The following is a 57,671-nucleotide window of genomic DNA, read 5'->3' on the forward strand; positions in this document are numbered from 1 at the left end:
TCGATCCGGCCGTCGAAGCGCAGCTCGCCGGACGGGGCGCGGTCGGTCAGCAGCACGCCGCACTGGCTGTCCTCGAGCAGGTACTGGATGCGCGCGCTGGGGTAGCCGGGGTCGATCGGCACGTACGCCGCGCCGGCCTTGAGGATGCCCAGCATCGCATACACCATGTCGGGCGTGCGGTCGGTCATCACGCCGACCAGCGCCTCCTTGCCGAGGCCGTGCGCGCGCAGCCGCCCGGCGACCCGCCCGGCGCGCCGGTCGAGCTCGCGGTAGCTGACCGTTTCGCCCTGGAAGAACAGCGCCGGATGATCGGGGTCGCGTTCCACGTGCAGGCCGAACAGCGCCTGGATGGTCAGCGGGGCGACCTCGGCCCCGGTGGCGTTCCACGCATTCACCTGCCGCAACAGGTCATCGGCCGGCGCGCTCATTGCGCGGGCTCCCCGGCCAGCATGGTGCGCAGCGGCGCGCCCGCGCGGGCGGCGGTGGCGACCAGGCGCGGCCAGGCGCGCATCAGGCTCGCGTGGTTGCGGTAATCCTGGCGGCAGCCGGCCAGCACCTCGTCGAGCCGGCTCGACAGGTCGGCGGCTTCGGCCGCATACAGCTGGCCGATGAAGCCGTCGACGAAGCGCGCCAGCGCCTGGCGCCGCCCAGGCAGATCGGCGTCCGCCAAGGTCGACAGCGCGGCCGCCGCCGCGTCCTGGAAGTTGCCCTCCAGATGCAGTTCGCCCTGGTCGGCGCGCGCCTTGAGCTGGCGCTGCAGCGCCATGTACACGGGGCGCAGGTCGCAATACTTCACCAGCGACATGATGTAGGGCATGGGATCGGCCTTGCGGCCGCTGTGGTATTCGTGCACCACGCGGCGCTGGTGGTAGGCCACCGGCAGGCCGAAGGCGCCGGCCAGCTTGAACACCGAATAGTCGGACGACATGGCGTTCGACGGCAGGCTGGGAAACAGCAGGTGCAGCTGGCGGATCGCCATGTTGCCGGCGTCGGGCATGTAGAAGCCTTGTTCGTTGCTGTAGTCGACCTGGTCGGCACGGTACAGCGCCCGGCTGTTGCCGTCGACCCAGTCGTAGATCGATTGATGCAGCGACGGGTCGACCCCCATGTTCGACCAGAAGCGCGAGAACAGCTCGGGCGACACCTGCAGGAAAGGCTTGAGGTCGAGGTTCCATTCGCCCACGTAGCCGCTGCCGGCGATGTAGGGCCGCCGGCCCTGGCCGCCCAGGCTCTGCATCTCGAACTCGAGCGGATAGGGGCAGTTCTCCTGCAGCCGGGTGTCGGAATCGCGCCGGTGGATCACGCCCGACCCCAGCGCGGCGGCGAACAGCGAAATCTTGTTCATGACGGCGCCGTAATTGCTGCCGCGCGGCGCGATCCAGTCGAGCAGGCTCGGCGGGTAATCGGCCAGGCGCAGCAATTCGCGCACCGCCGCCTGCTGGCGCTCCAGCGTGACGTGGTGGAGCGCCAGGTGCGGATAGGCCGCGCGCGCCTGCGCGATGTGGCCGGCGTTGTCGCGCTCGACGCCGGCGTCGCCCGAGTCGAGCAGGAACAGCGGAACCGACTCGCCGGTGAGCCGGAACCAGTAGTCGATCTCGTTCAGGTAGGAACGCACCGGCACGGCGGCGTCGCGGTTGGTCGGTATCCAGTAGGTGTGCGGCGCGCTGTTCAATTCGAACTCCTCTCAGGTCGGGGGGCGGTCACGATTCAGTCCCAGGCGTCGACGCCCAGCAGGCGCCGGCCCAGGCCGGTCAAGTGCGCGGGGGCTGCCTTGGCCTGCTCGATCCCGCGCGGATCGGCGGCAAAACCTTGTTCGTTGAACGGCGGCGCGTTGTGGCGCCAGTGTTCGATGCGCGCCCGCCGGTCCGCTTCCGGGACCGAGTCGGCCGGCATCATCGTGACGTACTGGGCCACGCGCGGGCGCTCGGTGCGGTTGCGCGAACTGCTGTGCAGCAGGCCGACGTTCCAGATGATCAGGTCGCCCGCGTTGCCGGGCACCTGGACGATTTCGCTGGCCGGCACGGCGGGCAGGCGGACCGGCCTGCCGGGCGGAATCTCGGCAACGATCTGCGCCACGCGCCGGTGGCTGCCGGGCACGCACTGGAAGCCGCCCTGGTCGGCGCTGGTGTCGGCCAGGCACAGCACGCCGCCGACGGCCAGCGGCAGCGGCCAGGCCAGCGGATCGATGTCCCAGTGGATATTGCCCTGGTAATCGTCGTGCGGCTGCGCCGGTGGATTCATGTTCAGGCGGTCGAGGCTGACCAGCAGCCGCTCGGTGCCGTACAGCTCGGCGAAGGCGGCGTGGAGGCGTGGGTGCTGGCGCACGTCCCACATGCTCTGGTGGTGGAACAGCTGCACCATGCCCGAGCGCGGCCGGTGCCAGGCCGGCCAGTCGTACCAGCCGGCCGGGTCGTGGCGGTCCATGGCGAGGAATTCCCACATGGCGTCGAGCACGGCGTCGGCCATCTCCTTGGGCACGGCCTGGCGCAGCACAATAAAGCCGTCGCGCTCCCAGGCCTCCCGTTCGGCTGCGGAAAATATCGACATGGTCACCCTTTCTGGACGGTCGGTTGGAGGAAGGCGGGCTTGCCGGCGGCGGCCGGCTCGGCATGGCCCGCGCGCCAGCGCCGGCCCCGCCAGCGCCGGTAGTGCAGCAGCGCGCGCACGGCCTCGTCGATGGCCAGCGCGGCCCAGACGCCGGTCAGGCCCCAGCCCAGCCGCACGCCCAGCAGGTAGGCCAGCGGGCAGGCCAGCAGCCACAGGCTGATGCCGGTGTAGCTGGAGAATTTGGCGTCGCCGGCGGCGCGCAGCGAAAAGCCGATCACCAGGTTGACCGCCTTGGCCGGCTCCCAGAACAGGCTGATGAGCAGCAGCGGCAGCGCCATGGCGACGATGCGCGGGTCGCGCGTGAACAGCGACAGCGCCTGCGCGGCGCCCAGGACCAGGCCCAGGTTGAGCAGCGCGCCCAGCGCCCAGGCTTGCGCGATGTTACGGTGCACCAGGCGGTTGGCCTGGTCGAATTGGCGCGCCCCGGCCATGTGCGCGATGAAGATCTGGGTGCCGATGGCGATCGCCAGTTCGACCACCACCACCACGGTCAGGCTGGCCTGCACGTAGCTGCGGGCCGACAGCGCCAGCGTGCCGAACGGGATGATCATCGTCATCACCGCGATCTGGCTCAGGTTGAAGTTGAGCGGTTCGAGCGCCGCCGGCGCGGCGATCCGCAGGATGGGCCGGGCCAGTTCGCGCGCGGCCGCCGGCGAGGCCGGCAAGCGCGGCCGCACCGGCAGCCGGGTGAACGCGCCGTACAGCATCCAGCACATGCCGGCGCAGCTGGCGCTGGTGGTGGCCAGCGCCACGCCCTGCACCCGGTTCAGGCCCAGCGCGTCGATGCCCAGGCCGCGCGCGAACAGCAGGTTCAGCGCCAGGTTGAGCAGCAGCACGCCCAGGGCGCCGGCCATGGCCCAGCGGGTATGGCCGTGGCAGCGCATCAGGCTGGCCATGACGCGGTACATGGTGAGGAACAGCAAGCCGGCCGCGCCCGCCAGCAGGTAGTCGGCGGCGTGCGCCCGCAGCGCCGGCGCGTAGCCCAGCCAGGCGCCGATGTGCGCGTGCACGGCGGCCACGGCCAGCGCCAGCAGCGCGCCCAGCGCGCCGGCCAGCAGCATGCACACGCCATAGGTGGGGCCCAGCGCGTCGCCGCGGCCGGCGCCGAGCTGGCGGCCGACCACGCCGGTGCAGCCCTGGCCGAGCGGAAAGTACAGCGCTTCGGCCAGCAGCAGGACCGGCAGGATGCCGCCGATCGCCGCCGCGGCGCCGTCCGAGATGCGTCCGAGAAACAGGAAGTCGGTGAAGGTGAGGATCATGCCCAGCGAGACGTCGAACAGGATCGGCCAGGTCACCGACCAAAAACCGCGCTCGAGCAGGGGCGTGTGCCGGGTCATCGCTGCGCGTGGCGGCTGCGCTGGGATGGGGCGGTCCGCGCGCCGCGCGGCCGCCACGGCGCGCGGGCGCCGTCGGCGTCGGGGCTGAGGGGGCGGTGTGTACGCGGTGCGAGCATAGGCCATGTCCCATGGTGCGGCGCTGCGGACCGCATCCACAGGGTTGGAAGCGTTTCCAGCACGTTAAATAAAAAATAACATGGTAGTTAAGTCAATGTCAACGAAATATCTGCGTGTTGCCATAAAAACCACGGCGCGCCCGTGGCGATTTTGAAAATGCCTGTCGCGTATTCGAAAGAGGCGGTTTGCCGTCCTGTCTATAATGGCGCAACGTCAGCAAACTTCTGCTGGCCGCCCCACTAACATTGGATGAGGAAATGCCATGAACGCCAAGCTAGATACGACCGTAACCACCCGTCCCGTGACTCGTCAGACCTTTGACGAAGTCCTGGTGCCGACCTATGCACCCGCGGCGATGGTTCCGGTCCGAGGAGCTGGCCTGGACCTGTGGGACCAGAATGGCAAGCACTATCTGGATTTCACGTCCGGCATCGCCGTGGCCGCGCTGGGCCACTGCAACCCGATCGTGGTCGAGGCGCTGACCCGCCAGGCCAACACCTTGTGGCACCTCGGTAACGGCTACACCAACGAGCCGGTGCTGCGTCTGGGCCTGGCGCTGACCGAGGCGACCTTCGCCGAGCGCGCGTTCTTCTGCAACTCCGGCGCCGAAGCCAACGAGGCGGCGCTGAAGCTGGCGCGCAAATACGCGCACGCCAAGTTCGGCCCGCACAAGTCGCGCATCATCTCGTGCTACCAGTCGTTCCACGGCCGCACCCTGTTCACCGTGTCGGTCGGCGGCCAGTCGAAGTACACCGAAGGCTTCGAGCCGCTGCCGCCGTCGATCGACCATATCGTCTATAACGATATCGAAGCGGCGCGCGCCGCCATCGGCGACGACGTCTGCGCCGTGATCGTCGAGCCGCTGCAAGGCGAGGGCGGCGTGGTCCCGGCCGACCAGGCCTACCTGCAGGAGCTGCGCGACCTGTGCACCAAGACCGGCGCGCTGCTGATCTTCGACGAAGTCCAATGCGGCATGGGCCGCACCGGCGACCTGTTCCACTACATGACCTACGGCATCACGCCCGACGTGCTGACGTCGGCCAAGGCGCTGGGCAACGGCTATCCGATCGGCGCCATGCTGACCACCCACGAACTGGCCAAGACGCTGGGCGTGGGCTCGCACGGCACCACCTACGGCGGCAACCCGCTGGCGGCGACGGTGGCGCTGACGGTGCTCGAGACGATCAACCAGCCGGCCTTCCTGGCGCGTGTCAAGGAAGCCGGCGCCAAGCTGCGCGGCACGATGGAAAAGCTGATCGCCGACTACCCGCAGGTGTTTACGCAGGTGCGCGGCGCCGGCCTGCTGCTTGGCCTGGTCGTCACCGACGCCTGGAAAGGCCGTTCGAAGGACATCCAGAAGGCCGCCGAAGCCAACGGCCTGATGGTGCTGATCGCGGGCATGGACGTGGTGCGCCTGGCGCCGGCGCTGATCGTCTCCGACGCCCAGATCGCCGAAGTCGACCGCATCCTGCGCCTGTCGCTGGACGGCATGATCGCCGCGGCCTAAGAGCAGCACCCGCGGCGGACCTGGTCCGCCGCTTTTCATTCGGGACCCGGCGCATTCCGATGCACCGGGTCCGTATGCGTTTGCGTTGATTCACCAAGGAGTTCCCATGTATGTAGTCCGTCCGGTCGAACTTGCGGATATCGCCGCCCTCGAGGCGCTGGCCGCGGTGCCCATGCCGGGAGTGCATACCCTACCGAAGACGCGCGAGAAAATCCTCGCCATGATCGAGCGCTCGATCGCGTCGTTCGCCGCGCACGTGGACATCCCGAGCGAGGAGGCGTACCTGCTGGTGCTTGAGTCGTTGGCCGATAAAACCATCGCCGGCACCGCCGCCATCTTCGCCGCCGCCGGCTCCAACGGCACCTATTTCTCGTTCCGCAACGACGTGATCCAGCAGGTGTCGCGCGACCTCAATATCAGCCACAGCGTGCACGCGCTGACGCTGTGCTCGGAGCTGACCGGCTACTCGCAGCTGTCCAGTTTTTACGTCGGCCAGCGCGAATACGGCACGCCGGAGGCGGCCCTGCTGTCGCGCGCGCGGCTGATGTTCGCCGTGCTGGCGCCGCACCGCTTCTCCGACCGCTTCTTCGTGCCGCTGGCCGGCGTGACCGACGGCGACGGCGGCTCGCCGTTCTGGGACGCGCTGGGCCGCAAGTTCTTCCAGATGGATTTCCTCGACGCCGAACGGGTGATCGGCGGCGCCCGCAACCGTACCCTGATCGTCGAGCTGATGCCGCACTATCCGGTCTACGTGCCGCTGCTGCCGGGCGACGCGCAGGCGGCCATGGGCCAGATCCATCCGTCGGGCGAGCTGGCGTTCAATCTGTTGACGGCCGAGGGCTTCGAGGCCGACGACTACATCGACATCTTCGACGGCGGCCCGATCCTGCAGGCGCACAAGAATTCGCTGCGCACCTTCAGCGGCGCGCTGCAGCGCCGCGTGAGCGTGGCGCCCGAAACGCCCGACCGTGGCCGCGAGCCGCGGGTGCGCTACGCCGTGTCGTCGGGCGCCGAGCATAACTTCCGCGCCGTGATCACGCATTGCGCGTCGCTGGAATCGCAAGTCACCGCAGCGCTGCCGGCCGATGTGCTGGAAGCGCTGCAAGTCGCCGATGGCGACACCGTCATCTGCGTCAGAATCTAAGAGTGGACAACCTATGCTAGTAGTACGCGCAATCAAAGCCGACGACCTCGACGCCCTGTACGTGATGGCCACGCAGGTCGGCAGCGGCATGACCACCCTCAAGCCGGACATGAAGATGATGGGCGACCGCGTGGCGATCGCCGTCGCCTCGTTCGCCGAAACCATCCCGCCCGAAAAGCGCGACTATATGTTCGTGATGGAGGATACCGACACCGGCCGCCTGGCCGGCGTGTGCGCGATCAAGGGCGCGGTCGGGCTCAACGAACCGTTTTATAACTATCGCATCGGCACCCTGGTGCACTCGAGCCGCGAGCTCGATGTGTTCACCCGCATGGAAACGCTGTACCTGTCGAACGACCTGACCGGCAGCACCGAACTGTGTTCGCTGTTCCTGCACCCGGACTACCGCACCGGCAACAACGGCAAGCTGCTGTCGAAGAGCCGCTTCCTGTTCATCGCGCAGTTCCCGCACCTGTTCACCGAAAAGCTGATCGCCGAAATGCGCGGCTACCAGGAGGAGAGCGGCCGCTCGCCGTTCTACGAGGGGCTGGGGCGGCATTTCTTCAAGATGGATTTCGACCATGTCGACGACCTGACCGCCGTCGGCAAGAAATCCTTCATCGCCGAGCTGATGCCGCGCCAGCCGCTGTACGTGGCCTACCTGCCGGAGGACGCGCGCCAGGTGATCGGCAAGGTCCACACCTCGACCGCGCCGGCGCGCCGCCTGCTGGAGCAGGAAGGCCTGTACTTCGAGGGCTACATCGACATCTTCGACGCCGGTCCGGTGCTGCAGGCGCGCGTGTCGGAACTGCGCGCCATGCGCGACAGCACACTGGCCGAAATCGGCCCGGTCGCCGAGCGTGACGCGGCCTGCGCGCCGGATTCGCCGGCGTCGGCGCCCGAGCCGATGCTGGTGTCGAACACCACGCTGCGCGATTTCCGCATGATCCTGTCGCAGTCGGCGCCCGTCAACGGCGCGCTGGAGCTGCCCGTCGCGGAGCAGGACGCCCTGTGCTGCAAGGCCGGCGACACCGTCCGCACCCTGACTCTCAATTTGAGGAAGAATCCCCATGTTTAACGCATTGCCCAACGCATCGAACACCGCACTGAGTAACTTCATCAACGGCGAATGGCTGCCGGGCAGCGGCGCCGAAATGTCGACCATCGATCCATCGAACGGCCAGCAGACCTGGGCCAGCAATGAATCGATGCCGCAAGACGTGGCGCAAGCCTGCGCCGCCGCGCGCGAGGCCTTCGAAACCTGGGCCCTGACGCCGCTCGACGAGCGCATCGCCGTCTGCACCCGCTTCCGCGATCTGCTCAAGCAGGACGCCGAGGCGCTGGCGCTGCTGATCTCCGAGGAAGTCGGCAAGCCGTTGTGGGAAGCGCGCACCGAAGTGGCGACGATGGCCAACAAGATCGATATCTCGGTGCAGTCGTACGGCGCGCGCACCGGCGAGTCGCACAACAAGGTCGCCGACGGCGAAGCGGTGCTGCGCCATCGTCCGCACGGGGTTTTCGGCGTGTTCGGTCCGTATAACTTCCCCGGCCACCTGCCGAACGGCCATATCGTGCCTGCGCTGATCGCCGGGAACACGGTGGTGTTCAAGCCGAGCGAATACGCGCCGCGCACCGCCATCAAGACCGTGCAGCTGTGGGAGCAAGCCGGCGTGCCGAAAGGCGTAATCAATCTGGTCAACGGCGGCCGCGATACCGGCGTCGCGCTGGGACAGAACCCGCTGCTCGACGGCGTGCTGTTCACCGGCAGCTGCCAGACCGGCTCCGCGCTGCACAAGCAGTTCGGCGGCCAGCCGGGCAAGATGCTGGCGCTGGAAATGGGCGGTAACAATCCGCTGATGATTTGGGACGTCAAGGACATCGACGCCGCCGTCTTCATGGCGATTTCGTCGGCCTTCATCTCGGCCGGCCAGCGTTGCACCTGCGCGCGCCGCCTGATCCTGCCGACCGGCACCACCGGCGATGCGATCGTCGCGCGCCTGGTCGATGTGGCCAGCCGCCTGACCATCGGCGCCTCGAATGCCGAACCGGCGCCGTTCATGGGGCCCGTGGTGTCGTCGGCGGTGGCCAAACGCCTGGTGCAGGCGCAGGAGGACATGGTCTCGAAGGGCGGCAAGCTGCTGCTGGAGATGCGCCATCTGGACGCTAACACCGGCTTCGTCTCGGCCGGCATCGTCGATGTCACCGACGCCCAGGGCATTCCCGACGAGGAGTGGTTTGGCCCGTTGCTGCAGGTGATCCGCGTGGCCGATTTCGACAGCGCGATCAAGGCCGCCAACGCCACCGAATTCGGGCTGGCGTCGGCGCTGATCTCCAACGACGAGAACCTGTGGAAGATCTTCCAGGTGCGCGCGCGCGCCGGCATCGTCAACTGGAACCGTCCGACCACGGGCGCGGCCAGCACCGCGCCGTTCGGCGGCGTGGGCAAATCGGGCAACCATCGTCCGAGCGCCTACTACGCGGCCGACTACTGCGCCTATCCGGTGGCGTCGATCGAAAACAATGTACTTGAAATGCCCGCGAAACTGTCGCCCGGCATGCACTTCTAAGGATACGAGATGCGCGCACGCGAATTCAACTTCGACGGCCTGGTAGGTCCATCGCATAACTACGCCGGTCTGTCGTTCGGCAACGTGGCGTCGTTCAGCAACGTCAAGAGCGCATCCAATCCCAAGCTAGCGGCGTTGCAGGGCCTGGCCAAGATGCGGGCCCTGGCCGCGCGCGGTTTCGGTCAGGCGCTGCTGCCGCCGCAGGACCGGCCCAACTTCCGCCTGTTGCGCAGCATTGGTTTTACGGGCAGCGACGCGGATGTTCTGGCCAAGGCGGCCAAGGAAGCGCCGGTGATCCTGGCTTGCGCGTATTCGGCCTCGCCGATGTGGACCGCCAACGCGGCGACGGTCAGCCCGTCGGCCGACAGCGCAGACGGCCGCACGCATTTCACCGCCGCCAATTTGAACAACAAGCTGCACCGGGCCTTCGAGCACGCGCAGTCGGCGCGCAGCCTGCGCGCCATCTTCCACGATATCGATCACTTCGCGGTGCATGATGCGCTGCCCGGCACGCCGGCTTTCGGCGACGAGGGCGCGGCCAACCACACGCGCCTGTGCAAGGACCATGGCAGCGCCGCCGTCGAGATGTTCGTCTACGGCCGCACCGAGTTCGATGCGTCGGCGTCGGCGCCGAAGAAGTATCCGGCGCGGCAGACGCTGGAGGCGTCGCAGGGCGTCGCGCGCCTGCATGGGCTGTCGGCGGAGCGCACGGTTTATATCCAGCAGAACCCGGACGTGATCGACCAGGGCGTGTTCCACAACGACGTGATCGCGGTCGGTAACGGCAATGTGCTGTTCTATCACGACCAGGCGTTCGCCGATGAAGCGGGCAGCCTCGATCAGCTGCGCCGCGCGATGGATGGCGTGGGGGCGGAGTTGAACGCGATCCGCGTCGATACCGGCGCGGTGTCGGTGGCGGACGCGGTGGCCAGCTATTTGTTCAACAGCCAGTTGCTGTCCAAGGATAACGGCAAGATGGCGCTGGTGATTCCGCAGGAGTGTGAGGAGAACGCCGCCGTGGCCGCGTATCTGCAAGGGCTGGTCGGCAGCGGCAACGCGGTCGATGAGCTGATTCATTTCGATCTGCGGCAGTCGATGCGCAACGGCGGCGGGCCGGCGTGTTTGCGTCTGCGCGTGGCGCTGACCGATGCCGAGGCGGCGGCCATGCACCAGGGCGTGGTGATGACCGAGGCGCTGTATCACACGCTGGTGGCGTGGGTGGAGAAGCATTACCGCGACCGGCTCGACCCGGCCGATTTGGCCGATCCGGCGCTGGCGATCGAGGTGCACACCGCGCTGGAGGATTTGAGCCGGATTCTTGGAATGCCCAACCTGTACGATTTTTAAAATTGAGACGCTCGAATAATCGTGCTCCACTCATTCGATTTGTAATGCACTATTTCGTCCCCATCTGGTCTAATAGCGCTCGTAGCGCCCGACCCTTCGCCGCGTAGCCATAAGCCGGCGCGGCGTCCTGCAACATAAAATACTCATAACGTATTGGAGAAGCAACGATGAAACAAATGCCACAAGACCTGCGCGCACAGACGCTGGATTTGATCAACGCCAGCAAGCCTTCCAGCGAAACCAGCCAGGTCGCGGCCCTGATCAACGCCTGGCTCGGCTCCCTGGATGACGAAGACCTGACCGGCACCGTGCCCGGTAGTCTGGCGCCGGTATTGTGGGACGGTTTCACGCAAGCCTCCAAGCGCTCCGGCGCCGGCGCGCAAATCGCCAAGCTGCGCTACGAGGATGGACGCGGCGGCATGGCCACCGCGCTGCTGATCCTCAACGACGACATGCCGTACCTGGTCGATTCCATCGTCATGGCCATGCGCAAATTGCGCATCGTCGCCAACGGCGTATTGAACTCGGTGCTGCCGGTCGCGCGCAACGCGGACGGCGTGGTCACCGCCGTCGGCCTTCAGCGCGACAAACTCGAATCGTATGTCCTGTGCCTGCTGGCCGACGACCTGTCGGAAGCGGAACTGGGCATGCTGGTCGACCGCATCGAGATGGTCTCGCGCGACGCCGCCGTGGTCCGCCGCGACAAGGCCGCGATGCTGGCGCACTTCAGCCGCATCGGCGCCGAAGCCGCCGCCAACGGCGAAGAAGGCCAGGAAGTCGCCGCCTTCCTCGAATGGGCGCGCACCGAGGGCTTCGAGCCGTTCGGCTACGCCTACTATCAAGTCAAACCGGGCGTGCGCGAGCTGGAACGCGACATCCCGAGCCGCATCGGCGTGCTGCAGGATACCTCGCACCCGGTCTACGGCACCTGCCTGGCCAACATCCCCGGCGACTTCGACACGCTGTCCAAGCGCGCGCACACGCTGTCGATCGTCAAGGCCGACGTCGAAGGCACGCTGCACCGCGACCAGGCGCTCGACTTCATCGGCATCCGCCACACCGATGCGCAGGGCGCGATCCTCGGCGAATACTGCTTCGTCGGCCTGTTCACCCGCGCCGCCACGGCCACGCCGCTGAACCGCCTGCCGTTTGCGCGCGGCCGCATCGCCAAGGTGCTCAGCATCGCTGGCGTGCGCCAGGAAGGCTTCCGCGCCGAGAAATTCATCGAGATCCTCGAATCGCTGCCGCGCACCGAGGCGCTGGAAGCGGAGCCGGAATGGCTGGCCGAAGTGTGCGGCGCCGTCGTCTCGCTGTACAAGCAGCCGCGCACCAAGGTGTTCGCCCGCCGCGACGTCTACGCCCGCCACCTGAACGTGCTGGTGTACCTGCCGCGCGAGCGTTACAGCGCGAGCGTCGCTTCCTCGCTGGCCAAGGCGCTGCAGGCCAGCTCCGGCGCCCATCACGTCAGCTCGCAAACCCTGGTGGCCGACGGCCCGCTGGCCCGCGTGTACCTGATCGCCCATGGCGCGCGCTATCCGCTGGATCTGGAGACCGACATCCAGCAGCCGCTGTTGGCGGTGCTGGACGGCTGGCATGACAGCTTCTCGAAGCTGGCCGACGCCGTGTCGAATGTTCCGATGCGCGCCCACCTGCGCAAGATGTGCGCGACCCTGCCGACCGATTACGTCGCCTCGACCCCGCCGGTCGCCGCCTTCTACGACCTGCAAACCATTTTGCAGAACACCGATCCGTCGCGCGTCGACGTGCGGGTGGACGCGGCGGACGACGCCACCACCATCCGCCTGTATTCCGTCGACCGCGTGCCGTCGCTGTCGACCATCCTGCCGGCGCTGCATAACGCCGGCGTCGCCATCGACCGTGAACAGGCGCACTCGATCCGCATGGACGGCAAGCGCCACTTCGTCACCAGCCTGTCGGTCGATGCCGCCAGCGCCGCCAGCCTGGCCAAGCCGGAAGTGATCCCGGTCGCGCAAGAGCTGTTTGCCTCGCTGTTCAACAACGAAGCCGAAGATGGCCGCCTGAATGGCCTGGTCATCGAAGGCGGCTTGAGCCTGCGCCAGGTGCAACTGGTGCGCGCCTACATGAGCTACTGGCGCCAGACCGGCTCCCAGTTCTCGGTGCGCTACATCGCCGAGACGCTGCGCAAGCAGCCGGCCATCGTCAAGCAGCTGGTGGACGCGTTCCTGCAGCGCTTCAATCCGGCGCTGGACGAAGCCACCCGCAACGCCGCGCTGGAGTCGCTGGCCGCGATCAAGGGCCGCCTGCCGTCGATCAACCACGCCGACAGCGAGGAAGTGCTGGGCGCCCTGACCGATCTGATGACCGCGACCTTGCGCACCAACTACTTCCAGAACAATCAAAAGGGCGACAAGATCATCTTCAAGTTCGACACCAGCAATCTGTCGCTGGTGCCGGAGCCGCGTCCGTTCCGCGAGATCTTCGTGTTCTCGCGCCGCTTCGAGGGCGTGCACCTGCGCGGCGGCCCGGTCGCGCGCGGCGGCCTGCGCTGGTCGGACCGCATGGAAGACTATCGCACCGAGGTCCTGGGCCTGGTGAAGGCGCAGATGGTGAAGAACGCCGTCATCGTGCCGGCCGGCGCCAAGGGCGGCTTCGTGTGCAAGCAGATGCCGAAGGACGCCGTGCGCGAAACCATCGCGGCCGAAGGCGAAGCGGTTTATCGCCTGTTCATCGCCAGCCTGCTGGAAATGACCGACAACCGTGTGCTGGGCAAAATCGTTCCGCCGGCGGACACCGTCTGCTACGACAGCGCCGATCCGTATTTGGTGGTGGCCGCCGACAAGGGCACCGCGACCTTCTCCGACATCGCCAACGGCATCGCCGTGCAGCGCGGCTTCTGGCTGGGCGACGCCTTCGCGTCGGGCGGCTCGAACGGCTACGACCACAAAAAGATGGGCATCACCGCCAAGGGCGCGTTTGAAGCCGTCAAGCGCCACTTCTACGAGATGGACCACGACATCCACGCCACTCCGGTGACGATGGTCGGCGTGGGCGACATGTCGGGCGACGTGTTCGGCAACGGCGCGCTGCTGTCGCGCAAACTGCAGATCATCGCCGCCTTTGACCACCGCCACATCTTCCTCGACCCGACGCCGGACATGGAAAAATCCTTCGTCGAGCGCGAGCGCATGTTCGCGCTGCCGCGCTCCTCGTGGGACGACTACAACAAGGAGCTGATCTCGGCCGGCGGTGGCGTCTATCCGCGCACCGCCCGCACGATCGAGCTGTCGCCGCAGATCCGCACCGCGCTGGACATCGAGGAAACCTCGCTGCCGCCGGAGGAACTGATGCACCGCATCCTGCTGGCGCCAGTAGACCTGTTCTACAACGGCGGTATCGGCACCTACATCAAGGCCTCGACCGAGACGCACGCGCAGGTCAAGGACCGCGCCAACGATAACATCCGCGTCGACGGCAACCAGCTGCGCTGCAAAGTGGTGGCCGAGGGCGGCAACCTGGGCGCCACGCAGGCGGGCCGCATCGAATTCGCGCTGGCCGGCGGCCGCATCTTCACCGATGCGATCGACAATTCGGCCGGTGTGGATTGCTCCGACCATGAAGTGAACGCCAAGATGTGGCTGGACGTGGAAATGAACGCCGGCCTGCTGACCGAAGCGGACCGCAACCGCACGCTGAACGACATGACCGCCGACATCGAGCGCCTGGTCCTGCGCGACAACACGCTGCAAACGCAGTTGCTGGTGCGCGAGGCGCAGGCGCAAACCGACGCCGCCGTGCAGGACGGCTACGCCTCGCTGATCGCCTTCCTGGAAGAAGAGGGCGCGCTGTCGCGCGATCTGGAGCAGCTGCCGTCGGTGGCCGAACTGGCGCGCCGCAAGGCCGACGGCCGTGGCCTGACCACGCCGGAACTGGCGGTCGTCATCGCCAACGTCAAGAACCGCTACAAGCGCGTCCTGTCGGCGCTGCCGCTGACGGAAAACAGCTGGGCCGAGTCGGTGCTCAAGCCGTACTTCCCGGATCTGCTGGTGGCCACGCGTCCGGCGCTGGCGCACCCGCTGGCCAACGCCATCCTGGCGACCGTGCTGGCCAACGAATCGGTCAACCGCTGCGGTCCGCTGATGCTGCGCCAACTGGCCGGCGAACATGGCGTCGACGAGTCGGACGTCATCCTGGCGTGGGGCCAGGCCTGGTCCGCGCTGAACCTGGCGCCGATCTTCGCCACCCTGGACTCCGACGCGCTGAAAGTGCCGCGCGCCGTGTCGATCAAGGTCGACGGCCGCACCCGCGTGCTGCAGAAGGCCGTCATCGAAGGCGCGCTGACCGTGCCGGCCGACCAGCTGAAGGACGGCGTGGCCGAGTTGACCCGCCTGTTCGCCAAGCCGGAGACGCTGGTCCAACTGAGCGCCGACGACGGCCAGTCCGACGCCGAGCTGACCGCCGGCCTGCGTCCGGAATTCGTCAACGCCTGGAAGGCCGTCGAAGCGATCGAATCGGTGGCGGCGTTCGTGTTCGCGGCGCTGTCGGTCACGCGCCCCGCCGGCATGGATTTGCCGGCCTTCCTGCAGGTCGGCCTGGCGCTGCGCGCGCAGGTCGGCATCGACACGCTGGAACGTGGCCTGAAGCTGCCCGCCACCAGCCGTTCGCAGGAGCAGCTGCGCAGCTACGCGCAAAACGCCCTGCGCCGCACGCAGCAACGCCTGTTGTCGCAGGTGCTGCAGCATGCCACCGGCGGCCATAGCGGTGTCGAGGCGGTGGAGGTGGTGGCCAACACGCTGGGCCTGTCCGGCTACGCGGCGGCGACCGACCTGGAACAGGCGATGCTGGACGTGTGGGCGCTGTCGGAGGCGACCAACTCCGGCAACACCATGCTGGTGGTGTAAGCGTATGAGCGAGCGCGCCAACACCTTGCCCGCGCCGGTGCGGGCGCTCGCCGAAGCCGATTTCAGCGTCGTCGCCGAGCGGTTCGCGGCGGCCGGTTTCGCGGTCACGCAGCCGGCCGACGGCATCCTCACCATCAAAGGGGCCGGTGATCGTCCGGCGATGCTGGTTTCGGTCGGCGTGCATGGCGACGAAACGGGGCCGATCGAAATGGTCGCCTACCTGCTCGACGCGCTGTCGCAACAGCCGGCGGCGCTGGCGGTCAACCTGATGCTTTGCGTCGGCAATATCGGCGCGATCCGGGACGGCAAGCGTTTCATCGACGCGGACTTGAACCGCATGTTCCGCGCCGAACGCGGCGCGCTGGCCGGCACCGCCGAAGCGGCGCGCGCCGACGTGATGATCGCCGCCACCACCGCCTTCTTCAGCGACGCCGGGCCGGTGCGCTGGCACCTGGATCTGCACACGGCCATCCGGCCGTCGGTGTATCCGACCTTCGCCATCGTCCCCGAGATCATCGCCGAGCATGCGCGGCGCGCGCTGATCGAGTGGCTGGGCCTTGCCGGCATCGGCGCGGTGATCATGAATCCGGCCTCGGTCGGCACTTACAGCTACTACTCGGCCGAGCACCACGGCGCCGCCGGCACCACGGTGGAGCTGGGGCGTATCGGCACGCTGGGCCGCAACGACCTGGCGCAATTCGCCGACGCCTCGCTGGCGCTGGACGATCTGCTGCGCGGCGCGCCCAAGCGCGAAGCGAAACAGGCGCCGCATATCTTCAACACGGCGCGCCAGATCATCAAGTTGAGCGAGAAGTTCCAGATGGCGTTCGGTAAGGATACGCATAACTTCACGGTCCTGAAGCAGGGCGAGGAGATCGCCCGCGATGGCGACACCGTCTACACCGTCCAGCATCCCGAGGAGCTGGTGGTGTTCCCCAATCCCGACGTCCGGGTCGGCCTGCGCGCCGGCTTGATGGTGGTGCGGGTCGGCTGACCCTTTACATCCCTTTACCTCGCTTTACACTCCGCGCACTCATAGTTGGACAATCTGGTTCGTTAACAGGTACAGCATTGTCCTTAACTATGGAGTAAGCACTATGACGACAGCAATCAGCGGTATCTCAAGCAGCGCCACCTCGTTCGACCCCGCCAAGGGCGCGGCCCGTTTCGCCGGCAAAGTCTTCGCCGACATGGACACCGACAAGGATGGCAAGGTGAAGAAGGAGGAATTCGTCTCCGGCCTGGAGTCGAAGGGCGTGTCGGCCGACGACGCGGCCAAGCAGTTCGACGCCATCGATAAGCAGAAAACCGGCTCGATCACGAAGGACGATCTGGAGACGGCGATGAAGAGCGGGACGTTCGCGCCGCCGCGTCCCCAGGAGGGCGCGGCCGGCGCGCAGGGTGGGGGCAGGCCGCAGGGGGCCGGCGGTGGCGGCGGCGCCAGCGCGGCGGGCGGCGCGACTAAAACCTATGAGGCGGCCGACACGAATCAGGATGGCACCGTGTCGCAGCAGGAGGAGCTGGTTTACAGTATCTCGCATCCGTGGTCGGAGAGCACCGGCGATGCCAGCAAAATCGGTACGAATATCAACGAGGTCGCCTGAACACATGCATGGCGGATTACGGCGTTCCGCCTAATCGCCCTACGTGTTTCCGTGGTTTTCGTTGTATCCGGCGTATTCGGCGACCGTCTTTAATTGCGGGCGATGAGCACCGCGACGATCGTGGCGGCCACGCCCAGCACGGCCACCGCGGCGCTCAGCGCAGGATGAAAACGGCGCGATACGGTGGGGATTTTTTGAACCGGCATAAACACTCCTTCTTGTCACACTGTAATGTTGACTCAAGATTAGCGTGCGTCTTGTTTCCAATCTATACATCGTGCTGTATCAAAAGTAAGCAACTGTAACCAGGACTTGCTGGCGAGTGCGAATAAAGTTGTATTTGTGGCACAAATTAACTTAGGGCGACGGGGCCGGAAAGCCCTATAATCGCTTAGTTTTTTTGCCCATGTTTTCGCCCACACATCTCCCACAAGGATAGCCTGTGAACCAATCGCTGGTCCAGAAACTGACCCGTACCAAGCCGGTCGAACATACAGTTGAACACGCAACAACTGAACACGCTCCAACCAGCAATGGCCTGCACCGCTCGATCGGCCTGTTCCCGCTGACGATGATCGGCGTCGGCGCCACCATCGGCACCGGCATCTTCTTTACGATGGTCGAAGCCGTGCCCAAGGCCGGCCCCTCCGTCATCCTGTCCTTCCTGATCGCCGCCATCACCGCCGGCCTGACGGCGCTGTGCTACGCCGAGCTGTCGTTCCGGATTCCGGCGTCGGGCTCGTCGTACTCGTTCGCCTACGCCACCGTCGGCGAATTCGCCGCCTTCATCATGGCCGCCTGCCTGCTGCTCGAGTACGGCCTGGCGGCGAGCGCCACCGCGATCGGCTGGTCCGATTATCTGAACAACTTCCTCAACAACGCGTTCGGCTGGCACATCCCCGAATTGCTGCGCTCGCCGATGATCGTCTCGACCGCGCACGGCGTGGAAATACGAGGCGGCCACGTCAACCTGCCGCCGATCCTGCTGGTGGTGTTGTGCGGCCTGCTGCTGATCCGCGGCACCAAGGAATCGGCCACGACCAACGCCATCATGGTGCTGATCAAGCTGGCGATCCTGATCTTCTTTGTCGTCATCGCGTTCTCCGGGTTCGACATCAACAACTTCCATCCGTTCTTCAGCCCCGACAACGGCGCCCATTACACCGGCATGGCCGGCGTGACGGCGGCGGCGGCGACGGTGTTCTTTTCGTTCATCGGCCTCGACACCGTCGCCACGGCCGGCGAGGAAGTGCGCAATCCCAAGCGCAACGTGCCGATCGGCATCCTGGCGGCGCTGGGGATCGTGACCTTGTTTTATATGTTGGTGGCGGTGGCGGCCATGGGCGCGCAGCCCGCCTACAAGTTCGCCGGGCAGGAAGCCGGGCTGGCGGTGATCCTGCAGAACGTCACCGGCAAGACGTGGCCGGCGCTGGTGCTGGCGGCCGGCGCGGTGATTTCCGTGTTCAGTGTGACCTTGGTGACGATTTACGGCCAGACGCGCATCCTGTACGCGATTTCCAAGGACGGGCTGATCTCGAAGTCGTTCCAGAAAGTGAACGCGAAGACGGCGTCGCCGGTGCAGAACACCTTGATCGTTTGTATCGTGGTCGGGCTGGTGGCCGGCTTCGTGGATGCGACCTTCCTGTGGGACATGGTCAGCATGGGCACGCTGACGGCCTTCATCGTGGTGTCGCTGGCGGTGCCGGTGATGCGCAAGAAGGAAAACGGCAAGGGCGTGAAGGGTTTCCGCGTGCCGTTCGGCCCGTACGTGGTGCCGGGCCTGAGTATCGGCGCCTGCCTGTATCTGATGTTCGGGCTGTCGCTGACGACTTACACGATCTTCGTCATCTGGATGTCGGCCGCGATCCTGACGTACTTCCTGTACGGGATGCGCAACTCGCGTTTGAATCTACTTAAATAAAACTCCCGCAAACTAAAAAGCCCCGGCACCGCGTTAGCGGCCGGGGCTTTTTGCTGTGGCGCGCACGGCTTATTCAGCGTCTTGGTTTGGCTTGGCGCCCAGGTAGAGGCGCAGTACGAGACCGGACAGGGCGATGGCGGCAGGCAGGTTTTCGATGATGGTCAGCATGTGATTCTCCAGTAAGTTAAATAAGTTTGAGTGAACCGCGATTAACCGAAGCGGGCTGCGATGTAGCGCAGTTCGGCTGCCAAGTTAGGCGAGTGGGCTTCCACGTCTTTGGCGGTGCTGCTCAGCCACCAGATGGTTTCATCGGCGCGCTCGGTGGTCGCTTCTGCAACATCGGCTGGCTTCCGTGCAAACAGCGCGGCGAACAGTTGACGTACAGCGTAGGCGACATTGGCTGCGTAGTTGGCGGTGGTGTGAGTGTGGAAAGTAGTCGAGTTCATGAGAAGCTCCTGTTAAATGTTCGTTTGATGCAGTGCAGTATGCGCCGTTTTCAGAAATAAAAAAAATTTTGATTTGTGATACGTGCCATTCGCAATACGTATAACTAGGTGTTTTCCCTATGAAACATCGGTTCTGGTTAGTAACTTTTTTGTCGTAAATTTTTTCTTTGAGGCACTGCCTTCAGCTATTATTACTGTCCTATTGGCAATAATTTGACGGAGTCCGGATGTCCCTGCGCACGAAATTCATGCTGGCCTTGCTGCTGACCGGATTGGCGGCGGTTGCCATGGTCGGCGGGCTGGCATACGTGGGGATGACCAAAAAGGTCGATCTCATCCGCCGCGAGCAGGCGGCGGAGCACTTCTACACCGCCGTGAGCGGCTATTTGCGGACCTATGGCAGCTGGCAGGCGGCGACGGCCGTCGAGCCTTTCGACAACTATATGCGGCGCTATCAGGACTTGCGCGGCGACCGGCGCCCGCCGCCGGGCGAGGCCGGCCCTGATACTGATAACGAGCGCGGTCCGGAACGGGGACCGAGGCCGGAGCCGGAAGCGGACGGCCCGCCGGACGCCAACGCACGCTTGCCGCAAGCGCCGCCGCCCGGACAGGCGCCGCCGCTCGGACGCCGGCCGCCGCCGCCGCGCGCCAACGGCGAGCCGCCGTTCCACTTCATCCTCGCCGACCAGGACTTCCGCGTTTTGCTCGGCGCCGGCGTGTACCGCCACGGCGAGGTGCTGCCGGAGGCCGCGCGCAAGGACGCGCGCCGGGTCGAGGTGAACGGGCGCGTCGTCGCCTACGTGTCGCCGGAAGGCGTGATCACCCCCAGCAAGCAGGAGCTCCAGTATCTGCAGGCAATGCGCGAGGCGCTGCTGGCCGGCGTGACCGGCGCGGCGGCGCTGGCGCTGGTGTTGGGCGTGCTGCTCAGCCGGGGCATGAGCCGTAAGTTAAGCCATCTGACGACGGCGGTGCGGGCCATGCACGGCGGCTCGCTGCTGCAGCGCGTGCCGGTGGAGGGGCGCGACGAGGTGGCGACCTTGGCCAGCGCCTTCAACGACATGAGCGAGAAGCTGGCCCGCACGCACGAGGAATTGCACGCTTCGCACCAGACCATCCTGGCGCAGGCCGAGCAGATGCGCGAACTGAGCGTGCGCGACGCGCTCACCAAGCTGCACAACCGCCGTCATTTCGACGAGCGGGCGACCACGCTGTTCAGCCACGCGGTGCGCCACCGGCAGCCATTCACAATGGTGATAGGGGATATCGATTTCTTTAAAAAGATCAATGACCAGTTTTCGCACGCCACCGGCGACGCGGTGCTGCGCCATGTCGGCGAGATCCTGCGCAGCCATATGCGCCTGAGCGATCTGGTGGCGCGCTACGGCGGCGAGGAATTCGTCATCGCCTTGCCGGAGACCGAACTGCCGCAGGCGGCGGCGCTGTGCGACAAGCTGCGCCACATGATCGAGAGCTTCCCGTGGCACGAGGTGCATCCGGAGTTGAAGGTCACCATGAGCATGGGCGTGTACGCCGATCTGGCGGCGGGGACGGCCGAGGCCATGCTGCAGAAGGCCGATGCGCTGCTGTACCGCGCCAAGCAGACGGGCCGCAACCGGGTCTGCTTCGGATAGCTCCGTTGCTCAGCCCCGGCGATCCAGCCAGCGGCCGCCGAACATGGTGCAGATCAGGGACAGCACGATCAGCGCGATGCCGGCCCATTGCCAGCCGGTGACGACGTCGCCCAGCAGGATCATGCCGGCGCTGATGCCGACCACCGGCACCCCGAGGCTGAACGGCGCCACGCGGTTGACCGGATGGCGCTTGAGTAGCCGGGTCCACATCGCGTAGCCGAGGATGGTGGCCATCCAGCCCAGATAGGCCACCGCGGCCCAGGTGGTCCACGGCGCGCCGGTCCAGTGCCAGCGGGTGGCCGGATCGTCGAACGCCAGCGACAGGCCGATGAACGGCAGGATGGGCACCAGGCTGCACCAGACCATGAAGCTGACGACATCGAATTCCGGCGTGGCCTGCTGCGCGCGGCGCACGACGATGTTGGAGGCGGCCCACATCGCCGCCGCCATCAACGTCAGCACGAAGCCGCCCGCCGTGGTGGCGCCGGCGTGGCCCGGCTCCACGTAGTTCATGCCGAAGCAGACCAGCCCCACCGCCGCCAGCAGCAGGCCGCCTTTGAGCGCGCGGCTGGCGCGTTCGCGCAGCAGCACGAAGCCGAACAGCGCGGTGAAGAAGACCTGGGTTTGCAGGATGACCGACGCCAGCGAGGCCGACATGCCGACCTTCAGCGACAGGAACAGCAGCCCGAATTGGCCGACGCCCTGGCACAGGCCATAGGCGACGATCCATTTGGCGGGCAGCTTGGGCGGGCGCACGACGAGGATCAGCGGCAGCACGGCGAAGACATAGCGGGCGGCGCCCATTTGGAACGGCGTCAGGTCCTTGAGGCCGATCTTCATCGCGACGAAGTTGGTACCCCAGATCAGGACCACGGCCAGGGCGGAAAACAGGTCGCGGGTACTGAAGGTGGTGGTGGAGGTCATCCAGCTATGTTAGCAGCCTTAGACCACGTTGCGCACGATCGCTTCGCTGTGGACGATGATTTTCGCGGCGTCGGCCTGCAGCAGGCGGATGCGGCGCTGTACCAGGGGCCAGCCGGACCACGGCACGGCGGCGGTATCGGCCAGGGTGGGCGGTGTCGGCGCCGCCGTCTTGCCCGCCTGTCGGTTGAGCGCCTGCGACAGGATGCCGACCACCTGGTCGTGGCTCTCGCCCAGCATGGCGTTGACCGGCTCCTTCGGCAGCTCGTTCACGTGGCGGCGCAGAATGGCGCGCAAGGCCGCCACGTGCGCCACCAGCAGGTAGTTCTGCACGATGAACAGATTGATGTCCTCCACCGCGCGCTGCTTGCTCGATGGTTCGTCGAGCATGCGCACCAGCGCGGAGCTGAGCGCGGCCAGGCTGTCCATCAGCCGCTTGCGCTCGATGCGGTAGGCGAAATCGTCCTTGCCTTTGCCCTGCAGCAGATCGAAGCTGGCCTGCATGTAGCGCAGGTTCACGTCCAGCACCTCGCGGATCAGGCGTGGCAGGGTTTGATATTCCCAGTTCGCCAGCACGAAGCTGAAGGCCGTCGCCACCGCCGCGCCGGTGAAGGTATCGACCAGCCGTTCCATGATCAGGTCATTGTTCCCGGGCGCGATCAGGTGCATCTGCAGCAGGATCATGACGCTGACCGCGATGGCGGCGTAGCGGTAGCGCAGGTAGATGAAGGTGGGCGTGGCTACCGTCGCCAGCACCAGGATGCCAAGGATGATCGCCGGGTGGTTCAGGAAGCGGATGATCAGCGCGGTGATCACGCAGCCGATGATGGTGCCGACGATGCGGTCGCCGCGCCGCTGCTTGGTCATGCTGAAGCTGGGCTTGAGGATGATCACGATGGTCAGCACGATCCAGTAGCTGTGCGCCGCGTACGGCAGCCACGCGGCCACCGCCAGCCCGACCGAGATCGCCATCGCCACCCGCAGCGAGAAGCGGAAGATCGGCGAATCCATGCGCAGGTGCGACAGGATCATGCGCAGCTCGTACTTTTGCTGGGACAGGAAGGGGCCCATGTCGGCGTCGACCCAGAACGGCGTGGTGTCGTAGACCTTCTGGCTGGCCTGGTGCAGCTCGCCGATCATCTTGATGATGGCGCGGATCTTGTTGCGCTGCGCGCGCAGCACCGCCAGCGCCTCCTGCTGCGGCTTGCCCTCGTCGATGCGGCGCTGGATCGCGGCCAGTTCCGCCTCGACCGCTTCCAGTTCCGGCGTGTAGCTGATCTCCGCGTACGAGGCCTTCTTGCGGGTGACGTCGTAGGCCACCGATTCGATATCGCGCGCGGCCTTGTAGGCCAGGTCGCGCAAGGTGGTGAGCACCGGCGAATCGGCCAGGTGCATGCGCAGCTGCGCGTAGTCGGTGTGGGTGGACAGGATCAGCTCATACAAATCGAGCATGCACACGTGGACCTGCACGACGATGGCGTCCTTGCTGTTCTGGTGCGCCCGCAGGATCAGGTCGCGCGAGGCCTGCTGGCGGTCGGCCAGCACGCTTTGGTGGCGTACCAGCTTGTTGAACTGTTCGTTCAGGTTGTAGCGGGTGTCGTAGAAGTCGGCCTTGATGTCGATGTAGGCGGCCAGCTCGAACAGCGCTTCGGCCAGCACCTGCTGCTTGATGCGGTGGCGCAGCATCCACGAGATGCCCATCGCGTAGGCCAGGTAGGCCACCGCGCCCAGGGTGAACAGGCCGGTGTGGATGAACGACTGCTTGACCGACATCGAGTGCTCCATCGACATGGTCATGATGAACAGCGTGGCCAGTTGCAGCGGCATCGATTTTTTGCCGTAGACGACCATCATGCAGGCGAGGAAGCTGATTAATACCAGCATCGTCATCAACAGCCAGTGCAGCGGCGCGCAAAGGCTGATCAACAGCGTGACGGCGCTGCACAGCAGCACCGAGGCGCTCATCTCGTTGAACTTGTGGCGCAGGGGACTGGGCATGTCCATCAGCGCGGTGCACAGGGCGCCGATGCAGACCGTCATGGCGGTGGCCATGTCGGCGAACTGTAAGGTGATCAAGGTGACGCCGACCAGGCCCGTGGCGAAGCGCAGCCCAAGATAAAAATAATGGCTGTAGAAGAAAGTGCGCAGATTGAGTGCGTAGTGCATGGCTGTGACCTTGTGGGCAGCGGGTGCTCAAATGCTCATGTGCGCGCGGCGGGATCGCCGCCGCGCGCACGGGGAACGCGAAGTTAAATTGTCAGGCTGTCTTCAGAAGACCGACAGCACCGGATAGCGGCGCCATTCCGGCTCGGCGTGGCGCTTGCCGTTTTCGAAGATGAAGCCCAATACCTTTTCCTGGTCGGACAGCAGCGCCGGATTGGCGGCCTTCCACGACTCGAACTTGGCTTTCAGTTCCGGCTCGGCTTCCAGCATCTCCAGCGCCAGGTCCTCGAACACGTAGTCGGAGAACGCCTCCTTCTTTTCCAGCACGCTGTTGAAGAAGCCCCAGCGGAAGAAGGAGTCGTGGCCTTGCGGTTCCAGCGTCTCGACGGCGTAGCGGGCGTTGGCCTGCTTGAGCGGAATGAACCAGTCGCCCGGCTGCACCGTGAAGCTGCCGGTGCGCGCTTCCAGTTCCACCTCGTCGTGGTACATATGGCCTTCGTAGGCGTGCGGGCGCGAGGTGACGGAGGCGATGTGGTAGTACTGCGCCTCGATGGTGGAGGCTTCGTCGAAGGCCGCCATCTCGACGCCGTTCCACTGCAGTCGCTCGATGGCTTCGCGCCAGGCCTGCGGCACGATGTAGCCTTTCGGCGCGCGCACCGTGGCCGCCGGCACGAAGCTGTTGTAGTAGGCGATGTCCTTTTCCCACGGCTGGCCGCGATCGTACGACAGGCGCTGGTAGTCGCCCAGCAGGCTGGCGCTGCGCTTGGCGGCGTAGCCCTTGAAGCGCAAGGTCGACGGATGGTCTTCGTCCAGGCGCCAGTTGACGGTCCACTCGCTGGCGCTGGCCGCCTGCGCCTTGGCGTCGGCGCGCAGCGCGCGGATTTGTTCGCCGTGGGCGACGGTGAAGGCCAGCGTCACGTCCAGCAGCGCGCGCATCGATTCGTAGCGGTCCTTGAAGGGCTTGAGCATGTGCGTCTCCGGCATGAAGCCGATCACGTGGTGCAGCGCCGCGAAGCCGGTCGAGAAGCGCGGCACTTCCAGGAACTCGGCGATGCCGTCGTCCGGGCTGTCCTTGACCGGATTGACGTAGGGGCAGGTGGGCCAGCCCTTCGCTTCCATCTCGCGGTAGATGTGCGGCAGCATGGTCTCGCGCAGGAAGGGGCCGAGGCCGTAGCCCAGCTTGTCCGCCTGCGTGTGGATCAAGGTCATCGTGTACGGGTAGTCGGCGCCGTTGGAGGTGTGGGTGTCGACCATGACGTCCGGGTCCCAGCTGGTCACCAGCTGGTTGAACAGGCGGGCGTTGAGCGTGTCGCACTTGATGAAGTCGCGGTTCAGGTCCAGGTGGCGGCTGTTGCCGCGGAAGCCGAACTGCTCGGGGCCGTCCTGGTTGACGCGCGACGTGTTGGCGCGGTTGAGCGCGCCGTCGACGTTGTAGAGCGGCACGAACAGCAGCACCGCGTCGCCCAGCGCCGCCAGCCGGGCCGGCTCGAAGCACAGGTCGCGCACGATGGCCATGCAGGCGTCCACGCCCTCGGGTTCGCCGGGGTGGATGCCGTTGTTGTTGAAGAAGACGGTGCGGCCCTCGGCCTTGATTTGCGAGCGGTCGAACACGCCGTCCGGGCTGACGATGCCCGCGTGCACGGGAATGCCGCCGTCGGACACGCCGATCTGTTCAAAACGCAGCACTTGCGGGAAGCGCCGCGCCAATTCCTCGTAGAACGCGATGCATTCGGTCCACAGGGTGGTTTGATTTTGATTGCCTTTTTCATAAGGCGTCGGCATATCTGGGTGCATGGCAGTCTGGATCTCAGAGAAACAATGTGAAATGGCGCGCCACGCCTTGTGAGCGCTTCGGCGTGCTGTCGAGGGCGCGATTGTATCATTCGTGCCCGATTTTTGAGCGCCGGCCGGCCCTTCACGAGGGTGGCTTGAGTTGGTTCAAGGAAATAAAACCCCACGATGGTCTACTGGACTCCTCGCCATGGTGCAGGAGCAGCGATGCGGAACGGGGTTGGATTGGGTGTGGTGGCGGTCGCTTTGCTGCTGGCGCTGGTGTGCGAAGCGGGGCTGGCGCAAATGGGCCCGCGCTATGTGATCGACGCGGCCGCCGGCGCGGACGTCGGCGGGCCGGCGCGCGGCAGCGTGCAACTGGCCGGCAAGGGGCTGGCGCTGATCCGCTTCCGCGGGCTGCGCGTGCTGGCCGTCGGCGCCGACGCCGACGCCTACAGTGCCGAGTCGGTGCGCGACTGGCCGGCGGCCGATCTGGTGCTGGTCACGCCGGCCAACGTCGGTCGCTATGACGGCCTGGCGCCGCTGGCCGCGCTGCGGCGGTTGCCGGTGATCCTGGTGGAGCCGTCCGACAGCGCGACGGTGCCGCCGCTGCCCGCGAGCGACGACGGCCCGCGCTACTATCCGATGCAAACCTGGGACGCGTTGCATCTGCGCAAAGGCAGGAGCCAGGACAAGACGTGGCTGCGGGTGACGGCCGTGCCGGGGCGGCCGGGAACGGCGCACGTGGCCGGATTCGTGCTGGAAATGGGCAACCGGCAGACGTCGTACCGGCTGTACGTCAGCTGCGAGGCGCTGGGCGCCGACGACATCGACGGCCTGTCGCGACGCTTGCCGGGCGCCGACCTGGCGCTGCTGCCGGCGCGCGACGGGCCGATGCTGTTGCCGCTGCGCCGCGTGCAAACTGGCGAGCCGTCCGCGTTGACGACGGCAGGCTATCCGTTCAGCGCGATCCGGCGCTAGGGCTCTAAGTTAAGCGGACACCGGAATCACGTAGGGCGGATTAGCGCAGCGTAATCCGCCAATGCGTGCGTCTCGACGGCTCATGCAATGGCGGATTACGGCGTTCCGCCTAATCCGCCCTACGATTTCGCGTTGGTCTCCACCCAGGCCGCGAAAGCGGCGACGAACTTGGTCAGGAACTCCCGGGTGCGGTCGTTGTTGAGTTTGCCGTCGTCGCCCAGCAGGCCGGCGGCGCCGCCGATGTAGGCTTCCGGCTGCTGCAGCACCGGCATGTCGAGGAACACCAGCGACTGGCGCAGGTGATGGTTGGCGCCGAAGCCGCCGACCGCGCCCGGCGACACCGACACCACCGCCGCCGGCTTGCCGCTCCAGGCGCTGTCGCCGTACGGGCGCGAGCCGACATCGATGGCGTTCTTCAGCGGCGCCGGCACCGAGCGGTTGTACTCGGGCGTGACGAACAGCACGGCGTCGGCCTCCTTGATGCGCTGGCGGAAATGGGTCCATGCCTGCGGCGCGGTGGCGCCGTGTTCTTCCAGGTCCTGGTTGTACAGCGCCAGTTCGCCGATCTCGACGATGTTGAATTCCAGCGAAGGCGGCGCCAGCGCGATCAGTTCGTGGGCGAATTTGCGGTTGATCGAATCCTTGCGCAGACTGCCGATCACTACGGCGACTTTTTTGGCGGGCATGATTTCTCCTGGACTGAATGAGGGAATTGACGTGCTACTGTACCGCAAGCGCAAAAAAAACCTCGCCGCGTTGCCGGGGCGTGGGTTTAACCCTACGGGCTGGAACGATACGCCGGCGTTACCACTTAAGGGTCGTACCCGGCCGGGTACGACCCTGTGTGGCCGTGCGGGTTCAGCGCCTGCCGGCGCTTATTCGGCGTTCATTTCCTTCAGCAAATTGTCGGCGTGGTCGACGTGCTTCATGTTCCACAGGATGTAGCGCAGGTCGACCTGGATGTCGCGCGTCATCGCCTGGTTGAAGTCCCAATCGGAGATGATCGAATCGAGCGTGCCGTCGAAGGCCAGGCCGATCCACTCGCCCTTGGCGTTCAGCGCGGCCGAGCCGGAGTTGCCGCCGGTGATGTCCAGGGTCGCCAGGTAGGCGACCGGCACCGATTTGAGCGCCGGATCGACATACTTGCCGAAGTCCTTGGCCTTGATCGCGTCGAGCTGCGCTTTCGGCGCGTTGAACTCGCCTTCGCCGGTGGCCTTGGCGGCGACGCCGGCCACGGTGGTGAAGGCTTTCCAGGTGGTGCCGTCGGCGCCCGGATCGCGGCCGGCGATCTTGCCGAAGGTCACGCGCAAGGTGCTGTTGGCGTCCGGATAGACCGCGCGGCCCTTGCTGTTCATGTAGGCGATCTTGGCCTTCATGTAGTTGGCGTAGGCCTGCTGCAGCTTGCCGCCCAGCTCCTCCTCGGCGGCCTCTTCCTTCAGATCGCTGTCGTACAGCGCCACGGCGGCCTGGATGAAGGCGTCGTCGCTGGCCTTGAAGTCCCGCGGCTTCTTGTCGAGCCAGGCGTCGCGCGCGGCGGGGTCGCCCAGCTTGCTGCCGGCATACAGCTGGTCGAGCGCCGCTTGCAGCTCGGCGCGGCCCATGCCGTCCTTGATGCCGACGACGGCGTCGAAGGCGGCGTTGCGCTCGGCGGCCGGCTGCGCCGCGTACTTGGTCAGGCTGTTCATGACGAGCGCCTTGTCGACCTTCTCGTCGTAGTTGCGCACCAGCGCGGCCACGCCGGCCTTGATGCGCGGCACGTCGCGGACCTGATAGCCCAGCTTGCGCTCGACGTCCGGCTTGGCGCTCTCGTTGGCCAGGCGGTACAGGGTGCGCGCCGTGTTGAGCAGGCGCGGCTTGGCGCTCGACAGGAAGTAATCGCGTTTGATCTCGCTGTCGCGCTGGGCGATCAGCTGTTCCACCCGCTCGATGTCGGCCGCGTAGTCCTTCCTGCGCGAGGCGTCGGCGTTGATCCAGCTCTTGAGCGCCTCGTGCTCGGCCGTTTTGCGGGCCAGCATGTCGCTGTTGGCATACGAGTTGAGCATGCCCTGGCGGTTTTTGTAGGTGTTGTTGATGCTGGCCACCTGCGCCGCGTATTTGAGCGCGGCGTCCTTGTCATCCTTGGTGGTGGCGGCGATGGTCGCCAGGTTCTCGGCGGCGCTCTTGACGAAGTTCGGATAGCTCCAGTCGAAGGTGAAGGCCACTTCCGACGGCAGGCGGTGGCGGTTGGTGCGTCCGGGGTAGCCCAGCGCCATGATGAAATCGCCTTCCTTGACGCCTTCCCTGGCCAGCTTCAGGTAGTGCTTGGGCACGTAGGGGACGTTGTCCTTGCTGTAGTCGGCGGCCTTGCCGTCCTTGCTGACGTAGGCGCGGTAGAAGCCGTAGTCGCCGGTGTGGCGCGGCCACATCCAGTTATCGGTGTCGCCGCCGAACTTGCCCACGCCGGCCGGCGGCGCGTGCACCAGGCGCACGTCGCGGATCTCGAGCTGCTTGCTCAGGTAGTATGCCAGGCCGCCGTAGAAGGACGACACGGTGCAGCGGTGGCCGGCGTCTTTTTCGCACTCGGCGGTGATGGCCTTGCTGTTGTTCTCGATGGCGTCGCTGCGCGCCTTGCCGGCCAGTTTGGCGACATCGGCGGTGATCACTTGTTTGCTGACGTCGGTGACGGCCTGGGTCACGAAGATGCGGCTGCCGGGAGCGGCCGGCAATTCCTCGGCGAAGTTCCTGGCCAGGAAGCCGTTGGCCAGCAGATTGCGTTGCGGCGTGGAGTTGTGGGCCACGCTGGCGTAGACGCAATGGTGGTTGGTGGCGACCAGGCCTTGCGGCGACACGAACGACGCCGAGCAGCCGCCGAGGCTGACGATGGCGCCGGCGGGGAACTCGGTCAACTTGGTCAGCGTGGCGGGATCGAGTTTGAGGCCGGCGGCTTTCAGTTCCCTGGCTACTTGTGGCAGCTGTTGGGGCATCCACATGCCTTCGTCGGCATGGGCTGCGGCGCTCAGGATGGCGAGCGCGAGAAGAGTCTTATGCATTGTGTTTTCAAAGTGGTTACGGGGGACGGCGCTGGAGAGTATCCGCAGCGCGCAAGTCCGCGTCAACCAGATTTTGACTGTGCATAAAAGCAACTCCGGGGTCAGGTCCACCATTTCTACACGACCTCATGTGTAGATGGCGGAGCCGATCCCATAGCGGCGTGTTTCCTGGCTCGGGCGGGCCTGCGTCAAGCCCTACGGACCAGCTCGTGTAGAAATGGTGGACCTGACCCCGGAGTTAGGGCTTGGGCGGGCGGATGCCGGTGTAGTGCGCCGATACCAGCTTCCATTTGCCGTCGAACCGCTGCGCTACGTAGCTGGCGCGCATGGCGAAGCTGCGCGCTTGGCCGTCGGCGCTCATCGTGTACGTGAGCTTGGCGATGACGACGGCCGTCTGGTCGAACGTGCGCACCGTCTGCTCGTCCACCCGCACCGTCGGCGCCGGCCGCCGTTGCGCCGGATCGTAGAAGGACAGCATCTTGTCGCGGTTGTCCACCTCGCCGGCCGGCGAGACTTCGATGTAGTTGTCGGCGGTGACCGCTTGCAGCGTGGCCACGTCGAACTCGCGCTGGGCGTCGACGTGGCGCTGGATCAGCCCGAGCAGCTCGGCGTTGGCGCCGTCCGGCGCGGCGTGGGCGGTTGACATGGCAATACTCATGAGCGGGACAAAAAATAAGGGGGAAAGGGCGCGCCACGCGCGGTTCGCCGCCGTCATCAGGCCGCCTCCCCGTATTGGCGCACGGCGTCCAGATCGCGTAACTGCAGGTGCGGCTGGTTCATGGCTTTGTAGATCTCCGAGCGGTTTTCGTAATGGCTGGCCACCGCCGGCTCCAGCGTGAGCACGTGGTTCATGTCGTCCAGGGCGTCGGCGAAGCGCCCGTGACCGTAGTGGATGACCGCGCGGTTGACGCGCGCGGCCACGTGGTCGCCGTTGAGCGCGATCGCGGCGCCGTAATCGGCCAGCGCTTCGTCGGCACGCTCTTGCATCTCGAGGATCTCGGCGCGCAGCAAATAAGCCTCCGCCTGGTCGGGATTGAGCTCCAGGCTGTAGGCCAGGCACGCCAGCGCCGGCTCCCATTGCTCCAGTTGCGCGTGGCAGTTGCCCTTGTTGAAGTACACCTCCGCGTACGGCGCGCTGTACAGGATGGCCTGGTCGTACAGGGCGAGCGCTTCGTCGTACCGGCCCAGCCGCTGCAGGATGTTGCCGCTCTCGTTGTAATACTCCGAATAGTAGGGGTCCATCGCCATCGATTGCCGGTAGTAGTCGAGCGCTTCCTCTTGCTTGCCCAGCGCCGACAGCACTTGCGCCGAGTTGTACAGCAGCACCGAGCGGTGCAGCCGATGGACGTCCTGGCCCAGCCGGCTGGTGAGGAAGTCGAAGCCGCCCTGGCACAGCGCCAACGCCTCGTCCGGGCGCCCCTGGCGCACGCGCACGAACGCCAGGCCGTTGTTGATGAACACGCTGAGGAAGGCATGGTCGTCGGCCGGCATGTCCGCTTGCGCGGCCTGCAGCGCCTGTAGCGCCAGGTCGATATGGTGCTGCGCCAGCGGCACGTCCTGCTGTCGCAGATAGCGCAAATGCACCATCGCCAGCAAATAGTGCATCTTGGCCTGTAGTACCGTTTCCGTCAGCCGCGGCGCGGCATGCCGCTCGACGGCGGCCAGCGCCGCTTGTTCCTTGCCGGTCGTGACCAGGCTCTGGAAAATGTTGCCGACATAGTTCCAGCGCGCGGACTGATCGTCTTCCACCAGCTGGTCGAGGTGGGGCAGCACGGTGTCGACGAAACTGGAGGCCTCGTGGTAGTAGCCGAAGTGGTTGTGCACGCACAGGGCGCGCATGGCCACGCGCGCCGCCATCAGGCCATCCTGTTGCGCTTGGTAGTGGCGCAGCAACGGCACGTAGTGGCGCTCCCAGTCGCTCATGTCGGCGTGTTCGAGCGCTGCGAATGAGCGCGGCTCGCCGTCGCCGGGCGCCGGCCCAAGCGCCGTCAGGGGCACCGCCACCGTGGCCGCGTCGATCGGCGCCAGCCTGACGCCTTTGATCGCGGCCTCCGGCGCGCGGCCGCTGTCGACGTATAGCGAGAGTTTGCCGGCCACGCCCAGGCGGCGGCCCAGCTCGAAAAAGAAACGGCGGGCCAGGTGGCCGGCCTGGTCGAAGCGGCGCACCACGACCGTCCAGGCGGCGCCGGGGGCGACCGCGGCGCGCCATTGGGCGACCAGGGTGACGGCGCCGTGGATCAGCCGGTAGGCGCGGTCGAGCGAGTAGTTACGCGTCTTTTCCGAATTGGTGGCCGTGTCCGTCAAGCACGCATACTTGAGCGGGATGGCGTCGCGGCGCTGCGGCAGCAACATGTGCAGCACGTAGTTGTGCTGGTCGAGGATGTCTTGGCGGCCCTGTTCGGCGAAGTGTTGATAGGCGAGGTCCAGCAGGTCGCTGACCCCGGCCCAGACGCCTTGGTGCGCGAAGCTCGCGTCCAGCAGGAAGCCGGAACCGGTCGGCGAGGGCGGCAGCGCCGGCGCGGCCGGCAGAATCTGATACAGCGTGGTGGAAGGCTGCGACATTTAATTTCCTTTGCTGATGCGCGTCCTGCCTTTGAGCCATACGTACAGACCGAGGGCCAGCAGCGCGGACGACAAGATGAAGAACAAGCTCAGATCCCATTTGTCATAGCTCGACGAGACGCTGTTGCCGACCACGCGCCAGGCGTCCCGGCCATAGCGCAACAGGGTGGGGATCACCACCACGAACAGCAGTATCAGGGCCAGCACCCGCCCCGCCAGCCACAGCGCGGCGAAGGCGCGCAGGGTGCCCAAGTTGTAGTACTGCGACGGGCCGGCCGCGCCCAGCCGTCCGCCGCTGAGGCGGTGCAGGTGGGCGCGCAGATAGACCCGCGCTTCGCTGTCGAGATTAGGGTAGTTGCAATACACGCAGAGCGCGTAGTAAATATCCGTTTTCAGGAAAACGTTGAATTGCCACGACATCGTGAACAATATCTGCAGTATCAGCGCCTGGAATATTTGAATAAAAAACGGATCGGCGTCCCTGCTGAGTAATAACTTTATTAATAGCGTGACGCAGGCGATATTCAATAGGTCGGTTATCAGCCCCGCCATCAGCGGCAAATAACGTTGCCGCTTCGGAAGCGAATGCAGGCCGGATAGATCGGCCTCGGCGACGATGCTCCACAGGCGGTTACCCCAGCCGAGTTTTGATTTTATTCCGTATTTGGCGGCCGCGGTCATGTGGCCGAGTTCGTGCAACGCGGTGGTCAGCGCCTGCAGTAATAAAAGGGCCAGCAGGGTGAGGGTGAAGTTTTCCCGAATATATAGCGCGTGTGGATTGAAGCGCAGGCGTGGATCGTTTGCCGCGCTGAGCGCCGCGTAACCGAGGATGGCGAGATAAACAAGCAGCGCGGGCGCGGAAAAGATGGCGCCGGCGATTTTTTGCGGCAGGGCGAATTTCCACCGCTTGTCCTGCGGCGTACTGGCGAGTTTTTGCTGGAAATCAGCTTTTTGTTCTGAGGGGGAAATAAACCCGATGTCGGTCAAGGTGCCGATAAAGTCGTCGACATCGACCGACTCCGGGAACGCGCGGTCGCATTCGGCCTTGACCTCCGCGATGGTGCGGCCCTGCTGCAGCAGCGTGATGATGCACAGGCCTTCCTCGGGGAATTGATAGAAATCTTCCAGTTCCTGATTGCCAATCAAATATCCATTATCTTCGGGCTGGATGGATAAGGGGATCACGACGTAGGTTTGGGAACTATTTGCAATCATGATATGCGCGGCCATAGGATGTGGATCATGCAAACTCGATGCGCAATAAAAATGGCGGGGCATGCGGCCCCGCCATTTTTATGAAAGTCTTACCAAGGCCAGCACTCGTAGATAGGATACAGGGCGACAGCGGTGGTTTTCAGCTTCTGAACTTTGATGATGGAAATCTTTTTCATGATGGCTCCAATAGTTCGTTAAGGTTGACTTCAAATTGGACATTGACATATCCGAAGCGAATTCTAAATATGCTTATTTGTCGTGTCAATATAATTTTTAAAAAATTAAGAATGTAACTCTTATAATAAAAGTGGCCCGCTATCTTATATTGATAATCGATTTCCCATAGGCGGTGCCGCCGTCGATATAATTAATCGAAGGATGGCCGGTGGTCGAGGGAATGGGTTAAAACGGGCTAGCGGTGCGGGATGCGAACAAACATAATTTTCCTTTGCTAGAAGGGAATTATTAACGTTGCCAATTGCATAGTATTACATGGTTTTTTTAAACGAATTCTCGCCAATTTTCACATCCGGGCAAAAAAAAATCCTGCGCCCCGGTGGGGAGCGCAGGATCGGACGGGGCCGGGAGGAGGCTTAGTCGGCTTTGATCGCTTCGATCTGGATGGCCAGCTTGACCTCCGGCGAGAAGTTTGGCAGGCCGTAGTTCAGGCCGAAATCGCTGCGCTTGAACTCGGCCGTGGCATCGGCGCCGCACACTTCCTTTTTGTAGCGCGGGTGCATGATGCACTTGAACTTGTCCACCTTGAGCGCGACCGGCTTGGTCACGCCCAGCATCGTCAATTCGCCGTCGACGCCGACCAGCTTGTCACCGTCGAACTTGAACGATTTGCTCTTGTAGGTGATCGTCGGGAATTTCTCGACGTTGAACATGTCCGGGCCGCGCGCGTGGCTGTCCATCTTGTCGAGGCCGAAGTTGATCGAGGCCGGGTCGATCGCCAGGTCCAGCGCGCCCGTCTTGGCCGCGCGGTCCATCGTGACCGTGCCGGTGGTCTTGTTGAACTTGCCGCGCCAGACCGACAGCCCCATGTGGTCGGCCTCGAAGCTTGGGAAGGTGTGCGTCGGGTCGACGGTGTAGGTGGCGGCGATGGCCGACGTGGCCGAGGCGGCCAGCAAGGTGGCGATCAGGATCTGCAATTTCATGTGGTGGGTCTCCCTGTGTGGATCGTTAAACTATTATTGGCCGGCGACGACGTGGAATTTGATCGTGACGTCGTCGGCGACCATGCTGGTGTCTTTCCATTCGCCTTCGCCGATGTTGTAGGCCAGGCGTTTGATCGGCAGCGCGCCGTCGAACACTTGCTTGCCGCCCTCGGTCTTGACCGTCAGCGGGAAGGTGATGTCGGTGGCCTTGCCCTTGATGGTCAGCTTGCCGGTGACGGTGAGCTTGCCGGCGCCGGCGCTTTTGATGGCGCTCGAGACGAAGGTCGCTTTCGGGAACTGCGCCGAGTTGAACCATTCCTTCTTGGCCACTTCCTTGTTGTACTCCGGGTCGCCCATGTCGAGGCTGGCCGTTTCCACTTCGACCGTGGCCTTGGAGGCGTCCGGCTTGGCGGCGTCGTAGTCTATGGCGACCGTGTATTTCTTGAACTTCGATTCGATCGGCACGTTCATTTGCTTGAACGTGGCCGAGACCGAGCTCTTGGCCGGATCGGCCTTGAGCACGGCGGCGCTGGCGGCCAGGGCGACACCCATCAGGGAGACGAGGGCGATTTTTTTCATGGTTTTCATTGTGGCTCCGGTAGGGTGGGGGTTACGGCAGCATGCGCTTGAGCGTGATGTCGCGGTCGATAAAGTGGTGCTTCAGGGCGGCCAGCGCGTGGGCTACCACGACGCCCGCCATCGTCATGACCAAAACATAATGAACGGTCTTTAAGATGGCCTTAAGTTCGGGGTCCGGGCCGATGATGGCCGGCAGGGTCACCAGTTTCAGATACACCACCGGCACGCCGGCCGCGCTGCCGTACAGGTAGCCCGAGATCGGCGCGGCGAACATCAGGAAGTACAGCAGGTAGTGCACGCCGTCGGCGACCTTGTGCTGCCATGGCGGGATGCTGACCAGCGGCGGCGGCGGCCGGTTCGCCTGGCGCCACAGCAGGCGGACCGCCGCCAGCGCCAGCACCGTCACGCCCAGCCATTTGTGCCAGGAGAAGTACTTGAGCTTGGTCGGCGTGAAGCCGGGGATGTCGACCATCGTCAGGCCGAGGAAGAAGGCCGCGACGATCATCAGCGCGATGAGCCAGTGCAGCAACATCGCGGTCTTGGTATAGCGTTGCATTTTTATAGTGCTCCAGAAATAGTACGTGTTAGGACTAATATACCAAAGAAACGTCGCATGCGTTGGCGGGCGACAAAAAAGCCCCCGGGACTTGCGTCGCGGGGGCTAGTGTATGACATCTTGCTAATTTACATCAGATGGCTTTGGCCAGAGCGGGGGCGATGCCGATGTAGTTGGCCGGCGTCATGGCCAGCAGCAGGTCCTTGGCGTCCTGCGGAATGGCCAGGCCGGTGATGAACTCGCGCAGCGCGTCCTTGGAGATGCCCTTGCCGCGCGTCAGTTCCTTCAACTGTTCGTACGGGTTCTCGATGCCATAGCGGCGCATCACGGTTTGCACCGGCTCGGCCAGCACTTCCCAGTTGGCGTCGAGGTCGGCGGCCAGGCGCGCGTGGTTCACTTCCAGCTTGTTGAGGCCGCGCAGGCAGCTGTCGTAGGCCAGCAAGGTGTAGCCGAGGCCGACGCCGATGTTGCGCAGGACGGTCGAGTCGGTCAGGTCGCGCTGCATGCGCGACACCGGCAGCTTCTCGGACAGGTGCTTGAGCACGGCGTTGGCCAGGCCCAGGTTGCCTTCGGAGTTTTCGAAGTCGATCGGGTTGACCTTGTGCGGCATGGTCGACGAGCCGATCTCGCCGGCCTTGGTCTTTTGCTTGAAGTAGCCCAGCGAGACGTAGCTCCAGATGTCGCGGTTCAGGTCCAGCAGGATGGTGTTGGCGCGGGCGAAGGCGTCGAACAGTTCGGCCATGTAGTCGTGCGGTTCGATCTGGATGGTGTACGGGTTGAACACCAGGCCCAGGCGCGTCTCGATGACGTCCTTGGAGAAGGCCGCCCAGTCGAACGACGGGTAGGCCGACAGGTGGGCGTTGTAGTTGCCGACCGCGCCGTTCATCTTGCCGAGGATTTCGACCTGCTCGATGCGCTTGATGGCGCGCTGCAGGCGGGCGACGACGTTGGCCATCTCCTTGCCCAGGGTGGTCGGGCTGGCGGTCTGGCCGTGGGTGCGCGAGAGCATCGGCACGTCGGCGTTGGCGACGGCGATCTCGGTCAGGCGGGCGATGACGTTGCGCAGCGACGGCAGCATGACGTTGTCGCGCGCGGCCTTGAGCATCATGCCGTGCGAGGTGTTGTTGATGTCTTCCGAGGTGCAGGCGAAGTGAATGAACTCGGAGGCGGCGACCAGCTCCGGCACGTCCTTGACCTGCTCCTTGAGCCAGTATTCGACGGCCTTGACGTCGTGGTTGGTGACCGCTTCGATTTCCTTGATGCGGGCGGCGTCGCTTTCCTTGAACTCGTTGGCGATCTTGTCGAGCAACGCGGTGCCGGCGGCCGAAAACGGCTTGATCTCGGCGAAACCGGCCAACGACAGCGCCTGCAGCCAGGAGATTTCCACTTTGACGCGGTGGTGCATGAAGCCCGATTCGGACAGGATGGGACGCAGCAGGTCGGTTTTGCCGGCGTAGCGGCCGTCCAGCGGCGACAGCGCCGACAGCGTGGAGTAAGCAGGTGTGGTCATGATCGAGGGAGCGAAGTTGAAGGAGCAAAAACGTGATTTTACCATTGGCGGCCCGCGACCCGGCCGATGTTATACTGTCCACTGACCTTCTACTCTACGCATCCATGAAACTTATCGGTTCCCTCGCCAGTCCTTATGTCCGCAAAGTCCGCGTCGTCCTGGCCGAAAAAAAGCTCGACTACCAGTTCGAGCTGGAAAACGTGTGGGCCCCCGATACGGCTATCAGCACCCTCAACCCGCTGGGCAAGGTGCCCAGCCTTGTCATGGAGGACGGCAGCGTCATGATCGATTCGCGCGTGATGGTCGAATACCTCGACACCCTGACGCCGGTATGCAAGCTGCTGCCGCCCAATGGTCGCGACCGCGCCGACGTCAAGTGCTGGGAAGCGCTGGCCGACGGCATGCTGGACGCCGCCATCACCGTGCGCCTGGAACGCACGCAGCGTCCGATCGAGCTGCAGAGCGAGGACTGGATCGCGCGCCAGATGCGCAAGGTCCACCTCGGCCTCGCGGCGTTGTCGGAAAAGCTGGGCGAGCAGGCTTACTGCGCCGGCAAGAACTACTCGCTGGCCGACGTGGCGGTTGGCTGCACCCTGGGTTGGCTGTCGTTCCGCTTCCCGGAGATCACCTGGCGCGACGACCACGCCAACCTGGCCAGGTTGTTCGATAAACTGTCGGAGCGCCAGTCGTTCAAAGACACCGTGCCATCGGCTTGACCTCCGCCATGCCGAAGACGCCGCCGCCCGACGCGGACAACGCCGCCCAGCAGCGGCGCCTGCAGATGGCCGACATCGCGCGGCTGGCCGGCGTGTCCACGTCCACGGTTTCGCGCGCGCTGGCCGGCAGCAAATTGGTCAGCGAGGAGACCCGGGTGCGCATCATGGAGCTGGCGCGCTCGCTCAAATACACCATCAACATCGGCGCGCAGAACCTGCGCATGAAGCAGAACCGCACCGTTGGCGTGGTGATTCCGTACGACCCGACCACGCGCCAGCACCTGTCCGATCCGTTCTTCCTCGGCATGCTGGGTAGCCTGGCCGACGCCCTCACCGAGCAGGGCTTCGACATGCTGGTCTCGCGCGTCAACGCCGAGGAGCTGGACGCGGCGGCCGGGCCGTTCGACACCGGCCGCGTGATCGGCATCGTGTTGATCGGCCAGTGGCGCCACCACGAACAACTGAACCAACTGGCGGCGCGCCACGTGCCGATCGTCGTGTGGGGCGCGCAACTGCCGCAGCAGTTGTACTGCACCGTCGGCGGCGACAACCTGACCGGCGGCGAGCTGGCCGCCAGCCATTTGCTGGAAGAGGGACGCAAGCGCATCGCCTTCTTCGGCGATATCAATTTGCCCGAGGTCGGGCAGCGCTACGCCGGTTACCGCCGCGCGCTGGAGAAAGCCGGCATCGAGGTCGATCCGGCGCTGCAGGTGTCGGTGTCGTTCCTGCCCGAGGGCGGGCGCGAGGCGGTCGAGGAGCTGCTGGCGCGCGGCGTGCCGTTCGACGCCATCTTCGCCGGCAGCGACCTGCTGGCCATGACCGCGATTAACACGATGCGCGAGCACGGGCTGTTCGTGCCGGGGCAGGTGGCGGTGGTCGGTTACGACGACATCGAGTTGTCGACCTATTTCCATCCGCCGCTGACGACGGTGCAGCAGCCGATCCGCGAAGCCGGGCGGGCGCTGGTGGCGTCGCTGCTGGAGTTGGTCGAAGGGCGGCCGTCGCCGTCGCTGCAGCTGCCGACCCAGCTGGTGGTGCGTGCCAGTAGCCGCACCGTCTGATCCATCCTCGGAGACACGTAGGGCGGATTAGCGCAGCGTAATCCGCCATTGAGCCGTCGACGGCTCATGGCGGATTACGGCGTCCTGCCTAATCCGCCCTACGAACCGATTGTCTTATTTTCGCAACCGATTGCATAAATATTGTGCTGCAGCGCAGCATGAATTGCCTATCTTTCGGACAATTTCCATGATTTTATAGCGGTTCTATAGCCGCGGGATTGCCGTGCACACATACTGCACCGCACCTATGCAATCGATTGCATTAAATCCCCGTTCGAGGAATAATGGCGTACCTGCTCAACAAAACAGCAGAGCAAAACGACAATATCTGGAGACCACCATGAAACATCGCACCATCCAACTGGCCGCCATGACGGCCGCCGTCGCCGCCGCCGTCCTGCACATGGGCGCCGCCGCCGCGCAGGAAGCCGCCGCCCCCGCCCCCGCCGCGCCAGCGGATGGCTTGAACATGGAGCGCGTGGTCGTCACCGGCACCACCACCGGCTCGTCGAAGATGAAGACCAGCGTCTCGATCAGCACCATCGAGGGCGACGCCATCAAGAACTCGGCGGCGCTGAGCGCGGCCGAGGTGCTGCGCTCCGTGCCGGGCGTGCGCGCCGAGTCGTCGGGCGGCGAGGGCAACGCCAACATCACCGTGCGCGGCGTGCCGGTATCGGCCGGCGGCGCGCGCTACGTGCAAATCCAGGAGGACGGCCTGCCGGTGCTGCAGTCGGGCGACTTCAACTTCATCACGCCGGACAGCTACGTCAAGATCGACGGCACGCTCGACCACCTGGAAGTGGTGCGCGGCGGCTCGGCCTCCACGCTGGCGACCAACGCGCCGGGCGGCATCATCAACTTCATCACCAAGACCGGCGAGGAGAAGGGCGGCCATATCGGCATCAGCCGCGGCCTCGGTTACGACGAGACCCGCTACGACTTCGATTACGGCTCGCCGATCTCGGACAAGACGCGCTTCTTCATCGGCGGCAGCTACCGCACCGGCGAAGGCGTGCGCGATACCGGCATGAGCACCGCCAGCGGCGGCCAGATTCGCGGCAATATCACGCATGACCTGGACAATGGCTACATCCGCCTGTCGTTCAAGCACGTCGACGACAAGACGCCGACCGCGCTGCCGGTGCCGGTGCGCGTGGTGAACCAGAAGATCACCGAAATCCCGGGCATCGATCCGCGCACGGTGAGCTTCTATTCGCCGAACTGGGTGCGCGATGTCACGCTGGGCAAGAACAACACGCCGGTGTCGACCGACGTCAACGACGGCCTGCACGTCAAGAGCGATTCGATCGGCCTGGAAGGCTCGTTCGACCTGGGCGACGGCTGGAACCTCAGCAACAAGTTCCGCGCCTCCGACAACAGCGGCCGCTTCACCGGCGTCTTCGCCGGTAACAACGGCGTGGCCGGCAACTACACCTTCGCCACCGGCCCGAATCGCGGCAAGGCCTACAACGGCCTGGCCTTCTCGGCGGTGGTGTTCAACACCTCGATCGACGACGCCGGCAACACGCTCAACGACACCAAGCTGTCGAAGACCTTCAAGCTGGCCGACGGCTCCAAGCTGACCACCACCGCCGGCCTGTATCTGTCGAACCAGAAGCTGGCGCTGACGTGGAACTTCAACGAGTACCTGATGCAGCTGAGCGGCGACAAGCCGGCCTTGCTGCAAACGGCCAGCAGCACCCCCGGCCTGGTGGGCCCGGCCTTCGGCGGCTGCTGCATGCGCGCGGTCGACATGGAATACAAACTGACGTCGCCATACCTGAACGTCGGCTACGAGGCTGGTCCGCTGAACCTCGACGCGAGCGTGCGCCAGGACCGCCAGGAAGCCAACGGCACCGCCAACATCGCCACCGGCGGCCTGCGCTACGATCCGGCCACCGAGCAGATGGTCAACTACAAGATCAACCACACCTCGTATTCGGTCGGCGGCAACTACCGCATCACCAGCAACCTGGCGGCGTTCGCGCGCGTCAGCGACGGCGTGGCCTTCAACGCCGACCGTATTCTGTTCGGCACCCCGCTGGACGGCTCGACGCCGATCAACATCAACACCGTCAAGCAGCTCGAAGGCGGCGTGAAATGGCGCAGCGGCGGCTTGAGCGCCTTCGTCACGCTGTTCCAGGCCAAGACCGACGAGAGCAACTACGAGGCGACCACGCAGCGCAGCACCTCCAACAAGTACGACGCCAAGGGCGTTGAACTGGAAAGCGCGTATTCGATCGGCGACTTCCGCGTCACCGGGGGCGCCACCTACACGCACGCCAAGATCACCGGCACGGCGGCGGCGGACGTGGCCAACATCGGCAACTCGCCGCGCCGCCAGGCCAACTGGATCTACCAGGTCGCGCCGACCTACAACATCGGCGATGCCACGGTGGGCGCCAGCGTGATCGGCACCGGCAAGTCGTGGGGCGACGATGCGCACACCATCGAGATGCCGGCGTACGCGGTGGTCAACGCCTTCGTCAATTATCGCGTGACGGAGAAGGCCACCGTGTCGCTGAGCGCTAATAATCTGTTCAACAAGATCGGCTACACCGAGGTGGAAGGCGACGGCCATGCCGCGCGCTCGATCAACGGCCGCGCCGCGAAGGTGACGCTGTCGTATGCCTTCTAAGCACGACCAAGCGCTTATCCAAACCACGTAAACACGTAACACGTAGGGCGGATTAGCGCAGCGTAATCGGCCATGCATGCTCCGCCAGCGGCTCATGCATGGCCGATTACGGCGTTCCGCCTAATCCGCCCTACGAATCAACTATCACTATGCCTTCTCAAACAACATCGGACCGCTTGCTAGCCTCCCTTCCCAACGATCTGCGTCCTCTGGCGGCACAACGCCTGTCGACGGCCGAACCGGTGCTGCGCCGCCTGCTGGCCGGCCTGTACGGCGAGCGCGCCGATTTCGACACCTGGTTCGGCGATCTGATGGAATCCCTGGGCAAGCTGTACGCCGAGCGCCCGCCGGAACTGCGCGCGCTCGATATCCAGCGCGCCGCGCAACCGGAGTGGTTCCTGAGCCAGCGCATGCTGGGCTACTGCGCCTACGTGCAGAACTTCGGCGGCAGCTTGAACGGCGTGGCCGAGCGCATCCCGTACCTGGAGGAGCTGGGCGTCAGCTACCTGCACCTGCTGCCGTTCCTGCGCCCGCGCGAAGGCGAGAACGACGGCGGTTTCGCCGTCACCAGTTTCGACGAGGTCGATCCGGCGCTGGGCACCAACGCCGACCTGCACGACCTGACCACGCGCCTGCGCGCCGCCGGTATCAGCCTGTGCTCCGATTTCATCCTGAACCACGTGGCCGATGACAACCAGTGGGCGCTGGCCGCGAAGGCCGGCGACGCGAAGGCGCGGGCGATGTTCCACGTCTTCCCCGACCGCGACATGCCGGACCGCCATGAGCGCACGCTGGGCCAGGTGTTCCCGCAGGTCGCGCCGGGCAATTTCACCTACGTCGAGGCGATGGGCGGCTGGGTGTGGACCACGTTCTACCCCTATCAATGGGATATGAACTGGTCCAATCCGGACGTCTTCGCCGAGATGGCGGCGGCGATGCTGCGGCTGGCCAACCGCGGCATCGAGGTGTTCCGCCTCGATTCGACCGCCTTCCTGTGGAAACGCGAAGGCACCAACAGCATGAACCAGCCGGAGGCGCACCAGCTGCTGCAAGCCTTGCGCGCCATCGTCGACATCGTCGCACCGGGCGTGCTGCTGAAGGCGGAGGCCATCGTGCCGACGCGCGAGCTGCCGGCCTATCTGGGCAGCGCCGCCGCGCCGGAATGCCATATCGCTTATCACAGCAGCCTGATGGCCGCCGGCTGGGTGGCGCTGGCCGAGCAAAACACCGGCGTGCTGCGCGAGGTGATCCGCAACACGCCGCCGTTGCCGTCGGCCGCGACGTGGCTCAGTTACGTGCGCTGCCACGACGACATCGGCTGGAACGTGCTGCGCGCGGAGGCCGAAGTGGGTTCGGCGGCGGGCGCTGCGGCGCGACTGGCCGGCGCCGCGCGCTTCTTCAGCGGCGCGCAAGGCAGCTACGCCAGCGGCGCCGCCTTCCAGAGCACCGATCCGAACGCGGCCCACGGCAGCAATGGCATGGCCGCTTCGCTGACCGGCTTGCAGACCGCCACCAATGAGGAAGAGCGCTCGCTGGCGCTGCGCCGCATGCTGCTGCTGCATGGCCTGGCGTTGAGCTTTGGCGCGCTGCCGGTGCTGTACATGGGCGACGAGCTGGCGATGGAAAACGATTACAGCTATCTCGATCGTCCACAGCATGCGATGGACAGCCGCTGGCTGCAACGGCCGGTGTTCGACGAGCAGCGCTGGAAGCACCGCTACGACAAGACCAGCGCGCCGGGAATCATGTACCAGGGGCTGGCCAATCTGATACGCGCGCGCCGCAAGCAGGATGCCTTGGCCGCCAACGCGCCGCGCGCGCTGCTGGCCGACGCGCCCGACGGCGTGCTGGCGCTGGCGCGCGGCGAGCGCTTCCTGACGTTGATGAACTTTACCGGCCTGCCGCAAGAATACGCGCTGCAGGGCGTCTGGAGCGACCACGCGGAGCCGGGCCGCATCGAAGGAACGATCACCCTGGCGCCTTACGCGATGCACTGGCTGGCACGCGAATAATATAAAATCGCCCGAAAGGGCGTGGAGACATGCATGAACCAACAAACCATAGCCGTATTCGGCGAAGCGCTGGTCGACGATTTCATCACCGAGCAGGTTGTCGGCGGTGCGCCCTTTAACGTGGCGCGTAATCTGGCGGCGTTCGGCGTCGCCACGCTGATGGTCACGCGCATCGGCGACGACAAGAACGGTGCGCTGATGCGCGCGGAGTTCGAACGCTTCGGCATGAGCGAGGCGGGCCTGCAGATCGATCCCAAGGAAGCCACCGGCCGCGTGGTGGTCGAGCGCAACGCGCAGGGCCACCGGTTCATCATCCTGCCCGACCAGGCTTACGACTACGTGGAGGTGGCGCCCGCGCTGGCGGCGCTGGCGCACGCCAAGCCCGCCGTCATCTACTTCGGCACCATGGCGCAGCGGCATGAGCGCTCGCGCGCGGCGCTGCGGGCGATGCTGCAAGCGTCGGACGCCACGCGTTATCTGGACTTGAACGTGCGCGACGGCCAGGTGACCGAACGCTGCGCCTTCGAGTCGCTGCATCTGGCCGATATCGTCAAGGTCAACGAGGAAGAACTCAAGGATTTGTTCAGCTGGTACACGCACACCAAGCCGGGCACCGAGGCCATCGACAGCCCCGAGATGGTCGAGGCTTGCCAAGCGCTGATGCGCATCTTCACGCTAAAGGGATTGATCGTCACCCTCGGCGAGCGCGGCGCGCTGCACTTCGGCGCCGACGGCACCGTCACCGCCAATCAGGAATGCCATGCGCCGGCGCGCATCGTCGATACCGTCGGCGCGGGCGACGCTTTCTCGGCGGTGTTCCTGTTCGGCCAGTCGCAGGGCTGGTCGCTGCCGCTCACGCTGGCGCGCGCCAATGCCTTCGCCGGCGCCATCTGCGGCATCTCCGGCGCGGTGCCGGCCGATATCGCCTTTTACCAGCCGTGGATCGCATGCTGGCGCAGCGGCGGCGTGTTGCCGTCGAAGGCCGGAGCGGTGGTATGAGCGCCGGCGTGAAGCCGCATCTGTCGTTCTGGCAGATCATCAATATGAACATCGGATTCTTCGGCATCCAGTTCAGCTTTGGCCTGCAGCAGAGCAGCATGAGCCCCATCTACAAATACCTGGGCGCCGACGAGGCGAGCCTGCCGTATCTGTGGCTGGCCGGGCCGATGACCGGCCTGCTGGTGCAGCCGCTGATCGGCGCGATGAGCGACCGCACCGTCACGCGCTGGGGGCGGCGCACGCCGTACTTCCTGATCGGCGCGATCCTGTGCAGCCTTGGCCTGCTGGCGATGCCGTTCAGTCCCACGTTGTGGATGGCGGCCAGCCTGCTGTGGATACTGGACGCGGCCAACAACGTGACGATGGAGCCGTACCGCGCCTTCGTCAGCGACAAGCTGGCGCCGCGGCAGCATTCGATCGGCTTCCTGACGCAGAGCGCCTTCACGGGCCTGGGGCAGACGCTGGCCTACCTGACGCCGTCGTTGCTGGTCTGGCTGGGCATGAACAAGGATGCCGTCAACGCCAGCCATATTCCGCATATCGTCATCGTCGCCTTTTTGATCGGCGCGGTGTTTTCCATCAGCTCCGTGCTGTGGACCCTGAAGACCACGCCCGAGCATCCGCTGACGGCGCTGGAGCTGGCGGAGATCCGCTCGCGGCCGGGCGGCTGGCGCCAGACCTTCCGCGATATCGACAGCGCCGTGCGCGAGATGCCGGCCACGATGAAGCAGCTGGCGTGGGTCAAGCTGTTCCAGTGGTATGCGATGTTCTGCTATTGGCAGTACATTATGCTGTCGCTGTCGACCACCTTGTACGGCACCACCGACCAGGCGTCGCAGGGCTTCCGCGACGCCGGCTTGCTGGCCGGGCAGGTGGGGGCGTTCTATAACTTCATCGCGTTCGTCGGCGCGCTGGCGCTGGTGCCTTTCACGCGCAAGTACGGGCCGAAGCTGACGCACAGCGTGTGCCTGACGCTGGCCGGCTTCGCGATGCTGAGCATTCCGATGATTCACTCGCCGGCGCTGCTGTTCGTGCCGATGGTCGGCATCGGCCTGGCGTGGGCGAGCATCATGGGCAATCCGTATGTGATGCTGGCCGGGTGCATTCCGCCGGAGCGCACCGGGGTTTATATGGGCATCTTCAATATGTTCATCGTGATCCCGATGATCATCCAGATCTTCACGCTGCCGCTGTATTACCGCAGCTTGCTGGGTGGGAATCCGGAGAACGTGATCCGGCTGGCCGGTGGCCTGATGCTGTGCGGCGCGGTGGCCGTGCTGTTCGTGAAATTGAAAAAGCCGCAGGCGGAGGGCCTGCGGCTTGAGGAGACGGCGGTTGCGTCGGTGAGGTAACCCTGCACCCTAAGGGGTCGTACCCCATGCGGGGACTCGGCGTCCCCGTACGACCCCGGCTTTCGCGTCCCGGGTCGGGTTTACTCTTCGTTCATCTGGCTTTGCAGGTAGTTCTGGATGCCGATCTTGCCGATCAGGTCCAGCTGCGTTTCGAGCCAGTCGATGTGCTCTTCGGTGTCTTCCAAAATCATCAGCAGCAGGTCGCGCGAGACGTAGTCGCCGGCCTTTTCGGCGGTGGCGATGCCTTCCTTGACGGTCAGCTGCGCGCCTTTTTCCAAGGTCAGGTCGCAGCCGATCATTTCCTCGGTGTGCTCGCCGATCATGATCTTGTGCATCGCTTGCAGGTTCGGCAGGCCGTCGAGCATCAGGATGCGGTCGATCAGCTTGTCGGCGTGCTTCATTTCGCCGATCGATTCTTCGTATTCTTTCTTCGCGATCTTTTCCAGGCCCCAGTGCTTGTACATGCGCGCGTGGAGGAAGTACTGGTTGATAGCGGTAAGTTCGTTGGTCAGCTGAGCATTCAGCAAACGGATGACTTCTGGGTCGCCCTTCATGGGGTGGCTTTCTAAAATGGTGGTGGAATACCCGCATTCTGCCACGAACGGGCGCGCGAGGCGTAGCACCACGGGCGTAAATCGTGCTCGGCGGCTAAAAAGCGTATCAATATCCCCGGAGTGAGATTGTTGGCGTTAATGAAAACAATTAGCATTCGTGACCGCAAGTGTGTGTCAGCCCACCGAGCGCCGCCCCCGCCGGCGCTACCATGGCAGCTCTACTTATCAGGAGCGCGCCATGGATTCGATCAATGCCAATCAACCGGAACAAAACCATCAGGATCTGATCGGCGAGGATGCCGTCAAGAAAATCAGGGACTTCGTCGACAGCACGCCGGGCTGCTTCTTCTGCACCAACGACGGCGACGGCGGCCCAGGCGACGCGCGGCCGATGACGGCGCTGCAGGTCGACGACCTGGGTAACATCTGGTTCATCAGCGCCAGCGACAGCCTGAAGAACCAGGAGTTGGCGGCCGACCCGTCGGCCACGCTGTACTTCCAGGGTTCGGCCCATTCGGAGTTCATGCACATCGAGGGCGTGGCCACCGTGCTGCGCGACCGCGCGAAGCTGAAGGAGCTGTGGAGCTTTACGATGAAGACCTGGTTCACCGAGGGCGAGGATGATCCGCGTATCACGCTGATCAAGTTCGCGCCGACCTATGGTTATTATTGGGATACCAAGCATGGCCGCGCGGTGGCGGGCGTGAAGATGCTGATCGGTGCAGTCATCGGCAAGACGCTCGATGATTCGATCGAGGGGCGCTTGGATTTGTAAATGCTTGACCCGCACGGCCATGCGGGGTCGTACCCCGGCGGGGTACGACCCCTAAGTTGTGACGCGGGCGTGTCGCTGAAAGGTGGCCGGGTTTGGCTTAACCCAACTGGAAATTGATCGGCACCAGCGCGTACACCGGGATCGCCTTGCCATCCTCGATATACGGCTTGTACAGCGCGCGCAGCACGGCCTGGCGGCCTGCTTCATCGAGCTTCTCGGAGCCCGACGATTTTTGGATCGTCACCTGCTCCGCCAGACCCTTTTCCCCGATCAGCACGCGCAGCATGACGATCCCGCTTTCGCCCATGCGGCGGGCGATGCTCGGATACACCGGCTGCGGCGCGCGGATATATTCCACACCCGTGATGGTTTTCGGCGCCGACGGCACCGCCGGCGCGGGCGCGGCCGGGGCCACCGGTCCGGCGACGGCCGGCGCGGCCGGCTGATTGGTGCGCGGCGCCGGCGGCGCGACGGTGATCGTCGGCTCGACCTGCGGCGTGGCCAGCACCGGCATCGGCGGGATGTAGGTTGGCGTCAGCTTCACGACCGGCACCGTCTTCGGCGGCGGCGGGGCCGGCTTGAGCGGCTCGGGCGAGGCGACGAAGGTCACCGTGACGACCTTGGGCATGACCGCGGTGACGATCTTGCCCATCATCCCCGTATTGATCGCGTAAAACATCAACGCATGACCGGCGACGATCGCCACCAGCGGGGCGAACCGGCGTCCGCGCGGTTTCGCTTGCCGGGGCATGCGCGGCGGCGTTCCAGCGTCGTTCCCGGACAGCGACGGCGCCGTCCGGCTATAGGTCATGGTGTTCATAATTAGTTGGTGAAGACGGGACGCTTCAACACGGTTTCGTTGATCTCGGCGGTGGCCTGGATCGTTGCCAGATGCTCGTTGAGGATTTGTTCGGCGCAGTCGAAGCATTGGCCGCAGCAGGTCGATACGCCCAGGTCGCGGCGCAGTTCTTCGATCGACGCCACGCCCAGTTCCACGGCTTGACGAATTTCACGATCAGATATGTTGTTGCAGACACATACAATCATCGATACACCTTCTGGCTAGGCCGCACAAATACGGGAACATGAGCAATAAAGACATGATTGCAAGTAACTTAATGCGAATCATTATCATTAATCGTATACTGCCTCAACTCGGCGGCCGATGCAAGCGTAAATAGTAGTAATTCGCATTACCGTTTATAATGCTACTATCTTATTTCCGGCGAGAACGCGATGATGCGTACCGCCGGGCGCGTCGCCGCCCCGGCGCCGGCGCATCCTGACCGGACTTAGCTCATGACGCATGCTGTTCCCCTGATCACTCTGGACGCCCTGGCGATCGGCGCTTTCGCCACCGTGGTGGGCGTCTCCCCCGGCGACGCGGCCGACGACGGCATCGGCCTGGCACGGCGGCTGATGGAGCTCGGGTTCGTGCCCGGCGAAAAAGTCCGCCTGCTCAAGCGCGGCATGCCGGGCGGCGAGCCGCTGGCCATCAAGGTCGGCAACTCCACTTTCGCGTTGCGCCGCTTCGAAGCCGCGCTGATTACGATTCAACCGGACCAATAAATAATGGGTGCAGTAGAAAAAGCGGTGCCGCAGGCGCCCGTGATCTCCCAGACGCCCATCGTGGCCTTGCTGGGCAATCCCAATTGCGGCAAGACCGCGCTGTTCAACCGCCTGACCGGCTCGCGCCAGAAGGTCGCCAATTACGCCGGCGTGACCATCGAGCGCAAGGAGGGCTCGTTCAACTCGCCGGACGGCCACGCCTTCCGCGTGCTCGATCTGCCGGGCGCCTATAGTCTGTCGGCCCACACGCCGGACGAGGAAATCACGCGCGACGTCGTCGCCGGCCTGCGCGCCGGCGAGGCCGCGCCGGACGTGGTGGTGTGCGTCGTCAACGCCACCAACCTGCGCCTGAACCTGCGCCTGGTGCTGGAGATCAAACGTCTGGGCCTGCCGATGGTGCTGGCGCTGAACATGGTCGACGTGGCCAAGAAGCGCGGCATCGAGATCGACGCCGACCTGCTGGCCGATGAACTGGGCATGCCGGTGGTGGAGACGGTGGCGGTGCAGGCCGGCGGCGAAAAGTCGCTGGTGCGCGCGCTCGAGCTGATGCTGCCGCTGGCGGTGTCCAAGCCCAAGCCGCTGGCGGCGATCGACGCCGTCTCGGTGGAGGACACGCAGCGCGAGGTGCGCCGCATCCTGGCCGCCGTCAGCAACGACGTCCACGACACCGGCAATTTGAGCGAGAAGATCGACAACGTGGTGCTGCACCCGGTGCTCGGCCCGGTCATCCTGGCGGTGCTGATGTTCCTGGTGTTCCAGGCGGTGTTCAGCTGGGCCACGGTGCCGATGGAGATGATCTCCGGCGGCGTCGAAAGCCTGGGCAAGATGCTGGGCGCCCTGCTGCCCGAGGGCATGCTGCGCAGCCTGCTGGTGGAGGGCATCATGGGCGGGGTCGGCAGCGTGCTGGTGTTCCTGCCGCAGATTCTGATCCTGTTCTTCTTCATCCTGATGCTGGAGGACTGCGGCTACCTGCCGCGCGCCGCCTTCCTGCTGGACCGGCTGATGGGCGGCGTCGGCCTGTCGGGCCGCGCCTTCATTCCGCTGCTGTCGAGCTTTGCGTGCGCGATCCCCGGCGTGATGGCCGCGCGCACCATCCAGAATAAGCGCGACCGCCTGGTGACGATCATGATCGCGCCGCTGATGACGTGTTCCGCGCGGCTGCCGGTGTACGCGCTGGTGATCGCCGCCTTCATTCCGGACCGCCAGGTGGGCGGCTTCATGAGCCTCCAGGGGCTGGTGCTGTTCGTGCTGTACTTCGCCGGCATCGTCTCGGCGATGGCGGTGGCCTACTTCATGAAGCGCGCCATGGGCTCGCGCCACAAGCAGCCGCTGATGCTGGAACTGCCGGCCTACCACTGGCCGCACATGCGCAATCTGGCGCTGGGCCTGTGGGAGCGGGCGCGGATCTTCCTCACGCGCGTCGGTACCGTGATCCTGACGTTGATGATTCTGGTGTGGTTCCTCAGCACCTTCCCGGGCGCGCCGGAAGGGGCGACCCATCCGGCGATCTATTACAGCGTCGCCGGCATGATCGGCCGCGCGCTCGAATTCGTGTTCGCGCCGATCGGCTTCAACTGGCAGATCTGCATCGCGCTGGTGCCGGGCATGGCCGCGCGCGAAGTGGCGGTCGGCGCGCTGGGCACCGTGTATGCGTTGTCGCAGAGCGGCGACGACCTGGCGCAGTCGCTGACGCCTATCCTGGCGGCGTCGTGGGCGCTGCCGACGGCGTTGTCGCTGCTGGCGTGGTATGTGTTCGCGCCGCAGTGTTTGTCGACGCTGAGCGTGGTGCGGCGCGAGACCAACAGCATCCGCTATCCGTTGCTGATGGCGGGTTATATGTTCGCGCTGGCGTACGTGGCGTCGTTCCTGACGTACCGTATTTCGCTGGCGCTGATAGGTTGACGGGAGGCTGATATGTGGCAGCAGATTATCGTGGGATTGATCGTCGCGGCGGCGGTGCTGCACTTTTGCACCAAGTACCTGCCGGCGGCGTGGCGCCAGCGGATCGTTTACTTCCTGACGCGGCGCGGGTTCGATCAGGACAAGCTCGCCAAGTTGTTCAAGACGCAGTCGAACTGCGGCGACGGCTGCGGCAGCTGCGGCTCGTGCGACACGTCGGCGCCGGCCGCGTCGTCTTCATCCTCTTCGGATTCCTCGACGCCGCACAAGCGCGTCATCAAGCTGCACGTCCAGCGCTAAGCCGAGCCACGCGGAATCACTCTGAATCACGTAGGGCGGATTAGCGCAGCGTAATCCGCCAATGCGTGCGTCTCGACGGCGGACGCATTGGCGGATTACGGCGTTCCGCCTAATCCGCCCTACGTGGAACCGTTGAACGTTTAGCACAGCGGATTAAACGACTCCGCCTGCGCCATCGGCCAATACAGGCCGAACACCGGCGGCAGGCGCGCCAGCTGGCTCGGGTCGAGCAGCTGTCCCGCCTCCAGATACGGCAGCAACTGCGACACCAGCTTGACCTGGTTGGGGGAGATGCGCCGCACCAGGTGGCGCGGCTTGAGCTGCGACGGGTGCGTTAAGCCGGCGGCGGCGATCAGCTGCGCCAGCGCGGCCATCGTGTTCTGATGGAAGTTGGTCACGCGCCGCATCTTGTCCGGCACCACCAGCGCGCGCTGGCGGTTCTGGTCCTGCGTCGCCACGCCGGTCGGGCACTTGTCGGTGTGGCAGCTTTGCGACTGGATGCACCCGAGCGCGAACATGAAGCCGCGCGCCGAATTGCACCAGTCGGCGCCAATGGCGATGATGCGGGCGACGTCGAACGCGGTGATGATCTTGCCCGAGGCGCCGATCTTGATCTTGTCGCGCAGGTTGGCGCCGACCAGCGTGTTATGCACCAGCAGCAGCGCCTCCTGCAGCGGCGTGCCGACATGGTCGGTGAATTCGAGCGGCGCGGCGCCGGTGCCGCCCTCGCCGCCGTCGACGACGATGAAGTCGGGCGTGATGCCGGTCGCCAGCATCGCCTTGACGATGCCGAAAAACTCCCACGGATGGCCGATGGCGAGCTTGAAGCCGGTCGGCTTGCCGCCCGACAGATTGCGCAGCCTGTCGATAAACGCCAGCATCTCCAGCGGAGTGGAAAACGCCGAGTGGCTCGACGGCGAGACGCAGTCCACCCCCATCGCGACGCCGCGCGTGGTGGCGATTTCGATGGTGACCTTGGCGCCCGGCAGCACGCCGCCGTGGCCCGGCTTGGCCCCCTGCGACAGCTTCAATTCGATCATCTTGACCTGCGGCGAGGTGGCGTTGGCGACGAAGTTCGCCTCCGAGAAGCGGCCCTCGGCGTCGCGGCAGCCGAAGTAGCCGGAACCGATCTCCCACACCAAATCGCCGCCGTGCTCCCGGTGATAGGGGCTGATGCTGCCCTCGCCGGTGTCGTGCATGAAGCCGCCGGCCTTGGCGCCGCCGTTGAGCGCCATGATGGCGTTGGCCGACAGCGCGCCAAAGCTCATCGCCGAGATGTTGAACACGCTGGCCGAATAGGGCTGCGCGCGCGGGCAGTCCGGGTGGTTGCCGATCTCGATGCGGAAGTCGTGACCTTGTTCGGCCGCCGGCACGATCGCGTGGTTGATCCATTCGTAGCCGGGCGCGTAGACGTCGAGCTGGGTGCCGAACGGGCGCTTGTCGGTGTCCATCTTGGCGCGCTGGTAGACGATGCTGCGCTGGTTGCGCGAGAACGGCTCGGCCACCGTGTCGTCCTCCAGCAGGTACTGGCGGATCTCGGGGCGGATCGATTCGAAGAAGAAGCGGAAATGCGCCAGGATCGGGTAGTTGCGGCGCAGCGCGCGCTTGGTTTGCAGCAGATCGCTGATGCCGACGACGGTGAGCGCGGCGGCGATCGCGGGTATCCACCAGGGCGCGCCCAAGGCCAGCGCGGCGAACAGGGTGACGACGGCGGCGACGAAGGCGAGGTAGCGCGGAGAGAGCAGATTCATGGGCGTTTGCATGGCGGCGGCTGGGAGGATCAGTGTACTGCTGTTTCTTGCCGGAATCCATTACCGATCTGTCAGCCAGACGCGGGCCAATAATGCTAAGCTAGCGCGGTCGCGGCGCACGGCCGTTCTTTTTTCGGGAACCCATCATGATCGTTGTCCACCACCTCAACAATTCGCGCTCGCAGCGGGTGCTCTGGCTGCTCGAGGAACTGGGACTGGAGTATGAGATCGTGCGCTACCAGCGCGACCCGAAGACGATGCTGGCGCCGCCGGAGCTGCGCGCCATCCACCCGCTGGGCAAGTCGCCGGTGATCACCGACGACGGTGTGGTCGTGGCCGAGTCGGGCGCGATCGTCGAATACCTGGTCGAGAAATACGGTGCCGGCCGGTTGGTGCCGCCGGCCGGCACCGCCGAGCGCCGGCGCTGGACCTATTTCCTGCATTTCGCCGAAGGCTCGGCGATGGCGCCGTTGCTGATGAAGCTGGTGTTCGACCGCGTCGAGACCAGTCCGGCGCCGTTCTTCGTCAAGCCGATCGCCAAGGCCATCGCGCGCAAGGTCAAGGGCAGCTACATCGAGCCGCAGATCGAGGCGCAGCTGACGTACCTGGAAAATGAACTGGCCACGTCGCCGTGGTTCGCCGGTGCCGAGTTCAGCGCGGCCGACATCCAGATGAGTTTTCCGCTGGAGGCGGCCGCCGCGCGCGCCGGGCTCGATGCGAGCCGTCCGAAACTGACCGACTTCCTGCGGCGCATCCACGCGCGTCCCGCCTTCCAGCGCGCGATCGAGCGCGGCGGACCGTATGAGTTGTTGAAGTAAGGTTGAGCCGCGTCGGGTAAAATGGCGGCTTGATCAAGCCCGGATGAAGTTGAACATGGGTAGACTCCTTGCCATCGACGGCCTCAATATCGTACGCCGCGTCTACGAAGCCAGTCCCGAACCCGATAGCGCCGAAAAGGCCGACATCGCGCTGCGCCACGCGCTGTCGTCGTTCCGCACGCTGGTCAACGACCACGAACCGACCCACGTGCTGCCGGCCTTCGACTTCGGCGGGCGCACCTGGCGCCACGACTTGTACGCCGGCTACCGCGAGGGCCGCGCGCCGATGCCCGCCGAGCTGCGCGCGGCGCTGCCGGCGTTCTACGACAAGCTCGCCGGCTTCGGCCTGCACGTGGTCTCGCTGCCGGAGGTCGAGGCCGACGACGTCATCGGCACCGTGGTGCTGCGCTGGCTGGCCGACGGCCGCGGCGAGGCCACCATCGCCAGCACCGACAAGGACCTGCACGGCCTGATCGCCCACGGCGCCCGCGTGTGGGACCATTTCAAGAGCGAGTGGCACGACCACGCGTGGGTCGAGCAGAAGTGGGGCGTGCCGGCCGAGCAGCTGCCGGACCTGCTGGCGCTGATGGGCGACGTCACCGATTCGATCCCCGGCGTGTCCAAGGTGGGCGTCAAGACGGCGGCCCGACTGTTGCGAACTTACGGCAATCTGGACGCCATCATGGCCGGGGCCGGGATTCTGAAGGACACGCTGGGCGAAACTCTACGAAAAGAGCGCGAAATGCTGTATCTTTCGAGACAATTGGTGCAATTGAAAACAGATGTGCGGGTCGGCGTGACGTGGAATATGCTGGCGTGGGACCGGCAATAGCCCGTGGCGCGCACACAAAACAAGACAAGGTTTGCAAGATGTTAAAAGCGGTCATTATCGATTCGAGCGCGGTCGCGCGCGGCCTGCTCAACACGGTGCTGCTCGACGGCGGCTACGACGTGGTGGGCCAAAGCCACACCTGCGCCGCCGGGCTGGCGCTGCTGATCAAGTTCAATCCGCACATCGTCTGCATCGCCCGCGAGCAGATGGAAAACGGCGAGGACGTGGTGCGCGAGATCAGGACCAAGTGGCCCAAGACCTTGATCTTCATGGTCTCGAGCGAATTCGACGCCGCCACCATCCAGGCCGCGCACGCGATGGGCGTGAGTGGTTTCATCGTCAAGCCGTTCAAGGCCGACACGGTGCTCAACACGATACGCAACGTGGTCATTGCGATGGTCAAGCGCCAGCGCGCGGCCATGGCCAAGGAGAGCGGGGACGCGGCAGCCGGCGACGGCGGCGAGGCCTAACCCGCAACCCGCGACGCATAAGCCGGGGTGCGGGTTCGGGTTGTCAGGCCGCGAAGGTCGAGCTGTCGATGATGCCGCCGCCCAGGCATACGTCGCCGTCGTACAGCACCGCCGACTGGCCCGGCGTCACCGCCCATTGGGCATCCATGAATTTCAACGCGAAGTCCGAGTCGCCCTCGGGCGCGAGCTCGCACGCCACGTCGGCCTGGCGGTAGCGCGTCTTGGCCGCCATCGCGCGCGGCGACGGCGCCTCGCCGGCGATCCAGCTGGCCTGGTCGGCGCGCAGGTCCGATGACAGCAGCCACGGATGCTCGTGGCCCTGCACGATGTAGAGCGTGTTGTTGGCCACGTCCTTGCGCGCCACGTACCAGGCGTCGCTGCTGCCGTCCGGGTTCTTGTACGCCTTCATCCCGCCCACGCCGATGCCCTTGCGCTGCCCCAGCGTGTAGAACGACAGGCCGACATGCTCGCCGACGGTCTTGCCGTCGTCGGTCTTCATCGGGCCCGGCTTGTACGACAGGTAGCGATTCAAAAACTCGCGGAACGGCCGCTCGCCGATGAAGCAGATGCCGGTCGAATCCTTCTTGGCGGCGTTCGGCAGCTTGAGCTTTTCGGCGATCTGGCGCACTTCGGTCTTGGGAATCTCGCCCAGCGGGAACAAGGTCTTCGACAACTGCGCCTGGTTCAGGCGGTGCAGGAAGTAGCTCTGGTCCTTGGTGTGGTCGACCGCCTTGAGCAGCTCGAATTTTTCACCGTTCCGGCGCACCCGCGCGTAATGGCCGGTGGCGATCAAGTCCGCCCCCAGGTGCATCGCGTGGTCGAGGAAGGCCTTGAATTTGATTTCGGCGTTGCACAGCACGTCCGGATTCGGCGTGCGGCCGGCCTGGTATTCGCGCAGGAAGTCGGCGAACACGCGGTCCTTGTATTCGCTGGCGAAGTTGACCGCCTCGATGTCGACGCCGATGACGTCGGCCACGCTGGCCGCGTCGATCCAGTCCTGCCGCGTCGAGCAGTATTCGGAATCGTCGTCGTCTTCCCAGTTCTTCATGAACAGGCCGACCACGTCGTAGCCCTGTTCCTTCAGCATCCACGCCGCGACCGAGGAATCGACCCCGCCCGACATACCGATCACGACTTTTTTCTTGCTCATTACTTTTCCAGCCTTCTATCCATTAGCGGTGCTCACCGCGTTGAACACGGAGGCGTGTGTTTGTATCAGTTCCAGCGGGGCGCGCCGCCCGGCCAGGTATTCGTCGACGCATTGCAGCACCGTGGGGCTGCGGTGACGGTCGGCGCAGGCGGCCAGTTCGTCGCGCGTGAGCCACATCGTGCGCAGGATGCCCTCGTCGAGCGGACGGTCGTGCTGCGCGCCCGGCGTGCCGCAGAACGTGAAGCGCAGATACGTCACTTCCTCGCCGGTGCGGTTGGAGGTGTAGCGCGACATGTACATGCCCACCAGCGCCGTCGGCGTGAAGTCGTATGCCGTCTCCTCCAGCGTTTCGCGGATCACCGCCTGCTCGAGCGACTCGTGCGGGTCGAGGTGGCCGGCCGGCTGGTTGATGCGGATGCCGTCGCTGGTCTCTTCTTCGATCAGCAGGAATTTGCCATCTTTTTCGACGATGGCGGCAACAGTCACAGAGGGTTTCCAGATACGCGGCATGTGTCATCCTTGAAAGAGCCGACATTTTAGCCTGTTCCGGAGGTTTGGTTTGAAACCGCGATCGCTAAAAGATGAGCTCGTGTTGAACAAAAACAAGGTTTGCTCGGATAAACCGTGGTTGACTGTGTGGTTTGCGCAAGATCCCACATTTTCGACGGCGTTTCGTGATAAATAGTCATAAATGATGTGATAAATCCGCTATGTATTGATAAATACACATTCGGTATGATGGTTCCCCGGACGGCCGCGGGCCCGGCATTTCCGTGTTAGATTCTAGTCAGTTTGTTAATCATTGGAGGCAGCATGAGAATAAGCGTACCGGCCGAGACAAGGCCGGGGGAGACCCGGGTCGCCGCCACACCGGAAACGGTCAAGAAGCTGGCGGCCAAACATGAGGTGCTGGTGCAGTCCGGCGCCGGGCTGGCCGCCTCGGTCACCGACGAGGCCTACGTGGCGGCCGGCGCGCGCATCGTCGACGCGGCCGAGGCCTACGGGGCCGAGGTGGTGCTCAAGGTGCGCGCCCCCAACGCCGACGAGCGCGCGCTGATCAAGCCGGGCACCGTGGTGATCGGCATGCTCAATCCCTTCGACGCCGACAACAACGCCGCGATGGCGTCGGCCGGCCTGCAGGCGTTCGCGCTCGAGGCGGTGCCGCGCATCACGCGCGCGCAGTCGATGGACGTGCTGTCCTCGCAGGCCAACATCGCCGGC

Annotated in this window: 48 protein-coding genes (2 of these 48 cut by a window edge); 25 read left to right on the forward strand and 23 right to left on the reverse strand. The window is 65.0% G+C overall.

Features of this window, described 5'->3' with window-relative positions; translation table 11 throughout:
- The 4 genes in view from JOD97_RS31745 to JOD97_RS31760 are tightly spaced (at most 35 nt apart) and all read right to left on the reverse strand, a layout consistent with a single transcriptional unit that may run on beyond the window.
- On the reverse strand, nt 1-428 hold the beginning of the coding sequence (locus JOD97_RS31745; protein WP_209726811.1) for a non-ribosomal peptide synthetase. It extends 5,467 nt beyond the left edge of the window; only the first 428 of its 5,895 coding nucleotides appear in the window; the start codon lies at nt 426-428; its stop codon lies off the left edge, out of view.
- Nucleotides 425-1,672, reverse strand: a complete 1,248-nt coding sequence (locus tag JOD97_RS31750; protein WP_209726812.1) for a DUF6271 family protein — start codon at nt 1,670-1,672, stop codon at nt 425-427. The genes JOD97_RS31745 and JOD97_RS31750 overlap by 4 nt, the downstream gene beginning before the upstream one ends.
- A 35-nt stretch (nt 1,673-1,707) precedes the next feature.
- Nucleotides 1,708-2,547, reverse strand: a complete 840-nt coding sequence (locus JOD97_RS31755) for a phytanoyl-CoA dioxygenase family protein (RefSeq protein WP_209726813.1) — start codon at nt 2,545-2,547, stop codon at nt 1,708-1,710.
- Nucleotides 2,548-2,549: 2 nt separating this feature from the next.
- Nucleotides 2,550-3,944, reverse strand: a complete 1,395-nt coding sequence (locus JOD97_RS31760) for an MATE family efflux transporter (RefSeq protein ID WP_209726814.1) — start codon at nt 3,942-3,944, stop codon at nt 2,550-2,552.
- A gap of 379 nt (nt 3,945-4,323) precedes the next feature.
- On the opposite strand from JOD97_RS31760, the gene JOD97_RS31765 reads away from it, so the two are divergent.
- The 9 genes from JOD97_RS31765 (at nt 4,324) to JOD97_RS31805 (ending at nt 19,031) form a co-directional block, all read left to right on the forward strand.
- Nucleotides 4,324-5,568, forward strand: coding sequence for an acetylornithine/succinyldiaminopimelate transaminase (locus JOD97_RS31765; RefSeq protein ID WP_209726815.1), 1,245 nt, complete (start codon nt 4,324-4,326; stop codon nt 5,566-5,568).
- A gap of 106 nt (nt 5,569-5,674) precedes the next feature.
- Complete coding sequence (locus tag JOD97_RS31770) at nt 5,675-6,712, forward strand: arginine N-succinyltransferase (RefSeq protein WP_209726816.1); 1,038 nt, start codon at nt 5,675-5,677, stop codon at nt 6,710-6,712.
- A gap of 13 nt (nt 6,713-6,725) precedes the next feature.
- Nucleotides 6,726-7,790, forward strand: coding sequence for an arginine N-succinyltransferase (gene astA / locus JOD97_RS31775; RefSeq protein ID WP_209726817.1), 1,065 nt, complete (start codon nt 6,726-6,728; stop codon nt 7,788-7,790).
- Nucleotides 7,783-9,279, forward strand: coding sequence for a succinylglutamate-semialdehyde dehydrogenase (gene astD, locus JOD97_RS31780; protein ID WP_209726818.1), 1,497 nt, complete (start codon nt 7,783-7,785; stop codon nt 9,277-9,279). Before astA ends, astD begins: the two co-directional genes overlap by 8 nt.
- Before the next feature lie 9 nt (nt 9,280-9,288).
- A complete protein-coding gene (gene astB / locus JOD97_RS31785; protein ID WP_209726819.1) occupies nt 9,289-10,626 on the forward strand; it encodes an N-succinylarginine dihydrolase in 1,338 nt (445 codons plus the stop codon).
- 167 nt (nt 10,627-10,793) lie between these two features.
- Nucleotides 10,794-15,506 (forward strand): NAD-glutamate dehydrogenase domain-containing protein, encoded by a 4,713-nt coding sequence (locus JOD97_RS31790; protein ID WP_209726820.1) that lies wholly within the window; start codon nt 10,794-10,796, stop codon nt 15,504-15,506.
- Between the two features lie 4 nt (nt 15,507-15,510).
- Nucleotides 15,511-16,500 (forward strand): succinylglutamate desuccinylase, encoded by a 990-nt coding sequence (locus tag JOD97_RS31795; protein ID WP_209726821.1) that lies wholly within the window; start codon nt 15,511-15,513, stop codon nt 16,498-16,500.
- A 103-nt stretch (nt 16,501-16,603) separates the two neighbouring features.
- Nucleotides 16,604-17,110: an EF-hand domain-containing protein gene (locus tag JOD97_RS31800; RefSeq protein ID WP_209726822.1), complete on the forward strand. Its 507-nt coding sequence runs from the start codon at nt 16,604-16,606 to the stop codon at nt 17,108-17,110.
- Nucleotides 17,111-17,552: 442 nt separating this feature from the next.
- Nucleotides 17,553-19,031 carry an amino acid permease gene (locus JOD97_RS31805; RefSeq protein WP_209726823.1) on the forward strand — a complete coding sequence of 493 codons (1,479 nt, stop codon included), beginning with the start codon at nt 17,553-17,555 and terminating at the stop codon, nt 19,029-19,031.
- Between the two features lie 209 nt (nt 19,032-19,240).
- On the opposite strand, the gene JOD97_RS31810 is transcribed toward JOD97_RS31805, so the two are convergent.
- Entirely contained in the window at nt 19,241-19,477 is a 237-nt protein-coding gene (locus tag JOD97_RS31810; RefSeq protein WP_209726824.1) for a hypothetical protein, read from the reverse strand.
- A 227-nt stretch (nt 19,478-19,704) separates the two neighbouring features.
- Between JOD97_RS31810 and JOD97_RS31815 the strand changes: the two genes are divergently transcribed.
- Nucleotides 19,705-21,108 carry a diguanylate cyclase gene (locus JOD97_RS31815; protein WP_209726825.1) on the forward strand — a complete coding sequence of 468 codons (1,404 nt, stop codon included), beginning with the start codon at nt 19,705-19,707 and terminating at the stop codon, nt 21,106-21,108.
- A 9-nt stretch (nt 21,109-21,117) separates the two neighbouring features.
- Here the strand turns inward: JOD97_RS31815 and JOD97_RS31820 are convergent, their stop codons facing one another.
- From JOD97_RS31820 to JOD97_RS31830, 3 genes are all read right to left on the reverse strand, one after another.
- A complete protein-coding gene (locus JOD97_RS31820; protein WP_209726826.1) occupies nt 21,118-22,032 on the reverse strand; it encodes an EamA family transporter in 915 nt (304 codons plus the stop codon).
- 18 nt (nt 22,033-22,050) lie between these two features.
- On the reverse strand, nt 22,051-24,195 hold the full coding sequence (locus JOD97_RS31825; protein ID WP_209726827.1) for an FUSC family membrane protein: 2,145 nt from the start codon (nt 24,193-24,195) through the stop codon (nt 22,051-22,053).
- Between the two features lie 102 nt (nt 24,196-24,297).
- A complete protein-coding gene (locus tag JOD97_RS31830; RefSeq protein WP_209726828.1) occupies nt 24,298-25,986 on the reverse strand; it encodes a M14 family zinc carboxypeptidase in 1,689 nt (562 codons plus the stop codon).
- A 204-nt stretch (nt 25,987-26,190) separates the two neighbouring features.
- Between JOD97_RS31830 and JOD97_RS31835 the strand changes: the two genes are divergently transcribed.
- A complete protein-coding gene (locus JOD97_RS31835; RefSeq protein ID WP_209726829.1) occupies nt 26,191-26,943 on the forward strand; it encodes a hypothetical protein in 753 nt (250 codons plus the stop codon).
- Nucleotides 26,944-27,062: 119 nt separating this feature from the next.
- Here JOD97_RS31835 and JOD97_RS31840 read toward each other — a convergent pair whose 3' ends face one another.
- From JOD97_RS31840 to purB, 9 genes are all read right to left on the reverse strand, one after another.
- Nucleotides 27,063-27,629 (reverse strand): NADPH-dependent FMN reductase, encoded by a 567-nt coding sequence (locus JOD97_RS31840; protein WP_209726830.1) that lies wholly within the window; start codon nt 27,627-27,629, stop codon nt 27,063-27,065.
- 189 nt (nt 27,630-27,818) lie between these two features.
- Nucleotides 27,819-29,972 carry a S46 family peptidase gene (locus tag JOD97_RS31845; protein WP_209726831.1) on the reverse strand — a complete coding sequence of 718 codons (2,154 nt, stop codon included), beginning with the start codon at nt 29,970-29,972 and terminating at the stop codon, nt 27,819-27,821.
- A gap of 238 nt (nt 29,973-30,210) precedes the next feature.
- Complete coding sequence (locus JOD97_RS31850; protein WP_209726832.1) at nt 30,211-30,618, reverse strand: nuclear transport factor 2 family protein; 408 nt, start codon at nt 30,616-30,618, stop codon at nt 30,211-30,213.
- A 68-nt stretch (nt 30,619-30,686) separates the two neighbouring features.
- Nucleotides 30,687-32,534 (reverse strand): tetratricopeptide repeat protein, encoded by a 1,848-nt coding sequence (locus JOD97_RS31855; protein WP_209726833.1) that lies wholly within the window; start codon nt 32,532-32,534, stop codon nt 30,687-30,689.
- On the reverse strand, nt 32,535-33,764 hold the full coding sequence (locus JOD97_RS31860; protein WP_209726834.1) for a hypothetical protein: 1,230 nt from the start codon (nt 33,762-33,764) through the stop codon (nt 32,535-32,537).
- Between the two features lie 578 nt (nt 33,765-34,342).
- Nucleotides 34,343-34,909, reverse strand: coding sequence for a YceI family protein (locus JOD97_RS31865; protein ID WP_209726835.1), 567 nt, complete (start codon nt 34,907-34,909; stop codon nt 34,343-34,345).
- Nucleotides 34,910-34,942: 33 nt separating this feature from the next.
- Complete coding sequence (locus JOD97_RS31870) at nt 34,943-35,497, reverse strand: YceI family protein (RefSeq protein ID WP_209726836.1); 555 nt, start codon at nt 35,495-35,497, stop codon at nt 34,943-34,945.
- A gap of 22 nt (nt 35,498-35,519) precedes the next feature.
- Nucleotides 35,520-36,044: a cytochrome b gene (locus JOD97_RS31875; RefSeq protein ID WP_209726837.1), complete on the reverse strand. Its 525-nt coding sequence runs from the start codon at nt 36,042-36,044 to the stop codon at nt 35,520-35,522.
- A gap of 133 nt (nt 36,045-36,177) precedes the next feature.
- A complete protein-coding gene (purB, locus tag JOD97_RS31880) occupies nt 36,178-37,554 on the reverse strand; it encodes an adenylosuccinate lyase (protein WP_209726838.1) in 1,377 nt (458 codons plus the stop codon).
- Nucleotides 37,555-37,658: 104 nt separating this feature from the next.
- Between purB and JOD97_RS31885 the strand changes: the two genes are divergently transcribed.
- The 6 genes from JOD97_RS31885 (at nt 37,659) to JOD97_RS31910 (ending at nt 46,332) form a co-directional block, all read left to right on the forward strand.
- A complete protein-coding gene (locus JOD97_RS31885; protein ID WP_209726839.1) occupies nt 37,659-38,270 on the forward strand; it encodes a glutathione S-transferase N-terminal domain-containing protein in 612 nt (203 codons plus the stop codon).
- Between the two features lie 8 nt (nt 38,271-38,278).
- Nucleotides 38,279-39,331 (forward strand): LacI family DNA-binding transcriptional regulator, encoded by a 1,053-nt coding sequence (locus JOD97_RS31890; protein WP_209726840.1) that lies wholly within the window; start codon nt 38,279-38,281, stop codon nt 39,329-39,331.
- 340 nt (nt 39,332-39,671) lie between these two features.
- The gene (locus JOD97_RS31895) at nt 39,672-41,969 is read left to right on the forward strand and encodes a TonB-dependent siderophore receptor (RefSeq protein WP_209726841.1); all 2,298 of its coding nucleotides are present in this window, start codon (nt 39,672-39,674) and stop codon (nt 41,967-41,969) included.
- Between the two features lie 176 nt (nt 41,970-42,145).
- Nucleotides 42,146-43,981 carry an alpha-amylase family protein gene (locus JOD97_RS31900; RefSeq protein ID WP_229264872.1) on the forward strand — a complete coding sequence of 612 codons (1,836 nt, stop codon included), beginning with the start codon at nt 42,146-42,148 and terminating at the stop codon, nt 43,979-43,981.
- Nucleotides 43,982-44,014: 33 nt separating this feature from the next.
- Entirely contained in the window at nt 44,015-44,980 is a 966-nt protein-coding gene (locus JOD97_RS31905) for a PfkB family carbohydrate kinase (RefSeq protein ID WP_209726843.1), read from the forward strand.
- Nucleotides 44,977-46,332 (forward strand): MFS transporter, encoded by a 1,356-nt coding sequence (locus tag JOD97_RS31910; RefSeq protein ID WP_229264873.1) that lies wholly within the window; start codon nt 44,977-44,979, stop codon nt 46,330-46,332. Before JOD97_RS31905 ends, JOD97_RS31910 begins: the two co-directional genes overlap by 4 nt.
- A gap of 80 nt (nt 46,333-46,412) precedes the next feature.
- Here JOD97_RS31910 and bfr read toward each other — a convergent pair whose 3' ends face one another.
- Nucleotides 46,413-46,886, reverse strand: coding sequence for a bacterioferritin (gene bfr / locus JOD97_RS31915; RefSeq protein WP_209726844.1), 474 nt, complete (start codon nt 46,884-46,886; stop codon nt 46,413-46,415).
- A 238-nt stretch (nt 46,887-47,124) separates the two neighbouring features.
- On the opposite strand from bfr, the gene JOD97_RS31920 reads away from it, so the two are divergent.
- Nucleotides 47,125-47,661 carry a pyridoxamine 5'-phosphate oxidase family protein gene (locus tag JOD97_RS31920; protein ID WP_209726845.1) on the forward strand — a complete coding sequence of 179 codons (537 nt, stop codon included), beginning with the start codon at nt 47,125-47,127 and terminating at the stop codon, nt 47,659-47,661.
- Nucleotides 47,662-47,758: 97 nt separating this feature from the next.
- On the opposite strand, the gene JOD97_RS31925 is transcribed toward JOD97_RS31920, so the two are convergent.
- Nucleotides 47,759-48,472, reverse strand: a complete 714-nt coding sequence (locus tag JOD97_RS31925; RefSeq protein WP_229264874.1) for an energy transducer TonB — start codon at nt 48,470-48,472, stop codon at nt 47,759-47,761.
- An 11-nt stretch (nt 48,473-48,483) separates the two neighbouring features.
- Nucleotides 48,484-48,708, reverse strand: coding sequence for a bacterioferritin-associated ferredoxin (locus tag JOD97_RS31930; RefSeq protein WP_209726847.1), 225 nt, complete (start codon nt 48,706-48,708; stop codon nt 48,484-48,486).
- 252 nt (nt 48,709-48,960) lie between these two features.
- On the opposite strand from JOD97_RS31930, the gene JOD97_RS31935 reads away from it, so the two are divergent.
- The 3 genes from JOD97_RS31935 to JOD97_RS31945 are packed head-to-tail and all read left to right on the forward strand — an operon-like array spanning nt 48,961 to nt 51,429.
- Nucleotides 48,961-49,230 carry a FeoA family protein gene (locus JOD97_RS31935; RefSeq protein WP_209726848.1) on the forward strand — a complete coding sequence of 90 codons (270 nt, stop codon included), beginning with the start codon at nt 48,961-48,963 and terminating at the stop codon, nt 49,228-49,230.
- Nucleotides 49,231-49,233: 3 nt separating this feature from the next.
- Nucleotides 49,234-51,132: a ferrous iron transporter B gene (locus JOD97_RS31940; protein ID WP_209726849.1), complete on the forward strand. Its 1,899-nt coding sequence runs from the start codon at nt 49,234-49,236 to the stop codon at nt 51,130-51,132.
- Between the two features lie 12 nt (nt 51,133-51,144).
- Nucleotides 51,145-51,429 carry a DUF6587 family protein gene (locus tag JOD97_RS31945; protein ID WP_209726850.1) on the forward strand — a complete coding sequence of 95 codons (285 nt, stop codon included), beginning with the start codon at nt 51,145-51,147 and terminating at the stop codon, nt 51,427-51,429.
- A 140-nt stretch (nt 51,430-51,569) separates the two neighbouring features.
- Here the strand turns inward: JOD97_RS31945 and JOD97_RS31950 are convergent, their stop codons facing one another.
- Complete coding sequence (locus JOD97_RS31950) at nt 51,570-53,180, reverse strand: FMN-binding glutamate synthase family protein (protein ID WP_373999984.1); 1,611 nt, start codon at nt 53,178-53,180, stop codon at nt 51,570-51,572.
- A 146-nt stretch (nt 53,181-53,326) separates the two neighbouring features.
- Here JOD97_RS31950 and JOD97_RS31955 point away from each other — a divergent pair, with 146 nt between their 5' ends.
- Genes JOD97_RS31955 through JOD97_RS31965 form a run of 3 tightly spaced genes read left to right on the forward strand, consistent with a single transcriptional unit; the run spans nt 53,327 to nt 55,300 of the window.
- Complete coding sequence (locus JOD97_RS31955) at nt 53,327-53,998, forward strand: glutathione S-transferase (protein WP_209726851.1); 672 nt, start codon at nt 53,327-53,329, stop codon at nt 53,996-53,998.
- Nucleotides 53,999-54,053: 55 nt separating this feature from the next.
- Complete coding sequence (locus tag JOD97_RS31960; RefSeq protein ID WP_209726852.1) at nt 54,054-54,830, forward strand: 5'-3' exonuclease H3TH domain-containing protein; 777 nt, start codon at nt 54,054-54,056, stop codon at nt 54,828-54,830.
- 38 nt (nt 54,831-54,868) lie between these two features.
- Nucleotides 54,869-55,300, forward strand: coding sequence for a response regulator (locus tag JOD97_RS31965; protein WP_209726853.1), 432 nt, complete (start codon nt 54,869-54,871; stop codon nt 55,298-55,300).
- Nucleotides 55,301-55,343: 43 nt separating this feature from the next.
- On the opposite strand, the gene mnmA is transcribed toward JOD97_RS31965, so the two are convergent.
- Nucleotides 55,344-56,450 (reverse strand): tRNA 2-thiouridine(34) synthase MnmA, encoded by a 1,107-nt coding sequence (mnmA, locus tag JOD97_RS31970; RefSeq protein ID WP_209726854.1) that lies wholly within the window; start codon nt 56,448-56,450, stop codon nt 55,344-55,346.
- Nucleotides 56,451-56,465: 15 nt separating this feature from the next.
- Nucleotides 56,466-56,960, reverse strand: coding sequence for an NUDIX hydrolase (locus JOD97_RS31975; RefSeq protein WP_209726855.1), 495 nt, complete (start codon nt 56,958-56,960; stop codon nt 56,466-56,468).
- Between the two features lie 303 nt (nt 56,961-57,263).
- Here JOD97_RS31975 and JOD97_RS31980 point away from each other — a divergent pair, with 303 nt between their 5' ends.
- A protein-coding gene (locus JOD97_RS31980) for a Re/Si-specific NAD(P)(+) transhydrogenase subunit alpha (protein ID WP_209726856.1) crosses the window boundary here: on the forward strand, nt 57,264-57,671 show its start. 705 nt of this gene lie beyond the right edge of the window; the window shows 408 of its 1,113 coding nt (coding positions 1-408); the start codon lies at nt 57,264-57,266; the stop codon falls past the right edge of the window.

It is taken from the genome of Duganella sp. 1411, from assembly GCF_017833525.1.
Lineage (GTDB): Bacteria > Pseudomonadota > Gammaproteobacteria > Burkholderiales > Burkholderiaceae_D > Rugamonas.

Excerpts from the sequence above, each read along its gene's own strand:
- JOD97_RS31755 (WP_209726813.1), bottom strand. The coding sequence starts at position 2,547 with ATGTCGATATTTTCCGCAGCCGAACGGGAGGCCTGGGAGCGCGACGGC.
- JOD97_RS31760 (WP_209726814.1), bottom strand. The coding sequence starts at position 3,944 with ATGACCCGGCACACGCCCCTGCTCGAGCGCGGTTTTTGGTCGGTGACC.
- JOD97_RS31765 (WP_209726815.1), top strand. The coding sequence starts at position 4,324 with ATGAACGCCAAGCTAGATACGACCGTAACCACCCGTCCCGTGACTCGT.
- JOD97_RS31770 (WP_209726816.1), top strand. The coding sequence starts at position 5,675 with ATGTATGTAGTCCGTCCGGTCGAACTTGCGGATATCGCCGCCCTCGAG.
- astA (WP_209726817.1), top strand. The coding sequence starts at position 6,726 with ATGCTAGTAGTACGCGCAATCAAAGCCGACGACCTCGACGCCCTGTAC.
- astD (WP_209726818.1), top strand. The coding sequence starts at position 7,783 with ATGTTTAACGCATTGCCCAACGCATCGAACACCGCACTGAGTAACTTC.
- astB (WP_209726819.1), top strand. The coding sequence starts at position 9,289 with ATGCGCGCACGCGAATTCAACTTCGACGGCCTGGTAGGTCCATCGCAT.
- JOD97_RS31790 (WP_209726820.1), top strand. The coding sequence starts at position 10,794 with ATGAAACAAATGCCACAAGACCTGCGCGCACAGACGCTGGATTTGATC.
- JOD97_RS31795 (WP_209726821.1), top strand. The coding sequence starts at position 15,511 with ATGAGCGAGCGCGCCAACACCTTGCCCGCGCCGGTGCGGGCGCTCGCC.
- JOD97_RS31800 (WP_209726822.1), top strand. The coding sequence starts at position 16,604 with ATGACGACAGCAATCAGCGGTATCTCAAGCAGCGCCACCTCGTTCGAC.
- JOD97_RS31810 (WP_209726824.1), bottom strand. The coding sequence starts at position 19,477 with ATGAACTCGACTACTTTCCACACTCACACCACCGCCAACTACGCAGCC.
- JOD97_RS31815 (WP_209726825.1), top strand. The coding sequence starts at position 19,705 with ATGTCCCTGCGCACGAAATTCATGCTGGCCTTGCTGCTGACCGGATTG.
- JOD97_RS31820 (WP_209726826.1), bottom strand. The coding sequence starts at position 22,032 with ATGACCTCCACCACCACCTTCAGTACCCGCGACCTGTTTTCCGCCCTG.
- JOD97_RS31825 (WP_209726827.1), bottom strand. The coding sequence starts at position 24,195 with ATGCACTACGCACTCAATCTGCGCACTTTCTTCTACAGCCATTATTTT.
- JOD97_RS31830 (WP_209726828.1), bottom strand. The coding sequence starts at position 25,986 with ATGCACCCAGATATGCCGACGCCTTATGAAAAAGGCAATCAAAATCAA.
- JOD97_RS31835 (WP_209726829.1), top strand. The coding sequence starts at position 26,191 with ATGCGGAACGGGGTTGGATTGGGTGTGGTGGCGGTCGCTTTGCTGCTG.
- JOD97_RS31840 (WP_209726830.1), bottom strand. The coding sequence starts at position 27,629 with ATGCCCGCCAAAAAAGTCGCCGTAGTGATCGGCAGTCTGCGCAAGGAT.
- JOD97_RS31845 (WP_209726831.1), bottom strand. The coding sequence starts at position 29,972 with ATGCATAAGACTCTTCTCGCGCTCGCCATCCTGAGCGCCGCAGCCCAT.
- JOD97_RS31850 (WP_209726832.1), bottom strand. The coding sequence starts at position 30,618 with ATGTCAACCGCCCACGCCGCGCCGGACGGCGCCAACGCCGAGCTGCTC.
- JOD97_RS31855 (WP_209726833.1), bottom strand. The coding sequence starts at position 32,534 with ATGTCGCAGCCTTCCACCACGCTGTATCAGATTCTGCCGGCCGCGCCG.
- JOD97_RS31860 (WP_209726834.1), bottom strand. The coding sequence starts at position 33,764 with ATGGCCGCGCATATCATGATTGCAAATAGTTCCCAAACCTACGTCGTG.
- JOD97_RS31865 (WP_209726835.1), bottom strand. The coding sequence starts at position 34,909 with ATGAAATTGCAGATCCTGATCGCCACCTTGCTGGCCGCCTCGGCCACG.
- JOD97_RS31870 (WP_209726836.1), bottom strand. The coding sequence starts at position 35,497 with ATGAAAACCATGAAAAAAATCGCCCTCGTCTCCCTGATGGGTGTCGCC.
- JOD97_RS31875 (WP_209726837.1), bottom strand. The coding sequence starts at position 36,044 with ATGCAACGCTATACCAAGACCGCGATGTTGCTGCACTGGCTCATCGCG.
- purB (WP_209726838.1), bottom strand. The coding sequence starts at position 37,554 with ATGACCACACCTGCTTACTCCACGCTGTCGGCGCTGTCGCCGCTGGAC.
- JOD97_RS31885 (WP_209726839.1), top strand. The coding sequence starts at position 37,659 with ATGAAACTTATCGGTTCCCTCGCCAGTCCTTATGTCCGCAAAGTCCGC.
- JOD97_RS31890 (WP_209726840.1), top strand. The coding sequence starts at position 38,279 with ATGCCGAAGACGCCGCCGCCCGACGCGGACAACGCCGCCCAGCAGCGG.
- JOD97_RS31895 (WP_209726841.1), top strand. The coding sequence starts at position 39,672 with ATGAAACATCGCACCATCCAACTGGCCGCCATGACGGCCGCCGTCGCC.
- JOD97_RS31905 (WP_209726843.1), top strand. The coding sequence starts at position 44,015 with ATGAACCAACAAACCATAGCCGTATTCGGCGAAGCGCTGGTCGACGAT.
- JOD97_RS31910 (WP_229264873.1), top strand. The coding sequence starts at position 44,977 with ATGAGCGCCGGCGTGAAGCCGCATCTGTCGTTCTGGCAGATCATCAAT.
- bfr (WP_209726844.1), bottom strand. The coding sequence starts at position 46,886 with ATGAAGGGCGACCCAGAAGTCATCCGTTTGCTGAATGCTCAGCTGACC.
- JOD97_RS31920 (WP_209726845.1), top strand. The coding sequence starts at position 47,125 with ATGGATTCGATCAATGCCAATCAACCGGAACAAAACCATCAGGATCTG.
- JOD97_RS31925 (WP_229264874.1), bottom strand. The coding sequence starts at position 48,472 with ATGACCTATAGCCGGACGGCGCCGTCGCTGTCCGGGAACGACGCTGGA.
- JOD97_RS31930 (WP_209726847.1), bottom strand. The coding sequence starts at position 48,708 with ATGATTGTATGTGTCTGCAACAACATATCTGATCGTGAAATTCGTCAA.
- JOD97_RS31935 (WP_209726848.1), top strand. The coding sequence starts at position 48,961 with ATGACGCATGCTGTTCCCCTGATCACTCTGGACGCCCTGGCGATCGGC.
- JOD97_RS31940 (WP_209726849.1), top strand. The coding sequence starts at position 49,234 with ATGGGTGCAGTAGAAAAAGCGGTGCCGCAGGCGCCCGTGATCTCCCAG.
- JOD97_RS31945 (WP_209726850.1), top strand. The coding sequence starts at position 51,145 with ATGTGGCAGCAGATTATCGTGGGATTGATCGTCGCGGCGGCGGTGCTG.
- JOD97_RS31950 (WP_373999984.1), bottom strand. The coding sequence starts at position 53,180 with ATGAATCTGCTCTCTCCGCGCTACCTCGCCTTCGTCGCCGCCGTCGTC.
- JOD97_RS31955 (WP_209726851.1), top strand. The coding sequence starts at position 53,327 with ATGATCGTTGTCCACCACCTCAACAATTCGCGCTCGCAGCGGGTGCTC.
- JOD97_RS31960 (WP_209726852.1), top strand. The coding sequence starts at position 54,054 with ATGGGTAGACTCCTTGCCATCGACGGCCTCAATATCGTACGCCGCGTC.
- JOD97_RS31965 (WP_209726853.1), top strand. The coding sequence starts at position 54,869 with ATGTTAAAAGCGGTCATTATCGATTCGAGCGCGGTCGCGCGCGGCCTG.
- mnmA (WP_209726854.1), bottom strand. The coding sequence starts at position 56,450 with ATGAGCAAGAAAAAAGTCGTGATCGGTATGTCGGGCGGGGTCGATTCC.
- JOD97_RS31975 (WP_209726855.1), bottom strand. The coding sequence starts at position 56,960 with ATGCCGCGTATCTGGAAACCCTCTGTGACTGTTGCCGCCATCGTCGAA.